Here is a 57,671-nt window from a genome sequence, read left to right on the forward strand (position 1 = left end):
CTTCTTGCGCCACCTTATTACGAACTTCTTTGAATGCGTTGTTACGTTGTCTCATTCCGCTCGCCTCCCTTTATATGAATAGTACCTTATTTCCCTAGGTACTCTCCAATTTAATTAGGGGGCTTAATAGTCAAACGGAACTACAGGGTCTTATTTACCCTAAATAGCTTACATTTTGACTAGAAATAATAATATAGCGGACCACAGTTCCCTCTTTCTCGCTGAAGTGTTCAATATCTAGAGAATAGAGGATCATAGTTCCCTTTAGCACAATATTATGAGCGCTTACGAAATTAGCCCGAGCGCAACGCTCATTCCTTACCGCGCAGCTTGCGGAAAAACTGCGTCAGCATCGTCGCGCACTCCGCCTGCAGCACGCCGCTAATGACATCGACCCGGTGGTTGAACCGGTCCTCCTGCAGCAAGTTCATCAGCGTTCCCGCGCAGCCGGCTTTGGGATCGGTTGTGCCATAGATCACCTGCGGAACCCGCGCTTGGACAATCGCGCCCGCACACATCGGGCAAGGCTCTAACGTGACGTAGAGCTTGCAGTCAAGCAAGCGCCATGCTTGCAGATGCTCGCTCGCTTGCTTAATAGCAATCATTTCAGCATGGGCCAGGGGATCCAGCGTGGTTTCACGAAGATTGTAGCCGCGGCCGATAATTTGACCTTGATGGACAACTACAGCGCCGATGGGAACTTCTCGAATGGCTTCGGCTTTCATTGCTTCTTCAATAGCTGCTTTCATCCAGGGGATATGTTCATTATGCTCATTATGTTCATCCACAGGGGGACACCTCGCTAAAAATAATCTTATCCACATGTGTACAATAGATCGAACAAATATTCGTTGTTAACAACCTGTGGATAACAATGTGTATAACTCGAAAAATTGTGGATATGTAATTCTTTTTACATTCATACAACAAATACAACGTGTATGCAAGGGATTTAGTTGATAATAGGGACTGGCATCCGTATAATGGAAGTATTCATAGGTCTTTTAGACCATAGGAACGATAAAACATAAAATTTCATATGCAGGGTTCGATAAATGGCAAACTTGCTGAAAAGCAAGGACGCAAAGCTGAGGGTCTACCGTTCCAATGGAACTATGACAGCCTGGTTACCGAAAATCGATGCTTTTTTGGGTTGAGGTAACAGGCTGTTCCTGGTAAAGGGGCAGTCTATTTTTTTATAGATAAGAAAGTATAAACTTTAGCTTCGCATCTACCTTGACAAACGCGCTCGTCCTAAAAGGACGATGAAGTTGTCTTGTATGCGGAATATGGAATGGGGAAGGATTGAAACAGGACAATGGTTAGCAAACAAAAGTCTATGAAGTTTTATGGCAGCAAGGAAGGATACGACGCAGATGTCATGATTGACAGTAAAGCGATGCTGAGCAAGGATGATTTCGTATCCACAGGCGTGCTGACCTATGCCCTCGGTGACATCATTGAGGTGGAGCTGCCGGAATATGACGTCTTTGCCCTGGGAGACAAGTGTAAAATGACGGTATACACGCCATCCGGGTTGTTTGTTATGGAGACAACGATTCTCGCCAAAGACAAGGGCTCCGTCATTGTCCTGAATCCGCCTGATAACCGCAGGAAGTTTACAGAAAAAAGGGAGTTCCCCCGCGTAGATGTGAAGAATGAAGGGCTTCTTTTTGGATTTCAAGACAAAAGCAAGAAGCATGAACATCAGTTTGAAACACCGATTCGATTCTCGATCAGAAATATATCGGTTAACGGCTTAGGCTTCAAGATCGAAGAGAACGCCATGCTCGAAAAAATCATACAAAAGCACTCGCAGCTTGAAGTGGAGCTGATCTTGGGTTTCTTGGTGCCGTGCACACTGGAAATTGTTCGGGAAGAGAAAATGAATAACGGCACTTATTACGGGGCGAGATTTATCCTCATCCCAGATGAGAAAACGAACGCGCTGCGCGGATTTATTTTAAAAAATCAGATCGAAACCTACTTCGTCCAGAAGCGGGAAAATGAAACAAAAAAAGCACTGGAAAAAAAGTCTGCGGCTATTCAGTAGCTTTCAGGCTTTTTTTTGCGTTCCAAGTACTATATAATAAGAAGGATGATTTTCGAAAATTAAGGAGTTGTAACTACGATGGCTTTGAAAGCAGGTATCGTCGGTCTACCGAACGTAGGAAAATCGACATTGTTTAATGCAATTACACAGGCGGGGGCAGAATCTGCAAACTATCCGTTCTGTACGATAGATCCGAATGTTGGGGTAGTTGAAGTACCGGACGAGAGATTGCACAAGCTGGTAGAGATGATTGTCCCTAAAAGCATTGTTCCGACAGCCTTTGAATTCGTTGATATTGCTGGTTTGGTGAAGGGCGCGAGCAAAGGCGAAGGGCTTGGAAATAAATTTTTGGCACACATTCGTGAAGTGGATGCCATTGTGCATGTTGTCCGTTGTTTTGAGGATGATAATATTACCCACGTATCCGGTAAAGTAGATCCGATTGGCGATATCGAGACGATTAATCTCGAATTGATTTTGGCTGACATTGAGTCCGTTGAGAAAAAGATCGAGCGCTCCCGCAAAAACCTGAAAGGCGGCGACAAGAAAGTTGTAGCTGAGGTTGAGTGTCTGGAACGTATCAAGGAAGCTCTTTATAACGATCTGCCAGCGCGTAGCATTGATTTGAGCGATGATGAGAAGCTGCTCGTCCGCGATCTTCACTTGCTGACAATGAAGCCGGTCCTTTATGCAGCCAATGTGAGCGAGGACGAAGTATCAACAGCAGATGAGAATCCATTCGTCAAAATCGTTAAGGAGTACGCGGAGAAAGAAAACAACGAAGTTGTTTCGATCAGCGCGAAGGTAGAATCAGAGATTGCCGAACTGGAAGACGAAGAAAAAGCAATGTTCCTGGAAGAGTTGGGACTTCAAGAGTCCGGCTTGAATAGATTGATTAAAGCAGCTTATCGCAAGCTTGGCTTGTACACGTATTTTACAGCTGGAGTTCAGGAAGTAAGGGCTTGGACGATCCGCAAAGGAACGAAAGCTCCTCAAGCGGCGGGCGTGATTCATACTGATTTCGAGCGCGGGTTTATTCGTGCCGAGGTTGTGTCCTATACGGATCTGGTAACAGCAGGCTCCATGAATGGCGCGAAGGAAAAGGGGCAAGTGCGCCTGGAAGGTAAAGAGTACGTGGTGAATGACGGCGACGTTATGCATTTCAGATTTAATGTGTAATTCATAAAAAATAAAGAAAGGAGTGATCCGTTATGTTGGATCGACTTCAGTCCATTGTGGACCGCTATGAAAAATTAAGCGAGCTGCTGTGTGACCCGGATGTGACGAGTGACACGAAAAAGCTTAGAGAGTATTCGAAGGAACAGTCTGATCTTCAAGAAGCCTACGATGCTTATAATGAATATAAAAGCGTAAGCGAGCAGTTGGCAGACGCGAAAGCGATGCAGAACGAGAAGCTAGATGATGAAATGCGTGAAATGGTTAAAATGGAGATCGAAGAGCTTAGCGAGCAATCGGCTAATCTGGAAGAACAACTAAGAGTGCTCATGATGCCAAAAGACCCGAATGACGATAAGAACGTCATCGTTGAAATTCGCGGAGCGGCAGGGGGCGATGAAGCTGCGTTGTTTGCAGGCGACCTGTACCGTATGTATACGCGTTATGCCGATACACAAGGATGGAAAACGGAAATTCTTGATGCTTCCTTGAATGACTTGGGCGGATTCAAAGAGATTATTTTCATGATCACAGGGAAAGGCGCTTATAGCAAGCTGAAGTTTGAGAGCGGAGCGCACCGTGTGCAGCGGATCCCAGTAACAGAATCAGGCGGACGTATTCATACTTCAACGTCAACGGTTGTTGTGATGCCGGAAGCGGAAGATGTTGAAATCGTTATTCATGATGCGGATATTCGCGTAGATACGTTCTGTTCCAGCGGAGCTGGCGGTCAGTCCGTTAATACAACGAAATCAGCGGTTCGCGTGACGCACGTGCCTACGGGTATTGTTGCGACATGTCAGGACGGCAAATCGCAGAACTCCAATAAGGAGCAGGCGCTTCGCGTACTTCGTGCGCGGATTTCGGATAAAATGCGTGAGGAAGAAGAAGCGAAATACGCAGGCGAGCGTAAGAGCAAAGTCGGGACAGGTGACCGTTCGGAACGGATTCGTACGTATAACTTCCCGCAAAGCCGGATTACGGACCACCGGATCGGCTTGACTTTGCATCGTTTGGAAACTGTCCTAAACGGTGATATGGCGGAGATTGTTTCCGCATTAACCATTGCTGCACAGTCCGATGCTTTAGATAAAGGGGAGCAGGCAATGTGATGCCGACTGCCTCGATGACGATTAGAGAAGCCTATGTAGAGGCTTCTTCTTTTTTAGGGAAGCTGGACGTGGCGGAGGCGGCTTCCTGTGTGGAGCTTTTGCTGCAGCACCTGCTTGGCTGTAGTAGGACAGAGCTGCTGTTCCGCTTCCAGGAACAGTTTCCGGCAGAGCTGGCAGCGGAGTGGCGCCAGCTTCTGGAGAGGAAGGCCGCGGGTGAGCCGGTACAGTATGTGATCGGCGAACAGGAGTTTTACGGCCTTCCTTTCGCGGTTAGCCCGGCGGTGCTGATTCCGCGGCCGGAAACGGAGCTGCTCGTGGAAGCTTTGCTCCACGAGGGTACGCGTTTGTTCCCGCAAGGCGCTCCGCTGCTTGCGGATGTGGGCACCGGGAGCGGCATCATCCCGGTGACCGTTGCTCACGCGCGCCCGAACTGGCGCGTGGCCGCCAGCGACATCTCCGCGGCAGCGCTGGAGATGGCCCGCTTGAACGCGCAGCGCCACGGCGTGGCTGCGCGGGTGGAGTGGCTCGAGGGCGATCTCCTCGAGCCTTATATCGAGCGCCGGATCGCTCCCGATATACTGGTGTCTAACCCACCGTATATTCCTGATGGCGATCTCCCGGCGCTGATGCCGGAGGTGCGGCTGTTTGAGCCGCACACAGCTTTGTTCGGCGGTATCGAGGGACTCGATTTGTACCGCCGGATGATTGGGCAGCTGCCGCTGCTGCCGCGAATCCCGACTGTGGTCGGGTTCGAGGTCGGCATCGGGCAGGCGGAGGCTGTGGCGGCGATGCTGCGCGCCGCCGCCGATTGGGAGGAGATCCGGTTCGTTCCGGATCTCCAGGGGATTGATCGCCACGTGATCGCGATCCGGGCTCGGGAGCAGTAGGGGCTGGCTTTAACGCTATTTTTCATCGTTAAAGCGACCTCTCCGAGCACAAAAGCAGCTGTAACGGTGTTTTTCACTCTTACAGAAGGAATTCCGGACTTATGCAGCGGGAACGCTGAGCTTTAACGCTGTTTTTCATCGTTAAAGCGACCTCTCCAAGCACAAAAGCAGCTGTAACGGTGTTTTTCACTCTTACAGAAGGAATTCCGGTCTTACGCAGCGGGAATGCCATGATTTAACAGTCATCCCAACTCTATCATTTCTATCAAATTTAAATAGATTACTAGGTTTAGCCTCTCCTCTTTTTGCCTATACTGGCTAGTAGAAGCGAAGGGAAAGGGGCTTTTCCTTATGGTAAAAAGAACGGATCGCCAATCATTCAAACATTTATTATTCGTGGCTTTTGCACTTATTGTTATGATATCTTGTTGGGAATCCAATCGTACGAATGCGGCGGTTATATCGCCTACAATACCGGAAGAATCCATACGCTTACGTATTCTAGCAAACTCTGACTCTGCGCAAGACCAAGCTCTGAAGCGTGAAATTCGTGACGCCATTATTGTGCGTATGCAGGATTGGGTCGTTGGACCTCACTCTTTGGATGAAGCTAGAGCAGTAGTTACGGCTCATTTACCGGAGTTCGATGCGCTTGTCGGGCAAATGATCGAAGCTCGCGGTTATACTTATACGCATACGGTTGAGCTTGGCAAAGTCCCTTTCCCTACGAAAATGTATGGCAACGAAGTTTACCCTGCCGGTGATTACGAGGCGCTACGCGTCACGATTGGCAGCGGGGAAGGTCAGAACTGGTGGTGCGTGTTGTTTCCGCCGCTTTGCTTTGTAGATTCTGTCTCCGGAGAAGCTGTCGCTGCAGCAGCCGTCGTAGCCAAAACTGAGGGCCAAGAGAAGGTCAAAACTTCCCCTGCGCCAACAGCCAAAGACAATAAAACAGCTCAACCAACAGTTAAACAAGTTAAAGAAGCCAAAGCAAGCACAACAAGTACGGAAGAACAAGTGAAGCCGGTTGACTCACAGCCCAAAGTGAAGTTTTTCATCTGGGAAATGATTAAAAAAGTGGTGGCATGGTTTAGTTAATAACTTGAATTCATTTTGGAAGTAAGGATGATAGATCGTGACAAAGTACTGGAAAGTGGACCCGGATAAGGCAATTGACAGGGGTGGAGAGTTAGCGGGAGCAGCAGAGCTTCTGAGAAGCGGAAACACCGTAGCTTTTCCGACGGAAACGGTATACGGCCTTGGCGCGGATGCTACGAATACCTCAGCGGTGGAACGCATTTTCTTAGCCAAAGGACGGCCATCCGATAATCCACTGATCGTTCATATCGCTGATACCAGGCAGCTTTCGGGCTTAATCGAGCCTGCGAGCGTCACGCCTGATCATCTAAGGCTGATGGAGGCTTTCTGGCCGGGGCCTCTTACCATTGTGCTGCCTGTAAAAACAGGCAGCATTTCGCCGTTGGTGACCGCCGGTCTTACGACAGTAGGGGTGCGAATACCTGATCATCCGGTGGCTTTGCAGCTGCTTCGTGAAGCGGAGCTTCCAATCGCAGCGCCAAGCGCCAATAGTTCAGGCAGACCGAGCCCGACTCTCGCGTCACATGTTCAAGATGACCTTGATGGTCGAATCGGAGGCATTGTGGACGGAGGAGGAACCGGCGTAGGTGTCGAATCGACGGTGATACAGCTTGGAGATGGTCAGCTGTACATTTTGCGCCCTGGCGGTGTTACAGCGGAGCAATTGCAGTCCGCACTGCCAGCCATTCGGATTTATGAGCCGGAACGGGAAGATGTTCTGGCTTCGGAGACGCCTCGGGCTCCGGGAATGAAGTATACGCATTACGCGCCGAAGGGGTACATGCATATCGTTTATGGTGACGATGCAGAGGCGGTGGCCGCTTGGATTCAGCGTGACGTTCAAGCTGCTAAGGAAAGAGGGGAATCAACGGGTATCCTTACTTTTGAGGAAAAAGCCTCTCGCTTTGAAGCTGATTTGGTTATAGCCTGTGGCTCATTAGCTAAGCCGGAGACGATTGCCCAGGAGCTGTATGCTGCATTAAGACGATTTGACCAGCAAGGCATTGATTATATTGTCGCCGAGGGCTGCCCGGAAACGGGAATTGGCCAGGCGATCATGAATCGTCTGCGTAAAGCGGCAGGCCATCGGCTTGTACGTGTTTAGCTAGCATGATTCCCAGTTTGTCCGCATATCTTGGTTAAGAAAGCGGACAAGGGGGATAGCGCATATGCTCGTAACTGGCATTGAATTTGGACAGATCATCACAATATTCATTATGGCGATTGCTTTGGGCTTGGATGCTTTTTCCTTGGGGATTGGCATTGGCATGAAAGGAATTCGTTTGGTGGATATTTTGAAAATAAGCATTGTGATTGGTATTTTCCACATCATTATGCCGTTAATGGGCATGTTTATGGGGCAATATGTCTCGCTCTTGCTAGGAAATGTCGCGACAGCGGCTGGCGGATGTTTACTCATTCTGTTGGGCTCGCATATGGTGTACAGTTCGATTCGCGGGGAGGAAGCGACTTCATTTGATCATCGATCACTATGGGGCTTAACGATTTTCGCGCTTAGTGTCAGTATAGATTCGTTCTCAGTAGGGGTATCTTTAGGGATGTTTGCAACTGATATATTGCTAACTGTGCTTGTATTTGGCTTGTTCGGGGCTTTACTTTCCATAGCCGGATTATTGGTCGGCAGGCGGGTTAACGGTTGGGTTGGCGAGTATGGAGAGGCGTTTGGCGGGCTTATTTTGCTCGCGTTTGGGATCAAGTTTTTGCTATGATACAATACAGGTAGAAAGACTCTGCCTATGCTTACGAAGAAAGTTTTGCTACGCAAAACTCTTAGGAGGATCTCATGTTGCGAATTCTATTTGTCTGTACAGGAAATACGTGCCGCAGTCCATTAGCCGAAGGTTTGCTGCGTATCAGGGTGCACCAAGAAGGACTTGCGGCGGAAGTTCGTTCAGCAGGTGTATCCGCGATGACGGGCGCTCCGATCTCCCATAATAGTGCATCACTTCTACAAGAGGCAGGCTTTGATGGATCCATTCGTTCTTTGGCGATTCAGGAGTCGGAAGTAAAATGGGCTGATATCATTTTGACGATGACGACAGGGCATAAACGCACGGTAATCCAGCGGTTCCCTGGTGCAGTTGAGAAGACTTTTACGCTCAAAGAATATGTAGAAGATGACCATCATATCCTGCAAGCGATTGAGGAAAGAGAAAAGCTTGTAACGGAAGTTCAGCTTAAGCAGGCCTTATCGCAAACAGTGACGGCTGAGGAAAGAAATCGTATTTATTCCCTTGAACATGCCATTCCCGATTACGATATTTCCGACCCATTCGGAGGTTCATTAGAGGTTTACCGGCAAACGGCGAAGGAAATTAGCGGGAGTTTAGATAAATTGGTTAAAAAGCTTCGTGAACGAAATGATGGCTCCCAGACTGGGAAATGATTTACGGATACGTCTTTACACCAAGGGCATAATACGATAAAATGAAGCTATCAAGCAAGACTCAATGTAACTGGCGACGAGTGGGATCAACCACAATGGAGCATTGAGCTATACGGCCGGTCGCCTGGGCAAAAGAGCAATGCGCTATTTCTAGCGTGTCCGCTCTTTTTTTCGTTTTCTGGTGGACTTTGGGATATAATAGGATGGTCGAATTCGAACAAGCAAAGGAGCGTTCTACCCATGAAAATTGCGTTAGGTGCGGATCATGCAGGTTATCGTTTGAAAGATGTTATCATTCCTTTTATTGAATCATTGGGCCATCAGGTCATAGATTATGGCTGCAGCTGTGCAGACTCAGTCGATTATCCGGATTATGCGCTGCAGGTTTGTGAGCAAGTGGTTTCAGGTGAAGCAGATAAAGGGATTCTCATTTGCGGTACAGGCATCGGCATGTCCATTGCTGCGAATAAGGTTCCGGGTATCCGTTGTGCACTGGTGCATGATCTATTTTCCGCTAAAGCAACGCGGGAGCACAATGATACGAATGTCCTTGCTTTAGGGGAGCGTGTCATTGGACCGGGCGTTGCCGAGGAAATCGTGAAAATTTGGCTGGAGACGGAGTTTTCGCAAGGTGTCCGCCATCAGAACCGCATTAACAAAGTGCAGAGCATCGAAGATCGCTTCGCGATTCATCCTTAGAGGGTGACCGCGATGACAGATTCCATACTTCTGACGATTGCCGAAGGTTTGGAAACAAATTTACGCGAGCTGGTTCAAGTGGGCGGTTTGCGGCCAGGTCATATTCTGGTCATCGGTACGAGTACGAGTGAAATTCTCGGGCATCGGATCGGTACCTCAGGGACGCTGGATGCGGCTCGGCCGATTTTTGAAACGGCGCAGCGTATAAGCCGTGAGTTCGGGCTGCACTTGGCTTTTCAATGCTGCGAGCATTTGAACCGAGCGCTCGTTATCGAGGAAGAGCTGCTGTCTGCGGCTCCTCAACTTGAGCCGGTATCGGTGATTCCGGTGCCAAAAGCCGGCGGCTCGATGGCCTCGTACGCGTATCGCCATTTCGCAAAAGCTGTCGTTGTCGAGACGATTCAAGCGCATGCGGGGATTGATATTGGCAGCACGCTGATTGGGATGCATTTGCGGCGGGTCGCCGTACCTGCAAGGCCCCCGGTGCGAAATATTGGTCATGCCTATGTGACCATGGCGTTCACACGACCTAAGCTGATTGGCGGCATAAGAGCTGTCTATACACCAGAAGCTGCGGATCAGCTCTATCAGCAGGCCGCGCCGGATGCGGATTGCTAGGCTATTTTTTAGATAAAAACTATCCTTTAGGAGGAATTCCATATGACAAACTTTCTAAGCAAGCAAGATCCAAAAATCGTAGAAGCAATGAACCTAGAACTTGGTCGTCAACGCGACAAAATTGAGCTTATCGCCTCAGAAAACATCGTAAGCCAAGCTGTTCTTGAAGCGATGGGTACAGTACTGACAAACAAATACGCAGAGGGCTACCCGGGCAAAAGATACTACGGCGGCTGTGAGTACGTAGATATCGTGGAAGATATCGCACGCGATCGCGCGAAAGAGCTTTTCGGTGCTGAGCACGCGAACGTTCAACCACACTCCGGTGCACAAGCGAACATGGCTGTTTACTTGGCAGCTCTAAACCCTGGCGATACGGTACTTGGTATGAACCTGGCGCATGGTGGTCACTTAACACACGGCAGCCCAGTTAATGCTTCCGGTATTCTTTACAACTTCGTAGCTTACGGCGTAAGCGAAAAAGATTTCCGCATCGACTATGACGATGTTCGTAAAGCGGCGTTCAAACATAAGCCTCGCATGCTCGTAGCTGGCGCAAGTGCTTACCCGCGCACAATCGATTTCGAAGCATTGGCATCCATCGCTAACGATGTAGGCGCGCTGTTCTTCGTTGACATGGCGCATATTGCTGGTCTTGTTGCAGCTGGCTTGCACCCGAACCCGGTTCCTCACGCACATTTCGTAACTACAACAACGCACAAAACGCTTCGCGGTCCACGCGGCGGTATGATTCTTACGCGCAAAGCTTGGGCAGCAGCGATTGATAAAGCTGTATTCCCTGGTTCCCAAGGCGGTCCTTTGATGCATACGATTGCAGCAAAAGCGGTATCCTTCGGTGAAGCACTTCAACCGGAATTCAAAACATATGGTCAAAATGTAATCAACAATGCGCAAGCTTTGGCGACTGCATTGACAGCTGAAGGCATCAACCTTGTTTCCGGCGGTACGGACAACCACTTGATGCTGGTTGATCTGCGCAACCTGAACATCACAGGTAAAGATGCTGAGCACGTACTTGACGAGATCGGTATCACAGCGAACAAAAACGCCATTCCTTTCGACCCAACAAGCCCGTTCATCACAAGCGGTATCCGTTTAGGTACACCGGCTGTAACATCCCGCGGCATGGGCGTAGAAGCGATGCAAACGATCGCGAAAGTGATTGCACTTACACTCAAAAGCCCGAAAGACGAAGCAGTGCTGGAGAAAGCTCGCGGCATGGTGAAAGATTTGACGGCGCAATATCCGTTGTACCCAGGTTTGACTTACTAATATATAAAAGGGGCTGCCTCAGAAGGTTATTACGACCTTTTGAAGCAGCCCCTTTCCTATATTCTGAGATAAAGGAACACATTTACACCGCCGCATGATGCACCTTTTGCGCATCTTCCTTCAGGCTCGGTAGAATGGACGCCAGCATGCCAATGCCGACGACGCCTGTCAGCAGTATGAACATTGCCATAGCGCCTGACGGCAGGAAGCCGCCTATGATCATGTTCAGGCCGCTAACCATAATGGACACCCTGTTGGTCATGCTGCTAAGCGCCATGTAGGAGCTGCGGGCGTGATCGGGAACAAGCTGCACCAGCATTGCTTGCTTTAGCGGGACATAGGTCAGCTCGCCAATAGTGGTCACGAGCATGAGCAGCAGCAGCAGGATCGGCTGGTTGCCGAAAGCCAGATAGGAATAGCCGGCCACGTTAAGAAACATAGCGAACAGCATGATTCTCGTGTCGGAGCTGTTCTTGAGCAGGCGGCCGACGAAGAGAGAAAGCAGCACAACGGCTAGCGTGTTTTCCGTACGCAAAATACCGACAAGCGGCAAGCCGTCAATTGTCGCGGGAAGGCCGGGCAGCCAAGGAGTTTGATGGATATCCCCGGCGAGCCGAATGCCAATGAAGCCGCTAAGATTCATCTCTACGGAGACAACGAGAACACTAGAAATCAGGTAGATGAGAAATCTACGGTCACTTAGCACCTCTTTATAACGCTCAAACATTGTAATACGTTTAGGGCCTGAAATATGTACTTCTTCAGTGATTCTATCTTTTTCAGTCGGCATCGTTTCTTTCATGAAAAAGGCAGTCACCAGAAGCGCAATGAGTGACATTCCGCTAGCAGCCAATAAAAGCTCGAAGAGGTAGTCGCTGAAGAAGTAACCCCCAATCATCCCCGCGACGGAAATGGCCAGATTGTTGGACCAATAATTAATCCGATAGATGGCTTTGCGCGTATCGGGTCCTGATACATCAATCAGCATAGCCTCGACGGCAGGCTTGCTTAGTCCCCAAGAAGCTGTGCTGATCATCGTCATGATGAGCGTCAGTCCGGCTGAATGCCAGAATGGCGAATTCGCGAATGTCATGGCGGCATAAGCCAGCAGGGCTACGCCTTCTCCGATCAGCATCATTTTCTTGCGGCCGACCCGGTCGGCGTAATGCCCGCCAATCGTAGCGCTGACGAGAGCTACCACGATGGAAATCGTAGTGGCAGTACCGGCTATCGTCGTACCAAGCGTACGGGCAAAGTAAATCGACATGAACGGAACCACCATATTGCTGAGAATGTTCGTTAGAAAACTGAGAGCTATACGCAGTCGCACATTAGGATGAAATTGAAAGAACGTCATGCTGCATCACCTGTTTCGTAGAATCGTAAAGTCTTGGTGATACACATCATATCAAATGACCAAGGGTTAAAAAGTGTACAGAGATCTGAAAAACTTTCACCTTTTATTCCCTCTAAAGGCTGTTGACGAATTCATGAGGTACCCCTATACTCTTGGTAATTCGTGTAAATGGAGGGATCTTTCATGCAGTTAGCTTTACAATATGCGCAGTTGAAAACATCAATAACGCGTGTCTTACAAATCCCCCACACGTATATGGACGTGCCCGTCTCGGTTGAAGAAATTGCCGGCTACCTGTATTGTACGGAGCGTAACGTGAAAATTTTGATTCGCAAAATGAGCGAGATGGGCTGGATCGTCTGGACACCGGGCCGCGGGCGTGGACACCGCTCGGCCATTCGGTTTCTAGTTGCAGCTGAAGATCTGCTGCTGGCGGAAGCGAAAGTGCTAGTCGAACAGGGGAACTTGAACAGTGCGATGAGCTTGTTCCACATGGACGGCCTCGATGGAGGCGTCATTGACCGGTTTCTGGCTTGGTTGGGAAGTTATTTTGGCTACCGGGGCAATTGTGAGTCCGGCAACCCCGCAACACTGAGGCTGCCCATGCAGTTCAGGGTACTGACGCTGGATCCCGTCGATGTGCTCTTCTCGCGCGATCTTCATTTCGTGAAGCAGGCCTTCGACACACTGCTTTACTATAATCCGCTCTGCGGCTGCCTGGAGCCGGGCTTGGCTCATGAGTGGGCAAGCAACGATAATGCAACCGTGTGGACCTTCTATTTGCGAAAAAGGGTGCGATTCCATCATGGCCGGGAGCTGACGGCAGACGATGTCGTCTTTTCGTTCAACCGGCTGCGCTCACTGGGAACGGAGGATTCGCCGAATCGTTGGCTGCTGAAATCCGTCAAGGAGATTCGCGCTGTCGACCGGCTGACGGTCAGGTTGGAGCTGGATGCGCCGAACTATATGCTGCCTCACTATGTTAGCTCCTACCAGGCAGCGATTGTTCCCGCGGACGTTTACAGCGCAAAGAAGGTTGCGGATGCCAGCATGCTTCCCGTTGGAACGGGTCCCTTTCGGATTGCGAGGCATGATACGGGAGGCTTAACGTTGGAAGCGTTCGAGGATTATTATAAGGAGAGCGCCCATTTGGACCGTATCGAGCTTCTCTATGTGCCGGATAATGTCAGTGATCGGAGATGGCAGCAGTTGAACTTCCAAATGGGGAAGCTCAATCATTATAAACAGCCTGCCCCTGCGCATTGGTGCAAGAAAGAAGTGATGATGCTGGGCTCCAGCACGCTCGTATTTAATCTTCGCAAAAAGGGTCCCCAGCATGAACTCAAATTCCGTCAAGCGATTCAGCTTATCCTGAACCGCTGCGGCTTGATTCAGGAGTTAGGCCTCTATCATGCAAGACCTGCAGCGGATTTCTTACCGCCGGAGTCTCCGACTGCAATTCCGGAGGACCATCAGCCTGAGCGGGCAAGGGAGCTCTTAAGAGAGTGCGGATATAAAGGCGAGACCATTACCATGATCTTTACGCGGAAGAACCAACCTCATGCTGAATGGATTCAAACTTGCTGCCAGACTGTTGGCATTCAGGTTGTTCTGAAGGAGTATACTTTTGAACAAATGACAAAGGTTCCCCTGTTGTTAGACGCGGATGTTATTATTGGCGGAGTTGTTGCAGATGATGATGAAGCCCGCTGTCTGATCGAAGTGTACAAAGTAGGCAATCTAGCGGTTCGTACCTACGCTACGGATGAGCAGCGCCGAGTTTTTGATGAAACTATCGCAGCTATCGAAGCAGAGCCTGACGCGCAGACGCGTTTGCAGCGAATCCGTGGCATGCAAGATTTGGTTTCGGATAACTACGCTGTCTTGTTTCTCCTGCATACGACGCAGCAATTGGTGTACAGTCCGCATTTACAAGGGATCACGTTCAATACACTGGGATGGTTTGATTTTAAAAACATTTGGTTTCGCTCTGATTCCGTAGAAGAATAAGTCTTTTATCAAAACTGCTTGGGAGATAATCCCGGGCAGTTTTTTATTTAAATAAGGATATTCATGGTAGGTTTGGATTTTCGGAGGATAAGTTGGATAACATATGATATAATGAACGAGGTTTGTCGTACCTTGACGCTAAAATGGGTAAAATACATATAACATTGTTGTTTTTTAGGAGGAAATTATGGGGAAGTTATTTATTTGTGATCATCCGCTTATCCAGCATAAGCTAACCTATATTCGGGATGAGAATACGAAAACGAAAGATTTTCGGGAGCTCGTAGACGAAGTGGCGACTTTAATGGCCTATGAGATAACGAGGGATATTCCGCTTGAGCATGTTCAAGTGAAAACACCTGTAACAACAGCGGATTGCCGGATTATTTCGGGCAGAATGTTGGGGCTGATTCCTATTTTGCGCGCAGGATTAGGGATGGTTGACGGTGTGCTTAAGTTGATCCCGGCCGCCAAAGTTGGACATGTAGGCCTTTACCGTGATCCGGACACGCTTCAGCCTGTCGAGTACTATGTGAAGCTTCCGACGGACGTGCTGGAGCGGGAGTTGATCGTAATTGACCCGATGCTAGCTACAGGTGGTTCGGCGAATGCGGCAATCGAAGTATTGAAGCGCAGAGGCTGCACACAAATGAAGCTGATGTGTTTAATCGCTGCGCCGGAAGGAATCAAGGCTGTTCAACAGGAACATCCGGATGTTGATATTTATGTAGCTGCCGTAGATGACTACTTGAATGATCACGGTTATATCGTACCTGGATTGGGAGATGCGGGAGATCGTCTGTTCGGCACCAAATAATAGACTTATGACGATGGGGGAGAAGAACCAATGAAACGTTTGAAAGTCATTACGATCTTCGGTACTAGACCTGAAGCAATTAAGATGGCTCCGCTGATTAAGGAGCTGGAGAAGCATCCGGAGCATATCGAGTCTCTCGTTTGCGTAACGGCACAGCATCGCCAGATGTTGGATCAGGTGCTCGACATTTTCAAAATCACACCGGATTATGACTTGAATGTCATGAAAGACCGCCAGACGCTGAATGAAATTACAATGCGCGTGCTGCAGGGCTTGGAGCCTGTCTTCCAAGAAGCGAAGCCTGACTTGATTCTCGTGCACGGCGATACGCTGACTACATTCCTTGCGAGCTATGCGGCGTTTATGCAGCAAATTCAAGTTGGACATGTCGAGGCGGGTCTTCGTACGTGGAACAAAATGTCGCCGTATCCGGAAGAGATGAACCGTCAATTGACGGGCGTTTTGGCTGATTTGCATTTTGCTCCTACTCAGCAATCGGCTGACAACCTGCGCAAAGAAAATAAATCGGAATCTCAAATCTATGTAACTGGTAATACTGTTACGGATGTTTTCCAATACACGGTGCAAGAATCTTTTGAACACCCTGTTCTGGAGTGGGCAGCGGGCCGCAAGCTGATCTTGATGACAGCGCATCGCCGTGAAGCTCAAGGAGAGCCGCACCGTCAAATTTTCCGTGCAGTGAAGCGTATTGCGGATGAGTTCGAAGATATTGCGATCGTCTATCCCGTGCATCCGAGCCCTGCCGTCAAAGAGCCTGCGCATGAAATCTTGGGCAACCACCCGCGCATTAAGCTGGTAGAACCATTCGACGCCAGTGAGTTCCATAACTTCTATCCGAAAACGCATATGATTCTGACAGACTCCGGCGGTCTTCAAGAAGAAGCGCCATCCTTTGGCGTGCCGGTGCTTGTGCTTCGTGATACGACAGAGCGTCCGGAAGGCATTCAAGCGGGCACTTTGGAGCTGGTTGGAACGAGCGAGGAGAAGGTTTACGAGCGAGCTCGCGCGTTGCTAACAGATCCAGATTTATACAATAAAATGAGCCAAGCCGCTAACCCTTACGGAGACGGTAAAGCATCTCAAAGAATCGTTCAAGCCATTCTGCATCACTTCGGCAGGGTCTCTGAACGGCCTGAAACATTCTAACCGTGACAAAATCATGACAAACGCTACAGCGTACAGTTCGACTGTTTGGTTTGGAAACTCGCAAACCCTAGAGCCGCAAGGCTCTGAGGGGTTTTGGGCGGTGAGGACTGTTAAGTTTCGTCAATTGACAAAACTCGCATGGCTTCGATACAATAAATGAGGATTCGTAGCACTATGTCTACGAAACAGGTTTTCTTCAGTGGAAAGCCTTCAGGAGGGATGCTATGAAACGGCAAAATCCCAATGATAATCCGTGGCGGGCAGTAGCGTTAACTAGTGCGATCGGCATTGACCTTGTAGTATGTTTAGGAGCCGGATACTTGTTCGGCGATTGGCTGACACGCGTGCTAGGGGGACAATTCTGGTTGTTAGGCGGGTTTTTACTAGGGCTTGTAACCGGAATCATTAGCATTTACTTCATGATAAAGCGGTACGGAGGGCTATGATGGATGAATTTTCAGCCACTCTGAAAACGGTTCAAAATGTGTTTCTTTTCTTTTTATCCTTTTGTTTGGCTGCATGGGCGCTTCTTGTCGATTACCGGGTTTACTTTGCCGGCATTATGCTTGGATCTATGGTGAGCATGATCAATGCCAGGTTCTTGGCCTGGAAGATTAACAAGTTGGCAGCAGCTGCGATAGAGCAGAAAGGGCGCAAGGTGACCCTAGGTTTTCTGACAAGAGCAGCAATTGCTGGCTTCGCAGGTTTGGTTGCCGTTCGGTATCCGGAACATGTCGCTTTAACCACGACGATTGTTGGATACTTTTTTGCTCAATTGGCAACACTCGTACTGGGTATTCTTTCTATTAGGAAGTCTAAGAAGTAATTCCATTCGATGAAAGGGGTGAAAATGGAAAACATGGAACATCACGTACCAGAATTTGAGTGGTTAGGTATTCACTTCGACGCATCAGCTCTTATGATGATCGGAATTACCACTATTATCGTGCTTATCCTTGCAATCGCAGGGGCTAGTCGTGCATCCGTAACGAATCCTTCAAAAATTCAAAACTTCATGGAATGGACGATTGAGTTTGTAGAAGGCATCATTGGAAGTACGATCGGTTCTAAGCATGGCAAAGGCTTTATCGCGCTTGGTCTTACGCTCATTATGTACATCTTTATCGGCAACATGCTCGGCCTTCCTTTCTCGATCGTAACGGAAGATCATGTGTCATGGTGGAAATCACCGACGGCTGATATCGCTGTAACAGGAGCACTAACGGTTATTGTTATCGTACTAAGTCACTACTTAGGTATAACACGTAACACGAAGCATTACTTCGCGCATTACTTTGAGTACAAAGGGGCAATGTTGATCCTTCATTTAATTGAAGTTGTATCAAAGCCGCTTACGCTCGCTTTCCGTCTTTACGGTAACATTTATGCAGGTGAAATTATGATATCTGTCATCATCGGAGCTGGTTGGTTTGGAATTGCGCCTCTCTTCGTATGGCAGGGCTTCAGTGTGTTCGTAGGTGCTATTCAAGCCTTCGTATTCACGATGCTGACAATGGTTTATATCTCGCAAACGTTAATCCACGAAGAACATTAAAAGTAAGACTTACCTCGGGTAGTCTCGAGTCACTTATACACAAAACAAACCTAAGAGTTTAAGGGAGGATTTTATCAATGGGAGCAATAGCATTAGTAGCAGCAGGTATCGTATTCGGTTTAGGAGCACTAGGTGCAGGTATTGGTAACGGTTTGATCGTAGGTCGCGCTTTGGAAGGTATTTCCCGTCAACCAGAACTACGTGGTACGCTTCAAACAACTATGTTTATCGGGGTAGGTCTAGTAGAGGCAATGCCGGTCGTTGCATTGGTACTTGCGTTCATCTTTATGGGAAAAGCAGGCTAATAAATCGTTCGGCGGGGATGGCCACAGGCCACCACGCCTTCGTTTTGCCCACGTTATCAGAAGGGAGTGACGTTACTTGCATATTGAATGGTCCACATTTTGGATTCAACTTATCGCGTTCTTAATTTTATACGTGCTACTTTCCAAGTTTGCGTTCGGCCCTCTGTTCGGCATGATGGAGAAACGCAGACAGTTGGTTAAAGATCAAATCCAAACAGCTGAAGCAAGCCGTAAACAAGCCGATCAACTGTTAGAGGAACAAAAGCAAGCTCTGCAACAAACACGCAAGGAAGCTTATGAAATCATTGAGCAAGCGAAACAAACAGGCTCTAAACAAGCGGATGAAATCGTTCGTGCAGCTGGAGCAGAAGCAGCTCGTCTGAAAGATGAAGCTTTGAAAGATATCGAGAACGAGAAGAACAAAGCGGTTGCCGCACTTCGCAGCCAAGTTGGCGCGATGTCCGTTCTGATTGCCTCCAAAATTATTGAGAAACAAATCGATGAAAAGTCACAAGAACAATTGGTTGAGCATTACCTCAAAGAGGTAGGAGGCAACGTATGAGTGACATCGTCGTAGCGAAGCGTTATGCCAGAGCTCTTTTTGAAGTAGCAAAGGATAAGGGAATCATTTCCCAAGTCGAAGAAGAGCTGAAATCTGTAGCTAGTGCGATTAGGGACAATGCAGACTTGCAGAAGTTCCTGAACCATCCGAATATCGGGACGACCGTCAAAACGGACCTGCTGAAGCAGATTTTTGAGGGCAAAGTTTCCGAACCGGTGTGGAACACGCTGCTGGTCTTGATTGATAAAGGAAGACAAGCGATTCTGTCCGCTCTTGTGAGCGATTTTGCAAAGATTGCGGATGAGGCGCTTGGACAAGCGAGTGCAACGGTTTATTCTGCTTTTGCGTTGACAGAAGCTCAACAAGCGGAAATTGCATCACATTTCAGCAAAGTTACGGGAAAAACAATTCGCGTTGCGAGTGTTGTTGAGCCTAAGTTGCTCGGCGGCATCCAAGTGCGTATTGGTGACCGTTTATATGATGGAAGTTTGGCAGGCAAGTTAGACCGCCTATCCAAAGCTTTGGTTTAAAAACAAGCACTGTAAGAATAGGGGTGACGTTCGTTGAGTATCAAACCTGAAGAAATCAGCTCATTGATTAAACAACAGATTGAAAACTATAAATCCGATATGCAAGTGGTTGACGTAGGTACAGTCATTCAAGTCGGGGACGGTATCGCTCGTGCTCATGGTTTGGAAAACGTAATGGCAGGCGAACTGCTTGAGTTTTCAAATGGCGTTTTGGGCTACGCGTTTAACCTTGAAGAAAGCAACGTAGGTATCGTTATTCTCGGACCTTACAAAGATATCCGTGAAGGCGATCCAGTAAAACGCACAGGACGTATCATGGAGGTTCCTGTAGGGGAAGCTCTGCTCGGCCGTGTCGTTAACTCCTTGGGTCAACCAGTCGATGGTCAAGGTCCAATTGCTACAACAGAATTCCGCCCTGTAGAGAACATGGCTCCAGGCGTTATGGCTCGTAAATCCGTTCATGAGCCAATGCAAACTGGTATCAAAGCGATTGACGCGATGGTTCCAGTTGGCCGTGGTCAACGTGAGTTGATCATCGGTGACCGTCAAACAGGTAAAACAGCGATTGCGATCGATGCGATCCTGAACCAAAAAGGCAACGGCGTTAAATGTATCTATGTTGCTATCGGTCAAAAACAATCCACAGTCGTAGGCGTTGTTGAAAAACTTCGTGCTGCGGGCGCTTTGGAATATACAATCGTTGTAACAGCATCTGCTTCCGAGCCTTCACCAATGCTTTGGTTGGCTCCATACTCAGGCTGTGCAATGGGCGAGTACTTCATGTACAAAGGCGAGCACGTATTGATCGTATACGATGACTTGTCCAAACAAGCCGCTGCATACCGTGAGTTGTCCCTCTTGCTGCGTCGTCCACCAGGTCGCGAAGCATACCCAGGTGACGTATTCTACTTGCACTCCCGTTTGCTGGAGCGCGCTGCGAAATTGAACGATGAGCTAGGTGGCGGTTCGATTACTGCACTTCCTTTCATTGAGACACAAGCGGGCGATATCTCCGCATACATTCCAACGAACGTAATTTCGATTACGGACGGTCAAATCTTCCTTGAGTCCGACCTGTTCTACTCCGGTCAGCGTCCAGCGGTTAACGTTGGTAACTCTGTATCCCGTGTAGGGGGCTCCGCTCAAACGAAAGCAATGAAAAAAGTTGCCGGTACACTGCGTGTAGACTTGGCTCAATACCGTGAGCTTGCTGCATTCGCAGCGTTCGGATCCGATCTTGATAAAGCAACAAAAGCCCGCCTCGATCGCGGGGTTCGCACACTCGAAATCTTGAAGCAAGGCGTGCATCAACCGCTTTCTCTTGAGAAACAAGTTTGCTCCCTGTACACGGTCGTTAAAGGCCACCTAGATGACATTCCAGTACAAGACGTTACTCGTTTTGAAGCCCAATTCTTGGCTTACCTGGAAACCAATCGTTCGGAAATTTTGAACAGCATTCGTGATACCAAAGATATTACTGCGGATAACGACAAAGCGCTGGTTGATGCAATCAACACGTTCAAAAAGAGCTTCGCAGTTTCTGAATAAAATTTGAATACCTGAGCTTTTCCTCATGAAAAGCCAGGTACTCCGTTTATGCCTGAGATTGGGTGTAAGTTGCCTGAGATCAGGCCTTCGAATGAAGGCTTTCCAAAGCCTCAAAAGAGAGGTGACAGGTATGGCAAAAGGAATGCGCGAGATTAAGCGCCAAATCAAATCGACACAAAACACGAAGCAAATTACGCGCGCGATGGAAATGGTCGCAGCAGCGAACTTGCGTCGAGCTCAGCAAGCTGCGGAAGCGGCTCGTCCTTACTCGGATAAGCTGAAAGAAGTAGTTGCTAGCATCGCTGCAGGCTCCAAAGGTGTGAAGCATCCAATGCTGCAAACTCGCGATGTGAAGAAAACCGCTTACTTGGTTATCACTTCGGATCGTGGTTTGGCTGGAGGCTACAACGCGAACGTATTGCGGAAGGCTATGACGGAGATTCGCGAAAGACATCAATCCGCGTCGGAATATGCAGTTTTTGTAATCGGACGTAAAGGTAGCAATTTCTTCAAGAAACGCAATGTCCAGATCGTTCAAGAAGTTACAGGACTTCCGGATTCTCCGAAGTTCTCGGATATTAAATCAATAGCGGCTTCTGCAGTTGCTAATTTTGAGAATGGCTCGTACGATCAATTGTTCTTGGTGTACAACAAATTCCAAAATGCAATCAGTCAGATACCAACCATGGTTCGCTTGCTTCCTATGGAGGATGTAAAAGGTGCTTCAACGGCTAGTTACGAGTATGAGCCGTCAGCGGAAGGCGTTCTAGAAGTGCTGCTGCCTAAATATGCGGAAACGATTATTTACAGCGCAGTATTGGAAGGTAAAGCAAGTGAGTTCGGAGCGAGAATGACAGCGATGAACTCCGCAACGAAAAATGCAACGAAGATGATCAGCAGCTACACATTAGCATACAACCGTGCACGTCAAGCTGCCATTACGCAAGAAATTGCGGAAATCGTCAGCGGCGCGAACGCGAACGCTTAATTGATAAAACGCCTCGTTTAGAGGCGAAGCTTTTCTTAGGAGGGAAACCATGAGCAAAGGGCGCGTTGTGAATATTACAGGGCCTGTCGTCGACATTGAGTTCGGACGCGGACAACTCCCTGAAATTCTGAATGCAATCAAGATTGAAAAAAATGAAGGCGGACAATCGGTTACGATTACGGTTGAAGCGGCGGTTCACCTTGGTGACAACCTCGTTCGTTGCGTAGCGATGTCTTCCACGGACGGACTTGTGCGTGGCGCTGAAGCTACTGACACAGGAGTTCCAATTACTGTACCTGTAGGCGCAGCAACATTGGGTCGCGTGTTCAACGTAGTTGGAGATCCTATCGACGGTATCGAAACGGTTGACCGTACATTGACTAGTCCAATTCATAAAGAAGCTCCTGCTTTCGAGAACTTGTCCACGAAATCGGAAGTTCTTGAAACAGGTATTAAAGTTATTGACCTTATGGCTCCTTACGCAAAAGGTGGTAAAATCGGTCTCTTCGGCGGTGCGGGTGTAGGTAAAACCGTAACGATGCAAGAGTTGATCCACAACATCGCGCAAGAGCACGGCGGTATCTCCGTTTTCGCAGGCGTTGGCGAGCGTACTCGTGAAGGTAATGACCTTTACCACGAGATGAAAGACTCCGGCGTTATCGAGAAAACAGCGATGGTATTCGGTCAAATGAACGAGCCTCCTGGTGCGCGTCTTCGTGTTGCCTTGACTGGTTTGACAATGGCTGAATATTTCCGTGATGTTGAAGGCAGAGACGTTCTTCTGTTCGTCGACAACATCTTCCGTTTCACACAAGCAGGTTCCGAGGTTTCGGCTTTGCTTGGTCGTATGCCATCTGCGGTAGGTTACCAACCGACTTTGGCTACAGAAATGGGTCAATTGCAAGAGCGTATTACATCCACGAAAAAAGGTTCCGTAACATCGATTCAAGCGATTTACGTTCCTGCGGATGACTATACGGATCCAGCTCCAGCTACAGCGTTCGCTCACTTAGACGCGACAACGAACTTGGAGCGTAGTATCGCGGCTGCGGGTATTTTCCCAGCGGTAGATCCACTTGCTTCCTCTTCCCGTATCTTGACGCCAGAAATTTTGGGCGAAGAGCACTATAAAGTAGCACAAGGTGTTAAACAAGTTCTTCAACGTTACAAAGAGCTTCTGGATATCATCGCGATCTTGGGTATGGATGAGTTGTCCGATGAGGATAAACTGGTTGTTACCCGTGCGCGTCGTCTCCGTCTGTTCTTGTCTCAGCCGCTTCACGTTGCTGAGCCGTTCAACGGTTTCCCGGGCTTGTATGTTCCATTGAAAGAAACTGTGCGCAGCTTCAAAGAAGTTCTTGAAGGTAAGCACGACAACCTTCCTGAAGTAGCGTTCCACAACGTAGGTACGATTGAGGACGCAATCGAGAAAGCGAAAACGCTGTAAGGTTACCTTTGGTAAACTTCGCGTTAGCTGAGGAAGGAGAATCCAAGTGAGTACATTCCTACTTGAAATTGTTACTCCTGAGCGCAAAGTGTACGCTGAACAAGTGAACATGGTTGTGGCAAAGGGTGTTGCAGGGGAGCTTGGGATTCTGCCGAACCACATTCCACTCGTGACTCCACTAAAAATCAGCTCGATTACTGTGAAGAAGCAGGGCTCCAAAGACGAGATCATCGCAGTGAACGGCGGTTTTATGGAAGTGCGTAAGGACAAAGTGGTTATACTGGCGGAAAGCGCCGAGCTGCCAGAACAAATCGATGTGGATCGTGCGAGAGCAGCGAAAGAACGTGCGGAGAAACGTCTTGCGGAATCTAAGCAAGATAACGTTGATTTCAAACGTGCGGAAGCCGCTTTGCAAAGAGCATTGAACCGGATCAGCGTATCCGGCAAATAATAGATTCAAAAAGCGAAGGAACTCCGGTTCCCTCGCTTTTTTTATACGTTTGAGTAATTTATGATAATTATGGAAAATCTACTCACTAGGTATGAAAAAAGGGGGGCTTGGAATTAGTCATCGACGCCCAAAAGGACTTTTGGTATAATATTGAAGGTGAATATTACCAAATGGAAATAGGTGAATATCAAAAGTAAATAGGAATGGAGGCGGTTACATTCAGATGATGTATACAAATAACTATGTAATCGTAGCGATTTTTCTAGGGTTAGGTATTTTCCTCCCGGTGGCAGCGCTTACGATAGGCAAATGGTTAAGGCCTAGTAAACCCGTCGTGGAGAAATATACGACGTATGAGAGTGGGAACGAGCCTGTAGGTGAGGGACAAATCCGGTTTAACATTCGATATTATTTATTTGCTTTGATGTTTGTCATCTTTGATGTAGAGACTGTGTTCCTGTATCCATGGGCTGTGGCTTTTAATCAGCTTGGATTGTTCGCCTTAGTGGAAATGTGTATTTTTGTAGCCTTGCTAGCCATAGGATTAATATACGCTTGGAAGAAGAAGGTGCTGCAATGGACTTCAGTTTAGAGTCGATATCCCCAGAAGAACGTGAAGAGTTGAACCGCAATGTCTTTATGACGACACTGGAGCAAGTGAAAGCTTGGGCTCGCAGTAATTCGCTTTGGCCATTAACATTCGGTCTTGCTTGTTGTGCCATTGAAATGATGGGTACGGGCGGATCCCATTATGATTTAGACCGTTTCGGAGTCATCTTCCGTACGTCTCCTAGGCAATCTGATGTGATGATTGTAGCAGGGACAGTTACGAAGAAAATGGCTCCTTTGCTGCGCCGTCTTTACGAGCAGATGCCTGAGCCGAAGTGGGTTATCGCTATGGGCTCTTGCGCGACAGCTGGAGGTCCATACGTGAAGTCGTATTCCGTTGTCAAAGGCGTCGATCAAATTGTGCCGGTTGATGTATACATACCGGGGTGCCCGCCTAATCCCGCAGCACTTATTTATGGAATCAACAAGCTTCAGGAGAAGATTCGCTATGAAGCGAAGACCGGTAAGCAGGTGATTAATCGATGAGCGAGGATAAGAAGCCGGAGGAGAAGGTCGAGCAGACTGCTTCTTCGGAGGAGACGAAGCCTGAGGGCAGCGCAGAGCTTACTGCCGAAGAGAAAGCAGCGGAGCGCGCCGCGGCGAGAGCCGCCCGCTTAGCCGCGAAGGCAGCAGCTGCTGAGCAGGCGGGCGAGCCCGCGCCTGCAACGGCCCCCCCTGCGGAGGCTAGCGCAGCAGGGGATGACGAGAAGGCGGCCAAAGCACAAGCCGCCGCAGAGGCACGCGCAGCGCGAGCCAGCGCGCGCGGAGCGAAGACGGACGCGGCGGAGCCTGCCGCGCCGAAAGAGCCTTCGCCGAACCAGCCGCTGTTGGACCGGCTGGTGGCGATCTTGAAAGAAAGCGCCGGCGAAGAGGCCGTCGTCGATAGCTTCATCAACGAAAGGGACGCGCATCGCCCTTACGTGGTTATTCACAGCTCCCGCTGGCAGGAGGCTGCGGTGACGCTGCGCGATCACGAAGAGCTGCGCTGCGACTACTTGCGCAATCTCTCCGGCGTGGACCAAGAGACGCACCTGGAGGTGGCGTATCATCTGCTTTCCCTTACCCACAAACGAGAGTACTGTGTGAAGGTGAAAACAGACCGGGATCAGCCAAGCATCCCTTCGGTTTCGCCTGTGTGGCCGACCGCGAATTGGAATGAGCGGGAAGTCTTTGACCTGCTCGGGATTGACTTCCCGGGGCATCCCAACCTAGTACGGATCATGATGCCTGACGATTGGGTCGGCCATCCACTGCGCAAAGATTACGAACCGCTTGACCCGGAGGTGTAGCATTTGTTACGGACAGAAGAGCTCCTGCTAAACGTTGGTCCTCAGCATCCAAGTACGCACGGCGTATTTCGCGTAATTGTGAAGTTGGATGGAGAGATCATCAAAGAAGCTATACCCGTTATGGGCTATCTACATAGAGGAACAGAGAAGCTGGCTGAGAACCTGAGTTACACGCAAATTATTCCTTATACAGACCGCATGGATTACGTGTCTGCTATGACGACGAACTATGTGCTCGTTCATGCCGTTGAGAAAATGATGGGGTTGGAAATTCCGGAACGCGCCGATTTTCTTCGCTTAATTGTGATGGAGCTTCAGCGCATCGCTTCTCATATGGTTTGGTGGGGAACGTATTTGCTGGATATAGGCGCAATGAGCCCATTCTTATTCGCTTTCCGCGATCGGGAAATTATCATTGACCTATTCAATGAACTCTGCGGAGCTCGTTTAACTTACAACTACATGCGTGTAGGTGGGGTAAAATGGGACGCTCCGGACGGTTGGATCGATAAAGTCAAGAAATTTATCCCTTATATGTACGGTAAATTAGAAGAATATCACACCCTTGTATCTGGAAACGAAATTTTCCTTTCTAGGATTAAGGGAGTAGGTAAATATGACGCTGATACAGCCATTGCGTATGGCCTTAGCGGCGCTAACTTAAGATGTACAGGTGTAGATTGGGATATCCGCAAAACGCAGCCCTACAGCCTCTACAATCGCTTTCAGTTCGATGTGCCTGTACGAAGCGGCGGCGATTGTTATGATCGCTATCTGCTGCGTATGGAAGAAGTGAAACAGTCCTTGCGCATTTTGGAGCAAGCGGTGGCACAGTTCCCGGAACAAGGCGAAACGATGGGCAAGGTGCCTAGGGTGATTCGTCCTCCGGAAGGGGAAGTGTATGCCGCAATTGAGTCCCCACGCGGAGAAATCGGCTGTTATATTATTTCCCGAGGCAAGCAAGAGCCATTCCGTCTGAAATTCCGCAGACCGTCCTTCGTAAATTTGCAAATACTGCCTAAGCTCCTGATCGGTGAATCGATGACCAATCTGATTACGATACTGGGCGGCATCGATATTGTCGTTGGGGAGGTGGATGCCTAATGGTAAATTTGCTGGAAGAGAGTCTGACGTGGACGAACTTCTTTGTTTTCCTTTTCTGGGGCATCGTCATGCTGCTGCTGGTTCTTGGCTTCGTAACGTATGCCATCTATTTTGAGCGGAAGGTCATCGGTTGGATGCAGCTGCGGATCGGACCGAACCGGACAGGGCCGTTAGGACTTCTGCAGAGCGTCGCAGACGTGCTTAAACTCCTAATTAAAGAGGATACCATTCCGAAGAAAGCGGAGCGCGAGCTGTTCATTTTGGCGCCTGTCATTACCTTCATTCCTTCTTTTACGATTATCGCGGCAATCCCGTTCTCAGATCGTATGTTTAATGCGAATTTGAATGCCGGACTGCTATATTATGTCGCTCTTACGGGGATTTCCACCATTGGGATTATCCTTGGGGGCTGGGCATCTAATAACAAATATGCACTGCTTGGCGGTATGCGATCGGCAGCGCAAATGATCAGTTACGAGGTACCGCTTGTCATATCCGTGATCGGTGTCATTATGATGACTGGCAGCTTGAATCTGCATACCATTGTTGACCACCAAGCGGGGGGCTTCTGGCATTGGAATTTCATCCCTCAGATTCTAGGCTTCATCATTTTCGCCATTGCGGGTGTATCTGAGCTTAACCGAACGCCTTTTGACTTGCCGGAAGCAGAGTCCGAGCTTGTTGCAGGCTATCACGTGGAATACAGCGGTTTCCGATTTGCTTTTTTCATGCTATCGGAGTACGTATACGTGTTTATTATTGCTTCATTAACGAGCCTGATTTTCTTAGGCGGATGGCATTCACCATTCCCATTCCTTGATTTTATTCCGGGGATCCTCTGGTTCCTGCTGAAGTTCTCCCTTGTCGTGTTCGTCCTGTTCTGGCTGCGCGCGACGCTGCCTAGGGTGCGGATTGATCAGCTCATGGGATTCGGCTGGAAAGTGCTGCTGCCATTGGCGTTGGTCAATATGCTGGTGACGGCGATCATTATGACTATCTTTTAGCAAGTCCATGCTTACGATGCAAGTTTCCTACGGAAACTCCAAGCCTATGCTTACGAAGTCAGTTTTGCTAAAGCAAAACTCAGTTAATGCTTACGATGCAAGTTTCCTACGGAAACTCTAAGGAGTGAAACGAATGAAGGGCATAATGAAAGGCCTAGGCGTAACGTTGAAAAGCATGACACAGAAAAAGATCACGTACGCATACCCTGACGTCCCTCTTAAAATGCCGGATCGTTTTCGCGGTATTCAACATTTTGACCCAGAGAAATGCATTGTGTGCAATCAATGTGCGCGTATTTGCCCGACGGAGTGCATTACGCTCACGGGTAAAGCGAATCCTGACCCCGAGAAAAAGGGCAAGGTTATTGATACGTACGACATTAATTTCGAAATCTGTATATTGTGCGACCTTTGTACAGAGGTATGTCCAACGGAAGCGATCGTGATGACCAATAATTTTGAGCTTAGTTCGTATAGCCGTGATGATCTTTTCAAAAATTTGGAATGGTTGAATGAAAACAACCAAAATATTCGCCAGGAGAATAACTCGGCCATGCCAAAAGGGGGGGCCAAAAAAGATGTTTAACGGAATTGGTGACTTCCTCTCAAGCGGTTCAAGCTGGGCTTTCTTCATTTTTGCCCTACTTGCCATCGGCGGAGCGATCTTCATGATTTCCTTTACCAAAGTCGTCCATATGGTCATTGCTGTTGCTCTTACATTCATTAGCTTAGCAGGGCTGTATATCATCCTTGAAGCGGAATTTGTCGCTTTTGTTCAGGTACTGATCTATGCCGGAGCCATATCGATCCTCATGATTTTCGGCATTATGATGACAAAGCACAGACAAGAGGAAGAAGAAGAGCCTAGACGCCCTTGGCATGAGGGTTTGGCGATTATTGGAGCACTTGGCTTGTTCGGGGTTTTATTTTATGCGATTCAAAAAACGACTTTCGTCTCACAAGGCTCCTTAGATGCCGGCAAAGACAATACGTTAGAAATCGGCAAGCTGCTTTATAACGAACATGTGATTCCATTCGAAATCATGTCCGTGCTGCTGACGGTGGCCTTCATTGGCGCTATCGTCGTCGCGAAGAGAGAGGAGGATTAGCGATGGGTAACATTATTACTCCCTATCTCACACTGGCTGCAATCCTGTTCTGCATCGGCCTATACGGCGCATTAACGAAGAAAAATGGGGTCATTGTTCTGCTGTCTATCGAGCTTATGCTCAATGCAGTGAACTTAAATTTGATCGCGTTCTCCAAGCTTGGAGATCATCCAGCGCTGACAGGTCAAATTTTCTCGCTCTTCAACATTACGATTGCAGCTGCTGAAGCGGCGGTCGGGATTGCGATTCTCATTACAATTTACCGCAATAAAGGAACAGTAGATGTAACGGATTTGGATTCTATGAAGCGCTAGGAGGCTAACAAGGATATGGTATCGGACTATTCACAGTACGCCTGGCTCATTCCGTTGTTTCCGCTGATTGCTTTTCTAGCGCTTACGGCTATGGGACGTCAATTAAAAGACTTAGGCATTTATATCAGTATTTTCGCGATGTTTGCATCATTTATCGTGGCTGTATTGATATTTATTGAACGTATTGGCGGTAAAGTTGAGGATTACACGTGGGATAAGCTTAATTGGCTGCAGGTAGGCGATTTCACCTTGAATATGGGGTTTGAGGTCAACAATTTGAATGCCTTGATGCTGGTCATCGTCACGCTGGTTTCTCTACTCGTCAATATTTACTCAAGAGGCTATATGAAAGGCGACGAGCGAATCCATGTATTCTTTGGTTATATCGCTTTGTTCTCCTTCTCCATGCTAGGACTCGTCATTTCGGAAAATATGTTAGAGCTCTACATTTTCTGGGAAATTGTAGGGGTATGTTCCTTCCTGCTAGTCGGTTTCTGGTATTTCAAGCCAGAGGCGAAGGCTGCAGCGAAAAAAGCGTTTATCGTCACCCGGATTGGGGACGTTGGGCTGTTTCTTGGCATCCTGCTGCTTTATTGGTATATGCCTGGGCATGCACTTGATTTCACATCTATACATAATGCTTTTACGACGGGCAAAATCGACCCGACGATCGTCACCTGGATTGCCGTGTTGATCTTCATCGGAGCGATGGGAAAATCAGGCCAGTTCCCGCTGCACACTTGGTTGCCGGACGCTATGGAGGGTCCAACGCCAATTAGTGCGTTGATCCACGCAGCAACAATGGTAGCGGCTGGGGTTTACTTAGTAGCGCGTACATTTGATATTTTCCACGCTTCACCGGATGCTTTGACGGTTGTTGCCTATGTGGGCGGCTTTACGGCTATCTTTGCAGCGACGATTGGGATTGCGCAGAATGATATCAAACGCATTCTCGCTTACTCCACCGTAAGTCAACTCGGCTATATGATGATGGCGCTTGGAATCGGCGTCTCGTACACGTCGGGCATGTTCCATTTATTCACGCATGCTTTCTTTAAAGCGCTGCTTTTCTTGGGCGCCGGCAGTGTGATTCACGCTGTCCATACACAGGATATCAACGAAATGGGCGGACTGTCCCGCAAAATGAAAATTACAACCTGGACATTCGCCATCGGAACACTGGCACTCTCGGGTATTTTCCCTTTCGCCGGGTTCTGGTCGAAGGATATGATTTTGACGGAAGCCTACGAGCATAACCAGCTGCTGTTCTGGGTTGGCGTGATTGCGGCTTTCTTCACAGCGTTCTATATGTCCCGCCTCTTCTTCTTGGTTTTCATGGGCTCGCCCAGAGGCAAAGCTAATGCGCATAACGATCATGATCATGCCCATGAGCCGCATGAATCTCCGTCCACGATGACGACGCCATTGATTATACTGGCCGTACTCGCAGTGGTCGCGGGGTTTGTCAACACACCGTTCAACGAATGGCTTGGCCACTGGCTAACGGGTCAGGATCATGACGAGAAAGCCAACTGGATCGTCATTATTTTATCAACACTCGCTGGGCTGCTTGGTATTGGTCTTGGATACCTGATCTACCTGAAACGTTCCATTCCACGCGATGTGGTTTCGGGCAAGCTGCCATGGCTGTATACGCTGCTGAACCGCAAATATTTTGTGGATGAAATCTATGACGGAATCTTCGTCAAGCCGCTGCGCGGATTAGGATGGATTCTCGAACTGATTGATGTGTATATCATTGATGGTATCGTGCGGTTAGTCGCCTTTACGGTGGTCGGTCTCGGTCGTCTGGGCTCCCGTCTTCAAAATGGTCAAATGCAGACCTACGGTGTCATCATGATTCTAGGGATGCTGATCTTGGCGCTCGCCATCGCAGGAAGGAGGTTCATCCATGCCGGCTAATTTACCTATACTAAGTTTGATCGCTTTCTCACCTTTGCTCGGCGTGCTGGTCCTGCTCTTCATTCGAAGCGACCGAGGCCGTTTAATTAAAACGATCGGTATCGTCACGACACTGATTCCGCTTATTTTGGCGGCATGGTTGTACGCTGATTATAATTTTCAAGGAGACCCTATTCAGTACAAAGAACAGCTGGACTGGATTAAGGTCCCGCTGAACCATGAGGGCATTCAACAAATCACTTCTTATTTCTTTGAATTTAAATACAGCGTAGCGGTAGACGGAATTTCATTGCCACTCGTATTTTTAACGGCCCTTGTGTCGTCGATGGCGGCCCTAGCCTCGGTTTATATCAAAAAACGCTGGAAGTCGTACTTCATTCTATTCCTGCTGCTGGAAACCGGCATGTTCGGCGTCTTCATGGCCCAGGACCTGTTCTTGTTCTTCTTGTTCTTCGAAATTACGCTCGTACCGATGTTCTTCCTGATCGGAATATGGGGGTATATGAACAGAGAGCAAGCGGCCAATCGCTTTCTTCTCTACAATGGACTCGGCTCGGCAATTATGCTGATCGCGTTTCTCATTCTCGTCAGTACGGCTGGTTTCAACCAAGATCCGTCTCAGACAGAGGCTATCATTTATTACAGCGGAGATATTCATACGATTGCTCATAATCTGCTGCAAGATCCGGCCGCTTATGTGAATCAAGAAGGCTCCCCGTTCTTCCTTAGCGCAGCTATGAAGTGGACCGTGTTTATTATGCTGCTGGTCGCCTTTGGCATTAAGCTGCCGATCTTCCCGTTCCATACGTGGATGCTGAAAGTACATACAGAGGCTCCGCCTGCTGTTGTCATGATTCACTCCGGTATATTGCTGAAAATGGGTGCCTACGGACTTATTCGCTTCGGCATCTTGTTCTTCCCGGCGGAGGCGAAGCAGTGGGCCTGGATGCTGGCGCTTCTAGGCGTCATCAATATCGTGTACGGCGCCATTCTTGCGATGGTCCAAAAAGACTTTAAGCTCGTGCTGGCCTACTCGAGTATTAGCCATATGGGCATCGTCCTGCTCGGTCTCGCCGCATTTAATGTGTCGGGCCTGCAAGGAGCCGTGTTCCAACTGATTTCACACGGTTTGATTTCGGCCCTGATGTTCTTGCTCGTCGGCAGCATCTACGAACGGACGAACACCACCGAGCTCGATCGTCTGGGCGGTCTCGCAACGACGGTTCCCTTCATCAGCGGGATTCTGCTGATTGCGGGGATGGCATCCCTCGGATTGCCAGGCTTATCCGGCTTCATCAGTGAGTTCCTCGCGTTCCTCGGACTCTTCGAGACACACCGTGTGTACGCGATCATTGGTACACTGGGGATCATTCTCGCAGCGGTTTACGTGCTGCGCGGGGTGCTGAACATCACGTTTGGCCCGAAGCAGCCAACTTTGGTTCTGCAAGGTATACGCGACGCCCGGTTAATCGAGGCGGTGCCGATGATTACTCTGGTGGCGTTTATCCTCTTGCTTGGGGTTTATCCAAGCGTGCTGAGCCAGCCGCTTCAGCAAACGATAGGCAGCTTGGATCAATTGATCCAGAGCGTTGCCGGGAAGATAGGAGGTTAGTCCGGTGGAACAGCTTCGACTCCAAGTCGCCGATTTAGTGCATCTGCTCCCTGAGCTTTCGCTGGTTGCCACCGCGATCATCCTATCTCTCTTGGATTTGATCCTGCCAAGCAGGTTAAGTCGTTCCGTTATTGGATGGTTGACTTTGGTCGGCCTTGTGATTTCAGCTGTATTTGTCCTGCTTCAGCTGAATCCGGATGAGGCCATTCAGCTGCTCAATCAGAGCTACAGAGTAGATGATTTCTCGAATCTGCTGAAATTGTTCACCTTATTAGGTACCGGTTTCGTCGTCCTGATGAGTTTAAACTTTGTGAAGGAAGATGCGATCCCGCATGTGGGAGAGTACTATTACTTCTATCTGCCTGCTGCGCTGGGCGCTATGATTATGTCCTCTTCCGGTGATCTAATCACGCTGTATGTTGGACTGGAACTGCTTAGTATAACCTCGTACTTGCTAGTAGCAATGAAGAAGAAAGAAAGCAAGTCCAATGAAGGGGCTTTTAAATACCTGGTGATGGGCGGCGTTTCCTCTGCCATTATTCTGTACGGCATGTCTTTCTTGTACGGTATGGTGGGAACGAGCAATCTTTCGCAGATCGGGGCTGCGCTTCCACAGCTAATTGCTTCTTACGAACCGCTGCTCTATGTATCGTTCTTTATGCTGCTTGCCGGCTTCGGCTTCAAAATTGCCGCCGCTCCGTTCCACAGTTGGGCGCCGGATGTGTACCAAGGCGCGCCGACGCCAGTGACAGCCTTCTTGGCTGTCGTGTCTAAAGGTGCTGGATTCGCAATTCTTTTCCGAGTATTCTACGTCTTGTTCGGGTTTAGCTCCTTCGAGGACTCGAAGTTCCAATCCGATGTGTTCCTAGCCATTTCTGTTATGGCTGCAATCGCCATGGTGGCAGGGAACTTCATAGCGCTGAAGCAAACGAACATGAAAAGGCTATTGGCTTACTCGGGAATTGCCAATGCGGGATATTTACTCGTTCCGATTGCAACGTACTTTTCAGGCGTTCATTACGCGAACTTCTCTGAATTTATCTTCTACTTAATCGCGTACTTGTTCATGAATATCGGCGCTTTCGCGGTGCTCATGATTATCGAACAGGCGGAAGGGCATACCGAGGCCAAAGGCTTTGGAGGCCTGTATTACCGGGCACCCTTTACAGCTGCCGCGATGGTATTGCTCGTGCTTTCCTTGGCGGGTATCCCTGTTTCCGGCGGATTCTTCGGTAAGCTGTATATAATTCTCGGAACGATGCAGACCCATCAATACTGGTTGGGGTCCCTGATGATCGCGACGAGCGTGGTATCCTTCTACTACTACTTCGGAATTGTACGTCAAATGTTTATGCGCAGCGATTTCGAGCCTGCCGAGGTGAAAGTGCCGATTACGCTAGGTGTAACGGTCTGGCTATGTGCTCTTATCGGCCTAGCTTTGGGCTTTGTGCCGCACCTTGTGCTCAGATGGATCGAAGGCATCTTTATGCTGACGAAAGATTTTATTATGATGTAAACACAGATATTGTGGAGCCTTCCCCTTGTTGGGGAGGGCTTTTTTTGTGTAGGTCCTGAGCTAGCGGAAGTTCAGGGTGCTATTTCAGTGAAAATAGCCCTTTGAGCCTGCGAGAGGGAACTGTGTTCCTCTATTTCGTGATTCCGGGTACAAATGTGCCCCATTTGGATTGAATAAGGACCTGTAGTTCCCACTAACACATGAGATATCGCTTTTCACCTATATAGCGGCCCGAGGTTCCTCTAAAATTGAGAAAACAAATGATGCTACCCGGCAGGAGGAGCAAGTCTTTTTCCTTGCTTTGGCGCAAGTCTAACAGTTTTCCACACCTCTTGGTAATTGCCTCCAAATCCCACACAAATCCCACAATCCCATGTACAATAGAAAAAGTGGCCAAGCCCACAATTTTTTTTCAAAAGTTCTGAACTTTTTGCGAAGAAAAACCGTTATATGTATCGAGAAGACGGGGAATGTGGTATAGATAGATAAGGTAAAAGACCATTACGAATTAAAGGAAATGGGATCTCATGAAATTCATTCGACACTTATGGCTCATCGTTGTGATGCTGCTCGTTGTGGAACTTACAGTGATGGTTACAAAAGCAGAAGCATATCCCGCATCGACGGATCCAATGAGGGTGAAACAAACCTATCTGGATATGATCCATATCGATCAAGCGTGGGCTGCTGCTGCAGATACCCGTACGCCTATTGTAGTGGCTGTTGTTGATACGGGTGTTGATCTTACTCATCCTGATTTAGTAGGTAATTTGGTGGAGGGCGTAAACTTGCTTCAGCCTTCGAAAAAGCCAATTGACGATAATGGACATGGAACGAATGTAGCTGGCATTATAGCGGCTTCGATAAATAACGATAAAGGTATTGCAGGTATTGCCCCTAATGCGAAGATCATGCCGATCAAAGCGTTGGAGGCAGACGGGACTGGCGGCGAAGCGAAGCTTGGCGAGGGCATTAAGTATGCCGTGGATCATGGGGCGAAGATCGTAGTGCTTTCCCTGGGTCTGAACAAGTACTCCGATTACATGGCGAACGTTGTACAGTACGCAGAGGATCATAATGTACTGCTTGTGGCTGCTGTCGGCAATGAAAGCACAAGTGTGAAATACCCTGCGGCGTATCCTACCGTATTGGCTGTAGGGGGCGTTAGCGCTGATAAGCAGGCCGATCCTCGTTCAAATTTCGGACCGGAGCTGGATCTGGTTGCCCCATGGGATGTATACACCACAGCACTAGGAGGCGGTTATCAGTATCAAGATGGGAGCTCGATGTCCGCACCGCAAGTCGCTGGAGCAGCCGCGTTGGTGTGGAGTAAATTCCCTTCGATGAATGCCTACCAAGTACGATCTCAGCTGGAACAAACGGCAGACGATTTGGCTGAAACGGGATGGGATTCCAAAACGGGATATGGGCTGTTAAGAGTCGATTTGGCGTTGACTAAACCCTATAATGAAGATCGTTATGAGCCAAACGATAGTAAGAGTCAAGCTGCCAAACTGCCTATACATACTTCTGTGAAAGCAGCGTTATCTTCCGCACGGGACGAGGATTGGTACGCGATCGATGCAACCTATGACGGATACATCGAGGTATGGCTGCAGAACACGGATAGCTCGGGTATTCGTGTTCGCTTTGATTCAGGCGAAACGTTTGTTTCTAATAACACCACGGATGGAACTCAGCCTTTTAGGGTGCAGGTAACCAAGGGTCGCACCTATTTGCAGCTTCAGTCGGTGGATCGCTCACGGAAGACGGGGCTCAGTTACAGCCTTCGAACGGATTTTGTCATTTATACGGACCCTTTTGAAAATAACGATAAGCAGTATCAAGCATTTGCACTCCCTGAACGCAGTCAAACGATCCGCGGGACTTTTCATAAAAAAGGGGATGTCGATTGGTTCGTCCTTCCCCTCGAGCATTCAGGTACGATTCGGTTGAAACTTTCCGTGGATACAGGTCGTATTGATCCGATGATCCTTTTTCAGAAGGAAGGGGAGAAGGCGATTACGATCGATCAAGGCGGAGATGGCGGGATTGAAATCAGCTCGCAAATGGATGTATTTCCAGGGCAATACTATATCCGCATTAGCAATGTGAAGGATTATACGGAGCCGATCACGGGTGAGTATACGCTTGAAATCGAATATTCGCCGAAGCTGATTGACCCCAATGAACCTAATGACAAGTCGTATCAGGCGACTTTTGCAGCGATGAACTCGGTGTATGAAGGATTATTCAATAACAATGAAGACGTCGATTGGTTTGAATTTCGAATGACCAAGAATGGTTTGGCGCAAGTTCGGTTAACGAATATCCCGCCTTTCCGGACGATGTACGCAACACTGTATGATAGTTCGATGAAGGAACAAGGGTTTTATAAAAACGATTATGGGACTGATCAACTTTTCGTTGAGAAGACGCTGAATGCAGGCACCTATTATATTAAGCTACAAGCAAGTCAGTGGTTTATGAGTCAAATGTATCGGTTGAAAATTGCCAGTTACACCCTGATCAGCGGGTATGCCGATATCGAGGGGCACTGGGCGCAAGATGCGATTAGCAAGCTGACGGAGCAGGGTGTGATTAGCGGCTATGGAAACTATCGTTTTGCTCCGAATCAATCGATTACACGAGCTGAGGCAGCGACTGTGCTGACAAGAGCTTTAAAATTGTCTAAGCGCAAAGAGCTGAAATTCAGCGACATGGACGCTTCGCACTGGGCTTACGATTACGTAGCCAAAGCGCTGCAAGCAGACATTGTGTCTGGATACCCAAATGGGACTTTCGGACCCGATCGTACGCTTACACGGATGGAAATGACACAAATGCTTGCCCGAAGCATGAATATGACAGGGAAGAAGCGGGGCAATTCACCTTTTAAAGATGTAGATGAGTCCTATTGGGGGGTTGGTATCCTCAAACAAATGTGGGCTGACGGCTGGGTATCCGGCTACTCGGACGGTACCTTCCATCCTGATGAGCAGGCCACACGCGCTGAATTTGTCTCTATGCTGGTGAAAGTAATGAATCGGTAGAACCGAAGAGGAGTGACCTATGGGAGAAACAGACAAATGGAATGAGGCCGCGAAATATGCATCGCTCATGAATATGGTCGACATTGTTGTATATATTCTATGTATCGGCTTGGCGTGGTGGGCGCTGCAAGCGTTCCGCTTTGATGTGCTGCTTAAGAACCCCAAAGGCGCGCAAGCCATTATGCTGCAGATTCTGCTTTCTATTGGATTGGGTCATCTGGTTGCAAGCTTTTTCATTCAATATTTAGGTCTCTCCATGGGCTTCGGAAAGATGTTTTAATTGCCTTTTTCGAATAATGCTTTAAATTGTTGTCAACAATGGATAGTAGAACGGATCCAAAATTGAGATCCTCTTCGAACTCTATGATGGTGTTTCAGAATACCAAAAGAACACAGTTGTATCTATGTGGCTTGTGATGATAAACTTAGGAAATGTGCAAAACCTTGTAATTAAAATAAGTGCGCGGAGGGACCATGATGAGCAAAATTATCGTCCGCGGTGGCCGAAAGTTAGCTGGCAATGTGAAAATCAACGGAGCGAAAAATGCGGTACTGCCGATTATTGCAGCTTCCATTCTGGGGTCGGAAGGTGAAAGCGTCATCCACGATGCGCCTCCCCTTGACGATGTACTAGTCATTAATAAAGTATTACAAAGCTTAGGCATAGAAGTCGACTATGATCGACAGGTTATTCGCGTTCGTGCAGAACGCATTGACACATGCGAAGCATCATACGATTTAGTTCGTAAAATGAGAGCCTCGTTCCTTGTTATGGGGCCATTGCTGGCAAGAAGAGGGCAAGCGAGAATTTCTCTTCCAGGCGGCTGTGCAATTGGCACGAGGCCGATTGACCAGCATCTCAAAGGCTTTGAAGCAATGGGGGCCGATATTGAGTTGGGTCAAGGGTATATCGAAGCCAGAGTGAAAGGGCGCCTGAAGGGTGCTAAAATTTATTTGGATGTAGCCAGCGTTGGCGCGACAGAGAATATTATGATGGCTGCTACGCTTGCTGAAGGCACAACCATCATTGAGAATGCAGCCAAAGAGCCGGAAATTGTCGATTTGGCTAACTATTTGAATGCGATGGGTGCGATTATTCGCGGCGCAGGAACAGGCGTTATTCGCATAGAAGGCGTAGAAAAACTTCGTGGAGCTGTACATACAGTTATTCCGGATCGCGTAGAAGCGGGTACATATATGATCGCTGCAGCTATTACCGGCAGTGAACTGTACATGGAAGGCGCCATCGGGGATCATCTCCGTCCTGTTATCTCCAAAATGCAGGAAATGGGCGTTGTCATCGAAGAAGACGAAAATGGTATCCGTGTTCGTGCTACGGGGCCGTTGCGCGCAGTTGACGTGAAGACGCTGCCGTATCCAGGCTTCCCAACCGATATGCAGTCGCAAATGATGGCGCTGCTGATGGTGGCGGACGGCACGAGTCTCGTGACCGAGACTGTGTTCGAGAATCGATTCATGCATGTGGAAGAATTCGCGAACATGAACGCGCATATTAAGGTCGATGGGCGCACTGCTATCGTGAGCGGAAATGCTAAACTTCGCGGTGCAAAGGTGTGCGCAACCGATTTGCGTGCTGGAGCGGCGTTGATTTTGGCGGCGCTGGCTGCGGAGGGTGAGACCGAGATTACGGGGGTTCACCATATTGATCGCGGGTATGTCGACATTACCGACGTCCTGCGTGGACTTGGTGCCGATATATCGCGTTCGGTGCCGCAACAAGTGGAGCAGGAAGCTGCGGAGCTGGGCTTTTTCAATATCCAGCCAACCTTAGCATAGGATGAATAGAAAGAAACCGCCGGAGGAGATCGAGGCCGCTGAAAAAGTTCGCCCCCTGAAAAAGAGTAGGCTCCTAAATAATTGAGGAGCCTACTCCTTTTTTGTCTTATAATAAAAGCAACATGGGAGAGCGGGTGAAATTATGATTCAGCAGCAACAAGAAATGGTTTTTAGCCCTTATGCAGCTTTATATGATATTGTCGTTCCAAAAGAAAATATGTTGCGTCAAATCAACGAACTCGTTGACTTCTCTTTCATCTATGAGGAATTGAAAGATAAGTATTGTTTGGACAACGGTCGAACCGCTATCGACCCTATTCGCATGTTTAAATATTTGTTGCTGAAGGCCATCTTCGAATTATCCGACGTGGATATCGTCGAGCGGTCCAGGTACGATCTTTCGTTCAAATACTTCTTGAATATGGCACCAGAGGATCCGGTCATCGACCCGAGTTCCCTTACAAAGTTTCGCAAGCTGCGCCTGAAGGACCTCAATCTGCTCGATATGCTCATTGGTAAAACAGTGACGATTGCGATTGAAAAAGATATTCTCAAGAGTAACGCGATTATCGTTGACGCTACCCATACAAAAGCTCGGTACAATCAGAAATCCCCACAAGAAATCCTGCAGGACCGTGCACGAAAATTGCGAAAAGCCGTTTATGCCATGGACGAATCCATAAAAGCCAAACTCCCGGCAAAGAACACGACAGATAGGCTCGAAGATGAAATTACATATTGCCAAAAACTGATTCGAATCATTGAGATGGAATCGGGAATTGCGCAAGTGCCTAAGATCTTAGAGCCGCTGAATCTTCTAAAGGAGACTGTGGAGGACGACGTAGAGCAGCTTAGAATAGCTCACGACCAAGACGCCCGCGTGGGTCACAAAAGCGCAGATTCTTCGTTTTTCGGCTACAAAACCCATTTAGCCATGAGTGAGGAACGTATTATTACAGCGGCCATCGTGACAACCGGTGAAAAGAATGACGGAAAGCAACTACAAGTGCTGATCGAGAAAAGCCAAGCGGCCGGTATAGACGTACGGACGGTTATTGGCGACACCGCCTATTCGGAAAAAGACAACCTTACATACAGCAAAACAAACAATATTGAATTGGTCGCGAAACTAAATCCACAGATTAGTCAGGGTGGACGGAAGAAAGAGGAGGAATTTGAATACAACAAAGACGCGGGCTTGTACGTATGCAAGGCTGGCCACATGGCGATCCGGAAAGCAAGACAAGGCAAGAAAGGCGTGGGTAAAAACCAAGTTGACACTTATTATTTTGATGTTGAGAAGTGTAAACGTTGCCCCTTTAAGGAAGGCTGCTACAAAGAAGACGCAAAAAGCAAAACCTACTCCGTGAGCATCAAATCTGATGAGCATTCCGAACAAATGGCGTTCCAAGAGAGTGAGTATTTCAAAGAAAAGTCAAAGGAACGTTACAAAATTGAAGCCAAAAATAGTGAACTTAAACACCGACACGGGTATGATGTAGCTACATCCTCAGGTCTGTTAGGTATGGAATTACAAGGAGCACTGGCGATTTTCGCGGTAAATCTGAAGCGAATACTAAAATTAGACGTGTAAACAAAAAGCAGACATCGACCCCAAAATGGGGGTAAATGTCTGCTTTTTCATGGAAATCAAGTAACCGGGCTGAAAAAACGTAAAGTTTTTCAGCGGCCTCAGGAGATCCGGCGGTTTTTTATTTGTAGATAAGAAACGAGCTCGTCCTAACAGGACGATTCAGCAGCTTTCAGCTAAAAACACTGCATTAAGTACAATATAGGGGAGTGCCGGCCCAATTTCGATAGCAATGTTCATATAGAGAGCAACATAGAAATAGACCTAGCCTCGTGTTCTATTCTACCAATGCCTCTCATAAGCTAAGTCATACCAAAATACCTGCTAGTAAACGCGCTTATGGAGGCTACTGAGACAATGTTGAAGAAAAAACGTGTTCCTGGCCGCGGGGTCATCCTATGGATGGCCGTTTGTTTGTCTTCTATGCTCTTTGTCATCATTCTTGTTCCTGGATTGCTAGTCAAGAAGATTTCGGACGGCGACCCATCTTCAGCTCAAACGACCGACTATGGCCCCAATCAAGAGACAGTTACGCAACAGGGTTTGATGATCCCGGTCTATTTAACAAAGAAGTCGGTAGTCGAAACAGTCCCTTTGGAGCAGTATGTAAAGGGTGTATTAGCTGCAGAAATGCCAGTTGAATTCGAACTGGAGGCGCTAAAAGCGCAAGCGATGGCTGCTAGAACATACGTGGTTCGGAGAGTGCTAGAGAAGGATTATAGCAATATGCCTGTAGATGATGCGCTCGTCACAGACACAACCGCACATCAAGCCTACCTGACCGATCAAGAGTTAAAAGAGAAGTGGGGCACAGGTTCGTATGAGACGAATATGGCAAAAATCGATAGAGCCGTAAACGAAACGAAAGATATGATTCTGACCTACGGGCATAAGCCTATCAATGCAACTTTTTTCTCGACAAGTAACGGATATACCGAAAACTCGGAAGATTACTGGCCGTTTAAGAGTCCCTATTTGCGCAGCGTGCCGAGCCCATGGGATATGAAGTTGTCTTCTCGCTACCAAGAAACCGTAGATATTACTTACAAAACAATGCTGCAGAAGCTTGGAGTTACGAGTATAGCGACCACCGGAACCGGAGCGAGAAGCATGAAAGTGCTAGAGTGGTCAACGGGCCACCGTATCAAAAAAATGACAATCGGAGGAAAAACGTTCTCCGGTCGTGAAGTAAGAGAGAAGCTAGGACTAGCATCCTCTCAATTCGCTTGGAAATGGTCCGGGTCGAAAATTACGTTTACGACTTACGGATACGGTCATGGAGTTGGCTTAAGCCAATGGGGCGCTAACGGAATGGCCAAAGAAGGCAAGACAGCGGAGCAAATCGTAACCTACTATTATACGGGTATCTCTATTGAAAAAGCGGCACCTTTTATCCCGAAATCTTAGTTAGCAATGTTTCTATAAAAATATCTTTCTTCAAGTATAAAACCTTTAAATGTGTCAAGAATGGTTGATGAGGTGATTAACCATGAGTGATCAAAACAAAGGTTTTCAAAAAGAAGAAGCTCCTAAAACTGTTCAAGGGGCACAAGGTAGTCCATCCGCATGGAAGAAGTTGCTTGCTAAGAAGTGGGTATTCCCAGCAACGTATGTAGCAGCAGCGGCAATTATCTTAACCTTAATGTGGGTGTACCAGGACACTGGGACGAAAACAGTCAGCCAAGAAGATCTGGGCATTAAGGTAAGCAGCGATGATCAAGCACCTGACAATTCCAAAGATGGGGCGGTTGCCGTTAACGCACCAGCCGAGGCTATGCAATGGCCAGTTAAAGACAGATCGCTAGTTGATGTATCCATCCCGTTCTATGATGTCAATGCAACAAATGAAGTGAAACAGGCGGCAATGATTCAGTACAATGATCAATTGACGCCGCATACTGCGATCGATTTGAAAGCCAAAGATGGTGCAGCGTTTGATGTATTGGCCGCTTTGAGCGGTAAAGTGACCGCGGTTGAGCAAAATCCGGTTGTCGGCAGTCTTGTCGAAATTACTCACAGCAATGGCTTGATCAGCGTATACCAAAGCTTGGCTGAAGTGAAAGTGACGAAGGGCGCTGAAGTGAAAAAAGGCGACGTCATCGCCAAAGCGGGACGTAATGAGTTCGAGAAGGAAGACGGCGTGCACCTGCACTTTGAAGTGCGTCAAGTTACCGATAACGCCGCTGTAAATCCGGAAACGATTTTAAATGCTAAACAGTAATCCGTTAGGGATGTAAAGGCGAACTGTTGGTTTTGTCACCAACCAGCCTACATAGAATGAGGGCAGCGGGTATATCCTGCTGCTTTTTTGCATTAACCGCCCGGGACATTCATGTCCAGATCTGCTTTACATAGCGCACAAAACAGGCTTGTCCTTGCCAAAAAGGACCGCATATGCCCTTATTTCCTGATTTTTTTGAAAATAAATATGGGAAATGGGCTTGTCAGGCTTGGTTACGTAGAATATCTAGTCATGCCCCTCATATACTTTACCAAACTATCTCGAGTAGGGAGGCGAGGGGAGTGCACGATTACATCAAAGAGCGAACCATTAAGATTGGTACCTGTATCGTCGAGACCAAGAATACGGTTCGCACCATTGCGAAGGAATTCGGTGTTTCCAAGAGCACGGTGCATAAGGATTTGACGGAAAGACTGCCGGAAATCAACCCGGACCTGGCCAACCAGGTGAAGCACATTCTGGAGTATCACAAGTCCATCCGACATCTAAGGGGAGGAGAAGCGACGAAAATTAAGTATCGTAAGACGCGAAACCCGAAGCACTCCGATAACTTAGTCACGGTCAAATCCTAAAAGTACCTTCATCCCGACGGTTTCCTACAACTGGACTTGTCGAAATTTCACGGAAAAAGAGGAATTAATGCAATTACAGCGAATTTAGCTTATAATTAGAACTATCTATAAGAGCGCCGATTCTTCACGGGATGGACGGTAGATTTAGGGAGGATTAACTTGAAATGTTAAGCAAGGATATTGGAATAGATCTCGGCACGGCAAACGTGCTCATTCATGTGAAAGGACGCGGCGTTGTGCTCGATGAGCCATCTGTAGTAGCGATTGAAAGCGATACGAAACGCGTGCTTGCTGTAGGAGAAGAAGCTTTCCGTATGGTCGGTAGAACTCCGGGCAACATTATCGCGATTCGTCCATTGAAAGATGGCGTTATCGCAGACTTTGATATTACAGAAATGATGTTGAAGCATTTTATTGCAAAAGTAGGGGGCAAGAACTGGTATTCGCATCCGCGGATCTTGATCTGCGCCCCTACCAACATCACCTCGGTTGAGCAAAAGGCGATTCGCGAAGCGGCTGAGCGCAGCGGTGCCCGAGAGGTATTCATGGAAGAAGAGCCGAAGGCAGCGGCAATTGGTGCCGGCATGGACATTTTCCAGCCTAGCGGCAACATGGTTGTAGATATTGGCGGAGGGACGACGGATGTAGCTGTGCTATCTATGGGCGACATCGTCACCTCCTCCTCCATCAAAATCGCAGGTGACAAATTCGACATCGCGATTACGAAGTATATCAAGAATAAGTACAAGCTGCTGATTGGTGAGCGGACAAGCGAAGACATCAAGCTGAAAATCGGAACGGTATATCCACATGGCAGAGATCAAGAGATGGATATTCGCGGTAGAGATATGGTATCGGGATTGCCGCTTACGATTACAATTCACTCCAGTGAGGTCCAGGAAGCCCTGTGGGATCCAGTTTCATCCATCGTAACGGCTGCAAAGAGCGTTTTGGAGCGGACACCGCCTGAGCTTTCCGCAGACATTATTGACCGCGGCGTCATTCTGACGGGCGGAGGAGCTTTGCTGCACGGACTGGATCAATTGTTAGCGGACGAGCTGAAAGTTCCGGTATTAATCGCGGAAGATCCTATGTCTTGCGTGGTTAAAGGAACTGGAATTATGCTCGACAACTTAGATAAAGTTTCCAAGCGTAAATTTAACTAGACAATTTATCCAAGAGGGTGAAGAGATGCTAAGAGGACTATATACCGCGGCGGCAGGAATGATTTCCGAGCAGCGCAGACATGATACCGTTACGAATAATATTGCCAACATTAATTCCCCGGGTTTTAAGCAAGGCAATGCTTTGTCACGCTCGTTCCCGGAGATGCTCATTTCTACGATACGCGGTGGACAAGGTGCCTCGACAGCTCCGATTGGGAAGATGAGTCTAGGCGTATTCTCTGAGGAAAATATCTCCATTCACGCACAAGGTGACTTGCAGGAAACGCAAAATCCTTTCGATTTTGCCTTAGTTTCAAATATCCAAGTGCCGGGCATGGCTTTTGACGCTTCAGGGAAATACGTGAGTCCAGATGGCGAACGCACTTTTCAACCGCAGGCTCTGTTTACCGTGATGAATGCGCAGGGCGAGCCCCGTTATTCCTTGAACGGTAAGTTTACCGTTGATACGACAGGTCAATTGGTGAATGCCAACGGCAATCAAGTGCTGGGTCGGGATGGACAACCTTTGCTGCTTATTGATGGAGCTGGACAACCGATCCGCACCTTCAAGGTGACAGACAAGGGGGAGTTCCTCGACGGGAACGGCCAACCGCTGCTGAATGCGGCTGGACAACCTGTAGGATTAATGCTCTCGCGTGCCGAGAACCCGAACTTGTTGCTGCGAGAAGGTAACGGTTTACTGCGGATTAATCCAGGCGATGAAGCGACAGTTACGCAGGTCGCAGCAGGCGATCAAATTGAGGTTCGCCAAGGCTTTATCGAGCGTTCCAATGTGGATTCTGCGCAATCCATGGTGGATATGATGTCTGCACTTCGCGCCTATGAAGCGAATCAGAAAGTCATTCAATCTTATGATAAAAGTATGGACAAGGCAGCGAACGAAGTAGGGCGTGTCTAATCTAGCTTGCGAAGGGGCCAAACATGAACAATTCCATGATCAACTCATCGGTATCCATGCATAGCTTACAGCAAAAGCTGGATATTCTGTCCAATAACATAGCGAACGTAAACACAACCGGTTTTAAGAAAAAAGAAGCGTCCTTTGAAGACGTTCTGACCAATGTCAAATCGCAGCCGGAAGGCTTCCGCCAGCAAGGGCGTTTCTCACCGCTTGGTTTCAACCAAGGATGGGGATCGAAGCTGGTGCAAATCCAAACGAACCTTGCGCAAGGACCTATTCAGTCTACGGGCAATGTCACGGACTTTGCGATTCAGGGAGACGGCTTGTTTGAAGTGGCTGTCAGTAAGGTAGACGGAAATGGCAATCAGGTGTTCCAGCCGGCATGGACCCGTAACGGTGCGTTCAGTTTGACGCCTGATGCTACGGGCGATACGGTGCTGGCGACCAAAGAGGGCCATTTTGTCACGGGTGTGGATGGTAAACTGATTCGCGTGCCTGCAGGCCTGAGACCTGTCGTTGAAGCAAACGGCACAATCAATGGCTACAGTGAGCAGGATCCGAGTGCTGCGCCGATGAATTTGGGTCAAATTAAGCTGGTTCGCGTTGTGCGTCCGCAGCTGCTCCAAGATGCTGGAGACAACCTATACTCGCTCCCGGCGGGAATTACAGAGGCTGAGAAGGCGAATATTTTGCAAAATGTGAATCCGGGGTTAGATACAACGAACAATCGGGTTACCTTGATGCAGGGATTTTTGGAGCAATCGAACGTGACGCTTGCCGATGAAATGACGGATCTCGTGATGGTGCAAAGAGCGCTGCAGCTCAATTCCCGGGCGATTACATCTTCCGATCAGATGATGAATTTCGCGAATAATTTGCGCGCTTGATTGTAGAAAAGGAGGGATAGGGCTCGATGTCAGACAAGCCTGCTCCAAAAAAGAAAGCACCAAGGCCGAAATGGCTGGACATTATATGGCTTATTTTCAAAATCATACGTATTCCTGTACTGTGCGTGCTGGCCGTTTACATCGGACTATGGGTCGGATACTCCAAGCTGGGTCATCAACCGGCTGCAGAGATCTTCCATATGAGCACTTGGCGGCATTTATACGATTTGGTCTTTGCGAATTAATTCAAACTCCCGTATTGGGAGTTTTATTTTTGTGTAAGCAAATGTATAATGAATGAAGGCTAATCGTCAGATACCAGATAATAGGCGCAGGAGGGGTCTTTTGAATATTCCGAACATGCTCACCATAAGCAGGTTTGTTCTAATCCCCGTGTACCTCGTCATTTTTTTGAGCGGCCACATTCAGGTTGCCTTCCTGATCTTATTGGCAGCGGGGCTCACAGATATCTTAGACGGTTATATTGCCAGAACTCGAGGTTTGGTTACGCCTGTTGGCGTCATGCTGGACCCTCTTGCGGATAAGTGCATGATGATTGCAGTCATACTTTCTCTGCTCATTACGGGGATGATACCTTGGCAGGCAGCAGCGGCCATATTCATTCGTGACCTGGGCATGATCATGGGTTCTGCTTTTTTTCATTTCAGGGGCAAATTAACCGTTCCAGCCAACCTGATGGGGAAATTAACGACAGTGCTTTACTATTTCGCCATTCTCTTCATTGTATTCCATGTAGACTTCGCGATTACGTACTTGTGGTTCGTGATCGGGGTTTCCTTCTTAACTTCCTTCATTTATATTTTTCAATTCCTGTTGTTAAACCGAAGGGCCAAGACCAAATAGATACAAAACGTAAAAAGAGCCTATGTAGGGGACTGTGCACAGACCACTTTACATAAGCTCCCCCTATATGAACCTTCACTTCTGCAGTTAATGAAGGGACACCTGTATTGTAAGTGATTACCTTGTATTTTATACAAGCAATTTGAAAGGAGCTTTCCCTGTTATGTTAGATATCAATCAGATTCAAGAGATAATTCCGCATCGCCCTCCTTTTCTGCTCGTTGACCGCATTTTGGAAGTAGAAGAAGGTGTCAAAGCGGTAGGAATCAAGAATGTCACAATGAATGAACCGTTCTTTGCTGGACATTTTCCAGGCTATCCGGTTATGCCGGGTGTGCTGATTATTGAAGCTTTGGCACAAGTCGGCGCTGTAGCCGTGCTCTCGATGCCGGAGTATAAAGGCAAAATCGGGTTGTTTGCTGGCGCAGACGGCATTCGTTGGCGTCAGCAAGTGGTGCCAGGCGATACGCTAACGTTAGAAATGACCATTACCCGTGTTAAAGGCACGATTGTCAAAGGCCAAGCTGTAGCGAAAGTAGGCGACAAAGTGGTAGTCGAAGGTGAACTTATGTTCGCCCTTGCTAATAAATAACCCCATAGATAAAAAGGAGATGAACCTGACTACTATGACGCGTGTACAAACAGAGTATCAATTATGGCTGAACGATCCAGCAGTGGATGCAGAAACGAAAAAGGAACTGCAAGCAATTCGGGAAGATGAGAAGGAAATTGAGGATCGGTTTTACAAAGATCTTGAATTTGGTACAGGCGGTCTTCGCGGCGTAATTGGCGCTGGAACGAACCGAATCAATGTATATACCGTTGGACGCGCAAGCCAAGGTCTGGCACAGTATGTGAACAGCACAGGCGTGCAAAGTCCTTCCATTGTCCTGGCCTATGATTCACGTCATATGTCGCCGGAGTTCGCATTAGAGGCTGCCCTTGTCTTTGCAGGTAACGGCATTAAGGCTTATCTATTCAAGACGCTGCATGCTACACCTCAGCTGTCTTTTGCCGTAAGATACTTGGGTGCGACAGCAGGCGTCGTCGTAACAGCAAGTCATAACCCACCTGAATATAACGGATATAAAGTGTATGGCGCAGACGGCGGACAGCTTGTTCCTCAGTTTGCGGAGCAAGTGATTGCTGAAGTTCAGAGCATTGACTCCTTCGATAAAGTGAAGAAACTGAGCCAACAGGAAGCAGAGGCGCAGGGACTTCTTACTTGGTTAGGCGAAGATGTCGATCAAGCTTACATAAAAGCAGTAACCGCGATTAGTCAGAATCCGGAAGTCATCAAGGAAATTAGCGACGATTTCCGTATCATCTTCACACCTCTGCATGGAGCGGGTAATGTGCCGGTGCGGGAAGTGCTGAAGACGGTTGGTTTTGGACAAGTCCGTGTTGTCGCTGAACAAGAACTGCCGGATGCGCAGTTCTCGACGGTGAAGTCTCCAAATCCGGAGGAACGCGAAGCTTTCACGCTCGCTATCGCACAGGCGAAGGATTGGAATGCCGATATCATTATCGGAACTGACCCGGATGCCGACCGCATGGGCGCAGTGGTGAAAGATCCAAATGGTGAGTATTTTGTTCTGACAGGCAATCAGTCTGGGGCTATTATTGTTAATTATTTATTATCAAGCCTGAAAGAACGTGGAACACTGCCTGCGAACGGCGTCGTTATCAAAACAATCGTAACCAGCGAAATGGGTGCGGTAATCGCCGGCCATTATGGCATTCCGACGTTAAATACGTTAACCGGTTTTAAATATATCGGTGAGAAAATGACGCAATTCGAGCAAACAGGTGAGTATACTTACTTATTTGGTTACGAAGAAAGCTATGGTTATTTGGCTGGAGACTACGCCCGAGATAAAGATGCGGTTATTGCAGCAATGCTTATCGCCGAAGCGGCAGCTTATTATAAGAAGCAAGGCAAAACTTTATATGAAGTCCTGCAAGAGCTGTACGAATCCTTTGGTTACTTTTTGGAAAAACTGGAATCAAGGACGCTTAAAGGGAAAGACGGCGTAGAACAAATCGGACGCATGGTGGAAGCGTGGAGAACGAACCCACCGGCAGAAATCGGCGGTACGCGTGTAACGGATATGGAAGACTATGCTAAAGGCGTCAACGGACTTCCGCTTGAGAATGTGCTGAAATTCAAGCTGGAGGACGGTTCTTGGTTCTGCCTGCGTCCGTCGGGAACTGAGCCGAAAATTAAGTTCTATTTTGCAGTCAAAGGAACAACAGGAACAGAAGCCGCGGAACAGATGGATCGCATCGTTCAATATGTGCTTAGCCGTGTAGACGGATAATGAAATAGGATCAATTGAACCTCTTCAGAACCTAAGTCAGGGATAGGTCGTCTAATGAATAGATGGAATAAATCCGCATTCATTTGGCCTATTTTCCTGGGCTTGGGAGCTGGAGGGGTTTTCGAGTGTATATGGGAATAGAAAGTAAATGCTCTAAGGAGTGGACAATTGGTGAATTGGTATAAAACTTGGAATAACCCGCTCAAAAATGTATTATGGTGGCTCGTCATTATTGGCATGTTAGGCTCGCTTCCGCTAGCTTACACGCGTCACCAAACCGAAACTTCGACGAAGAACGTCGAGTTCGTTTTTGACTATCGTGACTTATTGGATATCGCGGATATACAAACAAACCCGCAGAGCTTCGTTACGCAGCAGCTTAAGAATATGAAGGCTGCAGGCATCGGATCCATGGCCGTGTATGAAAGCACATTGGCTGAATTCAAAGAGAGTCGCCACATTGAGATGTACAACTCAAGGGATGCAGCCGCGCTTACCCAAACTTTTGGGGATCCTAACGAGAACTTCACTTATGTGCTGTTCAAGGATAGTGCAACACAGCAGAAGTTGGAGCCATTAATTCAGAAAACATTTGCTGACCTAAACGTTGGCATTAAACCTTGGAGCTTCAAAAATCGTAATGGGCTTATCATTCAAATGAGCATGGACGAAGCCACCATCAAAAGCATGGATCCAGATCCGATTACGCTGCAAAAGCTGAAGGAACAAGGATTCCAAATCGTGATTCGTCTATCGAACCGCCGTCCTTTCGTCACGAATGAGATGGATAGGTTCCTAAAGCAGATGTATGATTTGGGTGTGAGACGCATCATTGTCGACGGCAATGAAGTTCCAGGCTATACGGAAGAGAACACGGAAGTGAATCTCAACAAAATGGCTGATTTGCTTAACAAAAATGGCATCGGCTTAGCAGCTATCGAACTATTGAAAGAGCCGCAAAAAGGGTTCAACACCTTAGCGAAACAAACGAATTATAATGTTGTTCGTCTGCATTCTTTTACGGAAAAAGACGGCGAGAAGCTGACAGAGCCGTTGAAAAAGGCTGAGCTGGAAGATCGCATCCAAGGGGTTGCGGACCGGTTCGTGCTTGCGGTGAAAGATCGCAATATTCGAATGGTCTTCCTGAATGGCAAGCCGGTTAAGAGTCTGGATAAAGGCAAGTTAGCGGATCCTCTCTCCGCTTTTTATGAGAGCTTGCAGGGCAAGGATGGGGCGATTCCGCGCATACAGAAGGCCGGGTTTACACTTGGCGTAGCTCAGCCGTTTGAGGTAAAAGCGACAGCTTGGCAGAAGGTAGCCAGCGTCTTTATGTTGATTGGCGGATTGAGCTTGATCGTGCTCATGATTTCTTTCTTTATTCCGGAAGCCACACTGGTCTTTTTTGTACTCGGTCTGCTTGGCTTGGTTGCCCTGCACACCCTTTCAGCTAATTTGTATGCGCAGGGTCTTGCTTTAGCATCGGCTATTTCTGCTCCGAGCATAGCCATTATGCTGGCTATACGGACGATTCGTTCGGGAGCTGCGGCCAAATGGAAGTCAGGACTTGCTTTCGCGTTATGGACGCTCATCAAAACATCGGCGATTTCGTTCCTGGGTGTCATCTATGAGGTTGCCCTGCTCAATCACATCACGTATTCGCTCGTTCTGCAGCAGTTCCGCGGTGTGGGTATGCTGCATTTGCTTCCAATTGCAATCGCAGGCGTGTACTTGTTGTTCTTTAGTGAGAATAACACTTACAGCGATAAAATAATGAATATTCGCCGTATCCTTACATCTTTTATTAGCGTGTTATGGATTGTTATTGCCGGTATTGCGGTAGCTGCTATCTTTTATTACTTGTCGCGTACAGGTAACGAGGGACAAGCCTCAACAGTGGAGAAATTATTCCGTTCGTTCCTAGAGAATACGCTTGGCGTACGTCCACGGACGAAGGAGTTTTTGGTAGCCCACCCGATATTCTTACTTGGGGCTTATCTATCTGTCCGCTATAGACATGCAATTTACTTGATTTTCGTAGGTGTAATCGGGCAGCTCTCAATCGTTGATACGTTTGCTCACTTGCATACACCTCTTCATATCTCTCTCATTCGTATAACCTACGGTATCGTATTTGGCGCTATTATTGGCCTCGTTCTGATCGCAGCTTGGGAAATTGTCACAAGGAGTTGGAAACGATGGGTGCCAAAGTTGTCAAAATAGCGCTATCGGGCTATTACGGCTTCGATAATAGCGGGGATGAGGCAGTGCTTCAATCGATTTTGTTCGCTTTGGAGGAGCAAGGCCGAGAGCAGGGTATCCGCATTGAGCCAATCGTGCTTTCCGCGAATCCTGAGAAAACATCAGCGATGTACGGCGTTCAATCGTATCACCGCATGAAGCCTGGCCCGCTGCTCCGCGCACTGCGGGAAGCGGACGGTCTGATCAGCGGAGGCGGCAGCTTATTGCAGGACGCTACGAGCTCGAAGACCATTCCGTACTACCTGGCTGTTTTGAAAATGGCACAGTGGTTTGGTAAGCCCACTTTTATTTATTCGCAAGGCATCGGGCCGGTGAACCGCCGGATGTTTGACGGTTGGATCCGCAGCGTATTCAAACGATGCGCCTATGTCTCTGTCCGCGATGTGGAATCCGCGGAATTGCTTGTGAAGATGCGCCTCCCGCGGGAGCGCATCACGGTCGTGCCCGACCCGGTCATGGGCCTGCCGCTCCGCGGCGAGGCTGGGACTAACGGGTCGGCAGAGGGTGTGCGGACGGTCGGCGTATCCGTCCGCTTCTGGAACGAGGACCGCTCGGAGCTGGAAGCTCTCTCGCGGTCCCTGGCAAAGCTGCTCGCCGCCGATTCCAACGTGCGGCTGCGGTTCTTGCCTTTCCACCTCCCTTCGGACGAGGTGGCGTCGCAGTTCGTGATCGACCGTTTGGGCGATCACGGGTCGCGGGTGGAGATGGTGCCGGGCATCGTCCATCCGCAGGATATGCTCGCGCAGGTCGCGGGATGCGACCTGCTGATCGGGATGAGGCTGCATTCCTTGATCTATGCAGCCTCGCAGTATGTGCCTATGGTCGGCATCTCGTACGATCCGAAGATCGACCAGTTCCTCCATAGGCTTGGCATGAAAGCCGCGGCATCGACTGCTCGTTTCGATGCCGACGCTTTAACCCAGGAGGCGCTGCGTCTCCTGGAGGGCTCAAGTGCTTGGGCGGCGTCCAAGCGCGCCGCCATTGAGGAGCTTAAAGCGCAGGCGCAATTTCCTGCGAATCGGATCGTTTCATTTTTTAATAAATAAAAAAAATCAACCAAAACGTAAAAGCCAACGTCACATAAAGGAAGAGATATCTATGAGCTCAACATCAACAACGACCCCAGCTGGAGTTGTATCTGCCCAAGCTATACCCAAAGTACGCATATATGGGGTTCCTGTCTCCAAAATGAGCATGGACCAAACGGTTGCCTACCTAACTAAGGCGATTGAACAAAGACAGCCTCACCAGATTATAACTGCCAACCCGATTATGGTTATGGCTGCGCTGGACGATCCTGCTTATATGAGCATGATGCAGCGTGCTGAGCTCATCGTTCCTGACGGAACGGGCGTCGTCTGGGCGGCCAATTATGTGGGAGATCCTGTCGCTGAGCGGGTTCCTGGTTATGATTTGCTCCATGAGCTTATGAAAGTTGGAGAGCCGAAAGGGTGGAAAGTGTATCTGTTGGGAGCTTCTAATGAAGTGATCCAAGCGGCGGCTGAGAAACTGCGTGCGAACTACCCAGAAATCAAGCTTGTAGGCGTGCGTGACGGATACTTTGGTGATGAGCAGGACGCTGAAGTGATACAATCCATTGTAGATGCCGCGCCGGATCTTCTATTTGTAGGGAGATCGGCAGCGAATCAGGAGCCTTGGATCGGCAAATACAAAGGGCAGCTCGGCGTTCCAGTTATGATGGGAGTCGGGGGAAGTTTTGATGTTCTTTCGGGCAAGCTAAAAAGAGCACCGGTTGTATTCCAAAAACTACGTCTTGAATGGTTCTACCGCCTGTTACAGGAGCCGTGGCGCTACAAAAGAATGTTATTACTCCCTAAATTCGCGATGAAAGTGATGCGTGACAAAGAGAAAGTCACAAAAACATGAAAATTTTTATGAAAATTGGCTGAAAACGGTCATTTCAGACAAATTTAGCAGTAGTATTTGTGGACAAATGGGAGTATAATTCTCTTCGGCGGATCACCTGCCACCCAAGACAAGAGGAGCTGTGAAGAAGACATGTATGGATTATACGCGATTGGGTTCATCGCCGCCTGCATTATTGCAGTGCTGCTGACACCCCTGGTCAAAAAATTTGCCTTCTGGGTTGGAGCTGTAGATGCCCCCAACCATCGAAAAGTTCATACCCGAATTATGCCGCGTCTCGGAGGCTTGGCTATTTTCCTTGCCTTTGTCGGAGCTTATTTCGTCGTCTCTCCAGCACTTGATGCCGTTAACTCCAATGCAGCGTTTGGCTTGCTGCTCGGCGGGTTAGTAATCGTCATCACGGGAGCACTGGATGACCGTTTTCAACTATCCCCCAAATGGAAGCTTCTTGGGCAGCTTATTGCTGCGTGTATCGTCGTTTCCTTTGGCCTCAAAATCGATCTCGTTAACATTCCGTTCGGAGAGACGAACCTGCCTATCGGTTGGTTGAGTATCCCGATTACGATATTATGGATCGTCGGCGTATCCAATGCCATTAACCTAATTGACGGTCTCGATGGCCTGTCAGCGGGCGTATCTGGTATTGCTACTACTACGATTCTTGTTTTAGCGCTTATGATGGGCAATGTAACTGTTATTTTATTGGCTGTAATCTTACTAGGAAGTATCGTAGGCTTCATGTTCTATAACTTCCATCCGGCCAAGATTTTTATGGGCGATTCAGGCGCCTTATTCCTAGGCTTCGCACTAGCGACGCTGTCGATCCTCGGCTTTAAACAAGCGGCCGTTGTATCGCTCCTAATCCCGATTATGATTCTAGGCGTGCCATTATCCGATACCTTCTTCGCGATTATGCGCCGTTATGTAAATAAACTGCCGATCTCGGCGCCGGACAAAAGCCATTTGCATCACTGCTTACTGCAACTCGGCTTCAGCCATCGTACAAGCGTACTGATCATTTACGGTATTGCCTCTGTATTTGGCGGTAGCGCCGTTGTATGTTCAGTGTTCATTTCCCAAGACTCGACTTGGGGCCTGATTATGATCATTGTTGCGCTTTTCCTCGTGATGCTCGTTGGAGCAGAAGCGATCGGTATCATCAGTAAAAGTCGTAAGCCGGTACTGAACTTCCTGCAAAGGCTTCTTGGTAAGCCTGTACAGAGCGACCGGATGGGCAATAAATAGCACTTATATAAGTTCGTTCAATCCAACCTTCGGGTTGGATTTTTTTTCTATTTTGTGAACTTCCTACTTTCTCTAAACAATTACGAGGTTTTGACCGATAAGAAAGATACAAGAACTTTTGATAGTAAGCCGCAATATGTAGAATGATAGAAGGATTTGGGAGGGATTGTCGAAAGTAAGAGAGGCTGATCGCAGGTTGGCCGAAGGTGCCATGACGATAATGAATATTAAGGTTACATAAGGAGGAACTAGCTTTGAGATTACTTAATAAAAAGTGGGCAAGTCTCATGTTGATCGTGACTTTGCTTATTAGCATGCTGCCGACGATGACAGTAAGCGCTGCATCAACACTAGTAATTAAGAACCTTTACACCGAGACGGATAATGCGGGTACATCGGCCGCTAAACCAACCAATGACAACTTAGTAACGCGCATTACGCAATTACCGTTTACATTGAACGTAGAAATGACGAATGTAACGGACTCGCAGATTCCTTCGATCTATTTTGAAATTACCAATATGAACTCTGGTGCTGTAACCACAGAGAAGAATAACAAGGCGCAGATTGTCAGCTCGAACCTTGTGAAGTTTGATAATATTCAACTTACTGAGGGTTTAAACAAAGTAGTTGTCTATCTAGGTGAAACTAATGCGATAGCTTCAGCTCCAGGTTGGTTGTATTATGCGCCAACAACGAATTTGTCTGACTTCACGGTCAATAATTCGCAGCTTGAGGATGGCAAAATCTATCCAACGGACAGAGGCCCTTTGAAGGCTGGGACAACAGGTATTCAAATTAAAGCAAAAGCATCTAATGCTAGCGCTGTTCAAGCAACTCTAACTGGCGACTCTCTGCCTAAGCAAGGATTCAAAAGTAACGACGGCTATTTCTATTTTACAGGTGATGACAAGAACAAAACGTCCACTACATGTGCTTCCGTTACAAGTTTTTGTTTAAATCCCGGAGATAATATCATTAACTTCGTTGCTACGAACGACACGAATAAATATCAAGTTGTTAAAAAGCTTTGGTATGATAATGGAGAACCATTCGCTTTTAATGGTAAGGTTCAAGATACGGCTGCGGGCCCTTCTTCAGCCAAAGACCTCATTACAATTCCTACTTTTCAAACAAGCGATTTGACATTTACGACAAGCGTAAAAAGTGATCTCGATGCTTCAGGCACGTCACTTCGTTATCGGTATGTAAATGTTGCTGTAAATGACCAGTCTATTGGTCAAATTGATTTGGGTGGCACGGATATTACGACACCTGTTACGAGCGCAACGGTTTCATCAGCTACTTATAAGTCTGTGTCAAGTAGTTTATCTCGTAATACGGCCGGGGACTTAGAGTATTTGGTTAAAGATTTAACGATAACAATACCGTCTATTCCTGCTTTTGCAGCGAATGAACAACGTCTGACGTTTACTTTCCGTGACATTTCTAATTCTTTAGTGCCTGTAATCAGTGAGTATAAATTTAAGTATGTTGATCCAGCAAACCCGTACATTGATAAATCAACAATCAGCAACGGAACTATTGAAAATGAACTTAGCTTACTCAATGCTAATTTGGTTAACGAGCTGCCAGCTAACATTCATGTTTATGGCAATGATAAAACACTATCCATTAAAACAAAATTAGATGGCGTTTATTTCCCAGATAGTAACCCTATTACCAAGTCTGCAGATTCTACTGCAACTTTGAATAAGTTTGACCTTATCTTGCAAGGGATAAGTGATGGTAACAAGAAATTAAGCATTGAGCTGTATAACAATGCCGCGGGGACAGGCACACCTTACAGTACAACGGATTACAAATTGACGATTAGCAACGCTCCATATGTATTAATCAATAATGTTTCCAACAGCATGTCCATCAAGAACATTAAGAATCTCAAATGCGGCACAACAGAAGCCTGTATATCAGGTAGACTTGTGAACTTTTATCAAGACCCTTTTACCGCACCTGCTGTACCTCTTAACAAGGTAGAAGTGTTTATGAACGATAACCTTGTAACGCTTGATACTCGAACTGATGATGCAGTTTTCGATCCAAGTACAAATGTGTTTACACTACCTCTTTCTAGTTTTAACTCTGACCTAACCAAAGTTATGGTGGAAGGAAAGAATACATTAAAGTTTAAGATCTATGTGAATAATGTCTTTATCACAGAGCAAACCTATGATATTTACTTGTTTACGACAGACGCTCCACAATTCACTGCAATTAAACCGGTTGAGAACGGTACTTCAGGGACTCAGTTTATTGCAGGTAAAGACGCGGACACGTATACAAC

The 57,671-nt window shown here is 48.0% G+C and carries 57 protein-coding genes and 2 riboswitches (1 of these 59 running past the window's edge); of the genes, 54 read left to right on the plus strand and 3 right to left on the minus strand.

Features of this window, described 5'->3' with window-relative positions; translation table 11 throughout:
• Positions 1-311: 311 nt before the first annotated feature.
• A complete protein-coding gene (gene tadA, locus J2Z65_RS24155; RefSeq protein WP_338111635.1) occupies positions 312-788 on the minus strand; it encodes a tRNA adenosine(34) deaminase TadA in 477 nt (158 codons plus the stop codon).
• A 259-nt stretch (positions 789-1,047) separates the two neighbouring features.
• A riboswitch (cyclic di-GMP riboswitch) is annotated at positions 1,048-1,135 on the plus strand.
• 183 nt (positions 1,136-1,318) lie between these two features.
• Between tadA and J2Z65_RS24160 the strand changes: the two genes are divergently transcribed.
• From J2Z65_RS24160 to prmC, 4 genes are all read left to right on the plus strand, one after another.
• On the plus strand, positions 1,319-2,053 hold the full coding sequence (locus J2Z65_RS24160) for a PilZ domain-containing protein (protein WP_167055317.1): 735 nt from the start codon (positions 1,319-1,321) through the stop codon (positions 2,051-2,053).
• 78 nt (positions 2,054-2,131) lie between these two features.
• Positions 2,132-3,232, plus strand: a complete 1,101-nt coding sequence (ychF, locus tag J2Z65_RS24165; protein ID WP_167055315.1) for a redox-regulated ATPase YchF — start codon at positions 2,132-2,134, stop codon at positions 3,230-3,232.
• Between the two features lie 32 nt (positions 3,233-3,264).
• Positions 3,265-4,341, plus strand: coding sequence for a peptide chain release factor 1 (gene prfA / locus J2Z65_RS24170; RefSeq protein WP_167055312.1), 1,077 nt, complete (start codon positions 3,265-3,267; stop codon positions 4,339-4,341).
• Positions 4,341-5,228, plus strand: coding sequence for a peptide chain release factor N(5)-glutamine methyltransferase (prmC, locus tag J2Z65_RS24175; RefSeq protein ID WP_167055309.1), 888 nt, complete (start codon positions 4,341-4,343; stop codon positions 5,226-5,228). Before prfA ends, prmC begins: the two co-directional genes overlap by 1 nt.
• A gap of 79 nt (positions 5,229-5,307) precedes the next feature.
• Here the strand turns inward: prmC and J2Z65_RS24180 are convergent, their stop codons facing one another.
• Positions 5,308-5,460 carry a hypothetical protein gene (locus J2Z65_RS24180; RefSeq protein ID WP_167055306.1) on the minus strand — a complete coding sequence of 51 codons (153 nt, stop codon included), beginning with the start codon at positions 5,458-5,460 and terminating at the stop codon, positions 5,308-5,310.
• Between the two features lie 119 nt (positions 5,461-5,579).
• On the opposite strand from J2Z65_RS24180, the gene spoIIR reads away from it, so the two are divergent.
• The 7 genes from spoIIR (at position 5,580) to J2Z65_RS24215 (ending at position 11,343) form a co-directional block, all read left to right on the plus strand.
• Positions 5,580-6,326, plus strand: a complete 747-nt coding sequence (spoIIR, locus tag J2Z65_RS24185) for a stage II sporulation protein R (protein ID WP_167055303.1) — start codon at positions 5,580-5,582, stop codon at positions 6,324-6,326.
• Positions 6,327-6,363: 37 nt separating this feature from the next.
• Positions 6,364-7,431, plus strand: coding sequence for an L-threonylcarbamoyladenylate synthase (locus tag J2Z65_RS24190; RefSeq protein ID WP_209856153.1), 1,068 nt, complete (start codon positions 6,364-6,366; stop codon positions 7,429-7,431).
• A gap of 64 nt (positions 7,432-7,495) precedes the next feature.
• Entirely contained in the window at positions 7,496-8,056 is a 561-nt protein-coding gene (locus tag J2Z65_RS24195; RefSeq protein ID WP_240159599.1) for a manganese efflux pump MntP, read from the plus strand.
• A gap of 74 nt (positions 8,057-8,130) precedes the next feature.
• Positions 8,131-8,733, plus strand: a complete 603-nt coding sequence (locus J2Z65_RS24200; RefSeq protein WP_167055300.1) for a low molecular weight protein arginine phosphatase — start codon at positions 8,131-8,133, stop codon at positions 8,731-8,733.
• A 56-nt stretch (positions 8,734-8,789) separates the two neighbouring features.
• Positions 8,790-8,870: riboswitch (ZMP/ZTP riboswitch) on the plus strand.
• Positions 8,871-8,973: 103 nt separating this feature from the next.
• Positions 8,974-9,432: a ribose 5-phosphate isomerase B gene (rpiB, locus tag J2Z65_RS24205; protein WP_167055297.1), complete on the plus strand. Its 459-nt coding sequence runs from the start codon at positions 8,974-8,976 to the stop codon at positions 9,430-9,432.
• Between the two features lie 12 nt (positions 9,433-9,444).
• Entirely contained in the window at positions 9,445-10,050 is a 606-nt protein-coding gene (locus J2Z65_RS24210; RefSeq protein WP_167055294.1) for a TIGR01440 family protein, read from the plus strand.
• A gap of 42 nt (positions 10,051-10,092) precedes the next feature.
• Positions 10,093-11,343, plus strand: a complete 1,251-nt coding sequence (locus J2Z65_RS24215; RefSeq protein WP_167055291.1) for a serine hydroxymethyltransferase — start codon at positions 10,093-10,095, stop codon at positions 11,341-11,343.
• Between the two features lie 82 nt (positions 11,344-11,425).
• Here J2Z65_RS24215 and J2Z65_RS24220 read toward each other — a convergent pair whose 3' ends face one another.
• On the minus strand, positions 11,426-12,700 hold the full coding sequence (locus tag J2Z65_RS24220; protein WP_167055288.1) for an MFS transporter: 1,275 nt from the start codon (positions 12,698-12,700) through the stop codon (positions 11,426-11,428).
• A gap of 183 nt (positions 12,701-12,883) precedes the next feature.
• On the opposite strand from J2Z65_RS24220, the gene J2Z65_RS24225 reads away from it, so the two are divergent.
• The 43 genes from J2Z65_RS24225 to J2Z65_RS24435 form a co-directional block, all read left to right on the plus strand.
• Positions 12,884-14,710 carry an ABC transporter substrate-binding protein gene (locus tag J2Z65_RS24225; protein WP_167055285.1) on the plus strand — a complete coding sequence of 609 codons (1,827 nt, stop codon included), beginning with the start codon at positions 12,884-12,886 and terminating at the stop codon, positions 14,708-14,710.
• 187 nt (positions 14,711-14,897) lie between these two features.
• On the plus strand, positions 14,898-15,527 hold the full coding sequence (gene upp / locus J2Z65_RS24230; RefSeq protein WP_167055282.1) for a uracil phosphoribosyltransferase: 630 nt from the start codon (positions 14,898-14,900) through the stop codon (positions 15,525-15,527).
• Positions 15,528-15,557: 30 nt separating this feature from the next.
• Positions 15,558-16,694 carry a non-hydrolyzing UDP-N-acetylglucosamine 2-epimerase gene (gene wecB, locus J2Z65_RS24235; RefSeq protein WP_167055280.1) on the plus strand — a complete coding sequence of 379 codons (1,137 nt, stop codon included), beginning with the start codon at positions 15,558-15,560 and terminating at the stop codon, positions 16,692-16,694.
• Positions 16,695-16,918: 224 nt separating this feature from the next.
• On the plus strand, positions 16,919-17,140 hold the full coding sequence (locus tag J2Z65_RS24240; RefSeq protein ID WP_127453433.1) for an AtpZ/AtpI family protein: 222 nt from the start codon (positions 16,919-16,921) through the stop codon (positions 17,138-17,140).
• On the plus strand, positions 17,137-17,520 hold the full coding sequence (locus tag J2Z65_RS24245) for an ATP synthase subunit I (protein WP_244999174.1): 384 nt from the start codon (positions 17,137-17,139) through the stop codon (positions 17,518-17,520). Before J2Z65_RS24240 ends, J2Z65_RS24245 begins: the two co-directional genes overlap by 4 nt.
• Before the next feature lie 24 nt (positions 17,521-17,544).
• A complete protein-coding gene (gene atpB / locus J2Z65_RS24250; RefSeq protein ID WP_240159598.1) occupies positions 17,545-18,249 on the plus strand; it encodes a F0F1 ATP synthase subunit A in 705 nt (234 codons plus the stop codon).
• A 77-nt stretch (positions 18,250-18,326) separates the two neighbouring features.
• A complete protein-coding gene (atpE, locus tag J2Z65_RS24255) occupies positions 18,327-18,554 on the plus strand; it encodes a F0F1 ATP synthase subunit C (RefSeq protein WP_167055274.1) in 228 nt (75 codons plus the stop codon).
• Positions 18,555-18,630: 76 nt separating this feature from the next.
• Entirely contained in the window at positions 18,631-19,116 is a 486-nt protein-coding gene (atpF, locus tag J2Z65_RS24260; RefSeq protein ID WP_167055272.1) for a F0F1 ATP synthase subunit B, read from the plus strand.
• On the plus strand, positions 19,113-19,646 hold the full coding sequence (locus J2Z65_RS24265) for a F0F1 ATP synthase subunit delta (RefSeq protein WP_167055269.1): 534 nt from the start codon (positions 19,113-19,115) through the stop codon (positions 19,644-19,646). Before atpF ends, J2Z65_RS24265 begins: the two co-directional genes overlap by 4 nt.
• 33 nt (positions 19,647-19,679) lie before the next feature.
• A complete protein-coding gene (gene atpA / locus J2Z65_RS24270) occupies positions 19,680-21,194 on the plus strand; it encodes a F0F1 ATP synthase subunit alpha (protein WP_167055266.1) in 1,515 nt (504 codons plus the stop codon).
• Positions 21,195-21,324: 130 nt separating this feature from the next.
• Positions 21,325-22,182, plus strand: a complete 858-nt coding sequence (gene atpG / locus J2Z65_RS24275; protein WP_167055264.1) for an ATP synthase F1 subunit gamma — start codon at positions 21,325-21,327, stop codon at positions 22,180-22,182.
• A gap of 49 nt (positions 22,183-22,231) precedes the next feature.
• Complete coding sequence (gene atpD, locus J2Z65_RS24280; protein ID WP_167055261.1) at positions 22,232-23,629, plus strand: F0F1 ATP synthase subunit beta; 1,398 nt, start codon at positions 22,232-22,234, stop codon at positions 23,627-23,629.
• 46 nt (positions 23,630-23,675) lie between these two features.
• Positions 23,676-24,080 carry a F0F1 ATP synthase subunit epsilon gene (locus J2Z65_RS24285; protein ID WP_167055258.1) on the plus strand — a complete coding sequence of 135 codons (405 nt, stop codon included), beginning with the start codon at positions 23,676-23,678 and terminating at the stop codon, positions 24,078-24,080.
• Positions 24,081-24,306: 226 nt separating this feature from the next.
• Positions 24,307-24,672, plus strand: a complete 366-nt coding sequence (locus J2Z65_RS24290) for an NADH-quinone oxidoreductase subunit A (RefSeq protein WP_127453506.1) — start codon at positions 24,307-24,309, stop codon at positions 24,670-24,672.
• Entirely contained in the window at positions 24,657-25,175 is a 519-nt protein-coding gene (locus J2Z65_RS24295) for a NuoB/complex I 20 kDa subunit family protein (protein WP_127453417.1), read from the plus strand. Before J2Z65_RS24290 ends, J2Z65_RS24295 begins: the two co-directional genes overlap by 16 nt.
• Positions 25,172-25,978 carry an NADH-quinone oxidoreductase subunit C gene (locus J2Z65_RS24300; protein ID WP_167055255.1) on the plus strand — a complete coding sequence of 269 codons (807 nt, stop codon included), beginning with the start codon at positions 25,172-25,174 and terminating at the stop codon, positions 25,976-25,978. The genes J2Z65_RS24295 and J2Z65_RS24300 overlap by 4 nt, the downstream gene beginning before the upstream one ends.
• Before the next feature lie 3 nt (positions 25,979-25,981).
• Complete coding sequence (locus J2Z65_RS24305) at positions 25,982-27,082, plus strand: NADH-quinone oxidoreductase subunit D (protein ID WP_167055252.1); 1,101 nt, start codon at positions 25,982-25,984, stop codon at positions 27,080-27,082.
• Positions 27,082-28,086 carry an NADH-quinone oxidoreductase subunit NuoH gene (gene nuoH / locus J2Z65_RS24310; protein WP_167055249.1) on the plus strand — a complete coding sequence of 335 codons (1,005 nt, stop codon included), beginning with the start codon at positions 27,082-27,084 and terminating at the stop codon, positions 28,084-28,086. The genes J2Z65_RS24305 and nuoH overlap by 1 nt, the downstream gene beginning before the upstream one ends.
• A 133-nt stretch (positions 28,087-28,219) precedes the next feature.
• On the plus strand, positions 28,220-28,672 hold the full coding sequence (nuoI, locus tag J2Z65_RS24315) for an NADH-quinone oxidoreductase subunit NuoI (RefSeq protein ID WP_167055246.1): 453 nt from the start codon (positions 28,220-28,222) through the stop codon (positions 28,670-28,672).
• Positions 28,665-29,195: an NADH-quinone oxidoreductase subunit J gene (locus J2Z65_RS24320; protein ID WP_167055243.1), complete on the plus strand. Its 531-nt coding sequence runs from the start codon at positions 28,665-28,667 to the stop codon at positions 29,193-29,195. The genes nuoI and J2Z65_RS24320 overlap by 8 nt, the downstream gene beginning before the upstream one ends.
• Positions 29,196-29,197: 2 nt before the next feature.
• On the plus strand, positions 29,198-29,509 hold the full coding sequence (gene nuoK / locus J2Z65_RS24325) for an NADH-quinone oxidoreductase subunit NuoK (RefSeq protein WP_145668556.1): 312 nt from the start codon (positions 29,198-29,200) through the stop codon (positions 29,507-29,509).
• A gap of 15 nt (positions 29,510-29,524) precedes the next feature.
• Entirely contained in the window at positions 29,525-31,432 is a 1,908-nt protein-coding gene (gene nuoL / locus J2Z65_RS24330) for an NADH-quinone oxidoreductase subunit L (protein WP_167055240.1), read from the plus strand.
• The gene (locus J2Z65_RS24335; RefSeq protein ID WP_167055238.1) at positions 31,422-33,044 is read left to right on the plus strand and encodes a complex I subunit 4 family protein; all 1,623 of its coding nucleotides are present in this window, start codon (positions 31,422-31,424) and stop codon (positions 33,042-33,044) included. Before nuoL ends, J2Z65_RS24335 begins: the two co-directional genes overlap by 11 nt.
• A gap of 4 nt (positions 33,045-33,048) precedes the next feature.
• Positions 33,049-34,560 carry an NADH-quinone oxidoreductase subunit NuoN gene (locus J2Z65_RS24340; protein ID WP_167055235.1) on the plus strand — a complete coding sequence of 504 codons (1,512 nt, stop codon included), beginning with the start codon at positions 33,049-33,051 and terminating at the stop codon, positions 34,558-34,560.
• 527 nt (positions 34,561-35,087) lie between these two features.
• Positions 35,088-37,613 carry a S8 family peptidase gene (locus J2Z65_RS24345; RefSeq protein WP_167055233.1) on the plus strand — a complete coding sequence of 842 codons (2,526 nt, stop codon included), beginning with the start codon at positions 35,088-35,090 and terminating at the stop codon, positions 37,611-37,613.
• Between the two features lie 19 nt (positions 37,614-37,632).
• Positions 37,633-37,893, plus strand: a complete 261-nt coding sequence (locus tag J2Z65_RS24350) for a DUF1146 family protein (RefSeq protein ID WP_240159597.1) — start codon at positions 37,633-37,635, stop codon at positions 37,891-37,893.
• A 197-nt stretch (positions 37,894-38,090) separates the two neighbouring features.
• Positions 38,091-39,410 carry a UDP-N-acetylglucosamine 1-carboxyvinyltransferase gene (murA, locus tag J2Z65_RS24355; RefSeq protein ID WP_167055342.1) on the plus strand — a complete coding sequence of 440 codons (1,320 nt, stop codon included), beginning with the start codon at positions 38,091-38,093 and terminating at the stop codon, positions 39,408-39,410.
• Between the two features lie 142 nt (positions 39,411-39,552).
• Positions 39,553-41,004 carry an IS1182 family transposase gene (locus J2Z65_RS24360; RefSeq protein WP_167055231.1) on the plus strand — a complete coding sequence of 484 codons (1,452 nt, stop codon included), beginning with the start codon at positions 39,553-39,555 and terminating at the stop codon, positions 41,002-41,004.
• 354 nt (positions 41,005-41,358) lie between these two features.
• Entirely contained in the window at positions 41,359-42,408 is a 1,050-nt protein-coding gene (spoIID, locus tag J2Z65_RS24365) for a stage II sporulation protein D (protein ID WP_167055229.1), read from the plus strand.
• 82 nt (positions 42,409-42,490) lie between these two features.
• The gene (locus J2Z65_RS24370; RefSeq protein WP_167055227.1) at positions 42,491-43,222 is read left to right on the plus strand and encodes a M23 family metallopeptidase; all 732 of its coding nucleotides are present in this window, start codon (positions 42,491-42,493) and stop codon (positions 43,220-43,222) included.
• Between the two features lie 302 nt (positions 43,223-43,524).
• Positions 43,525-43,815, plus strand: a complete 291-nt coding sequence (gene spoIIID, locus J2Z65_RS24375) for a sporulation transcriptional regulator SpoIIID (protein ID WP_167055225.1) — start codon at positions 43,525-43,527, stop codon at positions 43,813-43,815.
• 164 nt (positions 43,816-43,979) lie between these two features.
• The gene (gene mreB, locus J2Z65_RS24380; RefSeq protein ID WP_079417018.1) at positions 43,980-44,981 is read left to right on the plus strand and encodes a rod shape-determining protein; all 1,002 of its coding nucleotides are present in this window, start codon (positions 43,980-43,982) and stop codon (positions 44,979-44,981) included.
• 25 nt (positions 44,982-45,006) lie between these two features.
• Positions 45,007-45,900, plus strand: coding sequence for a flagellar hook-basal body protein (locus tag J2Z65_RS24385; RefSeq protein ID WP_167055223.1), 894 nt, complete (start codon positions 45,007-45,009; stop codon positions 45,898-45,900).
• Between the two features lie 23 nt (positions 45,901-45,923).
• Positions 45,924-46,790, plus strand: a complete 867-nt coding sequence (locus J2Z65_RS24390; RefSeq protein ID WP_167055221.1) for a flagellar hook-basal body protein — start codon at positions 45,924-45,926, stop codon at positions 46,788-46,790.
• Positions 46,791-46,816: 26 nt separating this feature from the next.
• Positions 46,817-47,035, plus strand: a complete 219-nt coding sequence (locus J2Z65_RS24395) for a DNA-directed RNA polymerase subunit beta (protein WP_167055219.1) — start codon at positions 46,817-46,819, stop codon at positions 47,033-47,035.
• A gap of 100 nt (positions 47,036-47,135) precedes the next feature.
• A complete protein-coding gene (locus tag J2Z65_RS24400) occupies positions 47,136-47,654 on the plus strand; it encodes a CDP-alcohol phosphatidyltransferase family protein (protein ID WP_167055217.1) in 519 nt (172 codons plus the stop codon).
• A 163-nt stretch (positions 47,655-47,817) separates the two neighbouring features.
• Positions 47,818-48,246 carry a 3-hydroxyacyl-ACP dehydratase FabZ gene (gene fabZ, locus J2Z65_RS24405; RefSeq protein ID WP_167055215.1) on the plus strand — a complete coding sequence of 143 codons (429 nt, stop codon included), beginning with the start codon at positions 47,818-47,820 and terminating at the stop codon, positions 48,244-48,246.
• Between the two features lie 34 nt (positions 48,247-48,280).
• On the plus strand, positions 48,281-49,975 hold the full coding sequence (locus tag J2Z65_RS24410; protein WP_167055213.1) for a phospho-sugar mutase: 1,695 nt from the start codon (positions 48,281-48,283) through the stop codon (positions 49,973-49,975).
• 171 nt (positions 49,976-50,146) lie between these two features.
• On the plus strand, positions 50,147-52,195 hold the full coding sequence (locus J2Z65_RS24415) for a DUF5693 family protein (RefSeq protein ID WP_338111633.1): 2,049 nt from the start codon (positions 50,147-50,149) through the stop codon (positions 52,193-52,195).
• The gene (csaB, locus tag J2Z65_RS24420) at positions 52,171-53,280 is read left to right on the plus strand and encodes a polysaccharide pyruvyl transferase CsaB (protein WP_167055209.1); all 1,110 of its coding nucleotides are present in this window, start codon (positions 52,171-52,173) and stop codon (positions 53,278-53,280) included. Before J2Z65_RS24415 ends, csaB begins: the two co-directional genes overlap by 25 nt.
• Positions 53,281-53,332: 52 nt before the next feature.
• Positions 53,333-54,121 carry a WecB/TagA/CpsF family glycosyltransferase gene (locus tag J2Z65_RS24425; protein WP_167055207.1) on the plus strand — a complete coding sequence of 263 codons (789 nt, stop codon included), beginning with the start codon at positions 53,333-53,335 and terminating at the stop codon, positions 54,119-54,121.
• Between the two features lie 132 nt (positions 54,122-54,253).
• Positions 54,254-55,366 carry a glycosyltransferase family 4 protein gene (locus J2Z65_RS24430; RefSeq protein ID WP_167055205.1) on the plus strand — a complete coding sequence of 371 codons (1,113 nt, stop codon included), beginning with the start codon at positions 54,254-54,256 and terminating at the stop codon, positions 55,364-55,366.
• A gap of 254 nt (positions 55,367-55,620) precedes the next feature.
• On the plus strand, positions 55,621-57,671 hold the 5' portion of the coding sequence (locus J2Z65_RS24435) for an S-layer homology domain-containing protein (protein ID WP_167055203.1). The gene runs 1,909 nt beyond the window's last position; 2,051 of the gene's 3,960 nt are visible here — the first part of the coding sequence; its start codon is at positions 55,621-55,623; its stop codon lies beyond the right edge, outside the window.

The sequence above is a fragment of the Paenibacillus aceris genome (genome assembly GCF_017874035.1).
In the GTDB taxonomy this organism is placed as follows: Bacteria; Bacillota; Bacilli; order Paenibacillales; family NBRC-103111; genus Paenibacillus_E; species Paenibacillus_E aceris.

Excerpts from the sequence above, each read along its gene's own strand:
- J2Z65_RS24160 (WP_167055317.1), top strand. The coding sequence starts at position 1,319 with ATGGTTAGCAAACAAAAGTCTATGAAGTTTTATGGCAGCAAGGAAGGA.
- ychF (WP_167055315.1), top strand. The coding sequence starts at position 2,132 with ATGGCTTTGAAAGCAGGTATCGTCGGTCTACCGAACGTAGGAAAATCG.
- prfA (WP_167055312.1), top strand. The coding sequence starts at position 3,265 with ATGTTGGATCGACTTCAGTCCATTGTGGACCGCTATGAAAAATTAAGC.
- prmC (WP_167055309.1), top strand. The coding sequence starts at position 4,341 with ATGCCGACTGCCTCGATGACGATTAGAGAAGCCTATGTAGAGGCTTCT.
- J2Z65_RS24180 (WP_167055306.1), bottom strand. The coding sequence starts at position 5,460 with ATGGCATTCCCGCTGCGTAAGACCGGAATTCCTTCTGTAAGAGTGAAA.
- spoIIR (WP_167055303.1), top strand. The coding sequence starts at position 5,580 with ATGGTAAAAAGAACGGATCGCCAATCATTCAAACATTTATTATTCGTG.
- J2Z65_RS24195 (WP_240159599.1), top strand. The coding sequence starts at position 7,496 with ATGCTCGTAACTGGCATTGAATTTGGACAGATCATCACAATATTCATT.
- J2Z65_RS24200 (WP_167055300.1), top strand. The coding sequence starts at position 8,131 with ATGTTGCGAATTCTATTTGTCTGTACAGGAAATACGTGCCGCAGTCCA.
- rpiB (WP_167055297.1), top strand. The coding sequence starts at position 8,974 with ATGAAAATTGCGTTAGGTGCGGATCATGCAGGTTATCGTTTGAAAGAT.
- J2Z65_RS24210 (WP_167055294.1), top strand. The coding sequence starts at position 9,445 with ATGACAGATTCCATACTTCTGACGATTGCCGAAGGTTTGGAAACAAAT.
- J2Z65_RS24215 (WP_167055291.1), top strand. The coding sequence starts at position 10,093 with ATGACAAACTTTCTAAGCAAGCAAGATCCAAAAATCGTAGAAGCAATG.
- J2Z65_RS24220 (WP_167055288.1), bottom strand. The coding sequence starts at position 12,700 with ATGACGTTCTTTCAATTTCATCCTAATGTGCGACTGCGTATAGCTCTC.
- J2Z65_RS24225 (WP_167055285.1), top strand. The coding sequence starts at position 12,884 with ATGCAGTTAGCTTTACAATATGCGCAGTTGAAAACATCAATAACGCGT.
- upp (WP_167055282.1), top strand. The coding sequence starts at position 14,898 with ATGGGGAAGTTATTTATTTGTGATCATCCGCTTATCCAGCATAAGCTA.
- wecB (WP_167055280.1), top strand. The coding sequence starts at position 15,558 with ATGAAACGTTTGAAAGTCATTACGATCTTCGGTACTAGACCTGAAGCA.
- J2Z65_RS24240 (WP_127453433.1), top strand. The coding sequence starts at position 16,919 with ATGAAACGGCAAAATCCCAATGATAATCCGTGGCGGGCAGTAGCGTTA.
- J2Z65_RS24245 (WP_244999174.1), top strand. The coding sequence starts at position 17,137 with ATGATGGATGAATTTTCAGCCACTCTGAAAACGGTTCAAAATGTGTTT.
- atpB (WP_240159598.1), top strand. The coding sequence starts at position 17,545 with ATGGAAAACATGGAACATCACGTACCAGAATTTGAGTGGTTAGGTATT.
- atpE (WP_167055274.1), top strand. The coding sequence starts at position 18,327 with ATGGGAGCAATAGCATTAGTAGCAGCAGGTATCGTATTCGGTTTAGGA.
- J2Z65_RS24265 (WP_167055269.1), top strand. The coding sequence starts at position 19,113 with ATGAGTGACATCGTCGTAGCGAAGCGTTATGCCAGAGCTCTTTTTGAA.
- atpG (WP_167055264.1), top strand. The coding sequence starts at position 21,325 with ATGGCAAAAGGAATGCGCGAGATTAAGCGCCAAATCAAATCGACACAA.
- atpD (WP_167055261.1), top strand. The coding sequence starts at position 22,232 with ATGAGCAAAGGGCGCGTTGTGAATATTACAGGGCCTGTCGTCGACATT.
- J2Z65_RS24290 (WP_127453506.1), top strand. The coding sequence starts at position 24,307 with ATGTATACAAATAACTATGTAATCGTAGCGATTTTTCTAGGGTTAGGT.
- J2Z65_RS24295 (WP_127453417.1), top strand. The coding sequence starts at position 24,657 with ATGGACTTCAGTTTAGAGTCGATATCCCCAGAAGAACGTGAAGAGTTG.
- J2Z65_RS24300 (WP_167055255.1), top strand. The coding sequence starts at position 25,172 with ATGAGCGAGGATAAGAAGCCGGAGGAGAAGGTCGAGCAGACTGCTTCT.
- nuoH (WP_167055249.1), top strand. The coding sequence starts at position 27,082 with ATGGTAAATTTGCTGGAAGAGAGTCTGACGTGGACGAACTTCTTTGTT.
- nuoI (WP_167055246.1), top strand. The coding sequence starts at position 28,220 with ATGAAGGGCATAATGAAAGGCCTAGGCGTAACGTTGAAAAGCATGACA.
- J2Z65_RS24320 (WP_167055243.1), top strand. The coding sequence starts at position 28,665 with ATGTTTAACGGAATTGGTGACTTCCTCTCAAGCGGTTCAAGCTGGGCT.
- nuoK (WP_145668556.1), top strand. The coding sequence starts at position 29,198 with ATGGGTAACATTATTACTCCCTATCTCACACTGGCTGCAATCCTGTTC.
- nuoL (WP_167055240.1), top strand. The coding sequence starts at position 29,525 with ATGGTATCGGACTATTCACAGTACGCCTGGCTCATTCCGTTGTTTCCG.
- J2Z65_RS24335 (WP_167055238.1), top strand. The coding sequence starts at position 31,422 with ATGCCGGCTAATTTACCTATACTAAGTTTGATCGCTTTCTCACCTTTG.
- J2Z65_RS24345 (WP_167055233.1), top strand. The coding sequence starts at position 35,088 with ATGAAATTCATTCGACACTTATGGCTCATCGTTGTGATGCTGCTCGTT.
- J2Z65_RS24350 (WP_240159597.1), top strand. The coding sequence starts at position 37,633 with ATGGGAGAAACAGACAAATGGAATGAGGCCGCGAAATATGCATCGCTC.
- murA (WP_167055342.1), top strand. The coding sequence starts at position 38,091 with ATGAGCAAAATTATCGTCCGCGGTGGCCGAAAGTTAGCTGGCAATGTG.
- J2Z65_RS24360 (WP_167055231.1), top strand. The coding sequence starts at position 39,553 with ATGATTCAGCAGCAACAAGAAATGGTTTTTAGCCCTTATGCAGCTTTA.
- spoIID (WP_167055229.1), top strand. The coding sequence starts at position 41,359 with ATGTTGAAGAAAAAACGTGTTCCTGGCCGCGGGGTCATCCTATGGATG.
- J2Z65_RS24370 (WP_167055227.1), top strand. The coding sequence starts at position 42,491 with ATGAGTGATCAAAACAAAGGTTTTCAAAAAGAAGAAGCTCCTAAAACT.
- mreB (WP_079417018.1), top strand. The coding sequence starts at position 43,980 with ATGTTAAGCAAGGATATTGGAATAGATCTCGGCACGGCAAACGTGCTC.
- J2Z65_RS24385 (WP_167055223.1), top strand. The coding sequence starts at position 45,007 with ATGCTAAGAGGACTATATACCGCGGCGGCAGGAATGATTTCCGAGCAG.
- J2Z65_RS24390 (WP_167055221.1), top strand. The coding sequence starts at position 45,924 with ATGAACAATTCCATGATCAACTCATCGGTATCCATGCATAGCTTACAG.
- J2Z65_RS24395 (WP_167055219.1), top strand. The coding sequence starts at position 46,817 with ATGTCAGACAAGCCTGCTCCAAAAAAGAAAGCACCAAGGCCGAAATGG.
- fabZ (WP_167055215.1), top strand. The coding sequence starts at position 47,818 with ATGTTAGATATCAATCAGATTCAAGAGATAATTCCGCATCGCCCTCCT.
- J2Z65_RS24410 (WP_167055213.1), top strand. The coding sequence starts at position 48,281 with ATGACGCGTGTACAAACAGAGTATCAATTATGGCTGAACGATCCAGCA.
- csaB (WP_167055209.1), top strand. The coding sequence starts at position 52,171 with ATGGGTGCCAAAGTTGTCAAAATAGCGCTATCGGGCTATTACGGCTTC.
- J2Z65_RS24425 (WP_167055207.1), top strand. The coding sequence starts at position 53,333 with ATGAGCTCAACATCAACAACGACCCCAGCTGGAGTTGTATCTGCCCAA.
- J2Z65_RS24430 (WP_167055205.1), top strand. The coding sequence starts at position 54,254 with ATGTATGGATTATACGCGATTGGGTTCATCGCCGCCTGCATTATTGCA.